Consider the following 56942-nt stretch of genomic DNA (forward strand, 5'->3'; position numbering starts at 1 on the left):
CGCCGGGCCGCCTCCACGCTGTTGCGCACGCTGCCCAGGGCGCGGCCCCCGGCCGCGGCGGCGGCTGCCGCCGCCGCGGTGATGCCGGCGGCGGCGAAGAACGAACGCCGCGAGGACCCGCCGGGGAGGGCCCGCGCCGCTGCGGGGGCGGGCGGGGCATCGGGTGCCGCCCGCGCGGGGGCGGGCAGGCGGGCGATCATGAGCCGGAGGGCCAGCAGCCCGGCGGCCGTGCCGATCAGTGAGGGGAGGGCATCGTAGGTGGACGCGCCGGCCCGGGACAGGACACTGGCCACGATGATCAGGCCCGCGGCGGTCACTCCCACTGCGCCCAGCACCCACCGATGGAGCGCGGCGATGCCGAGGACCGCCGCGAGGGCGGTGATGGTGAAGCCCATCCCGACGAACAGGGCGGCCTTGTCCCCGGTGCCGAAGGTGGCGATGGCAAAGTCCTTCAGCCACCCGGGAGTGAAGTCGATGAACGTCGAGCCGAGGGCGATCACCGGCGTGGCGCGGGCAGTGAAGAAAGCCGCGGCGAGTTCGGCCACTCCGAGGAGGAGCGCCGCGGCCGCGATCCCTGCCAGCGCTGCCAGCAGGGTCGTTGCTCGGGCGCTTTTCCGTCGGGTGTCCATACCGGGTATTCGGAGATGCCGGTTCCGCGTATGGGTGGGCGGGCGGGGCGTAACAGGGGGAGCAGGCTTCGTCGGGTGCGGCGCACCCAGTACGCTGATCTACTGTGAAGGTTCTTGTGATTGGCCCCGGTGGCCGCGAACACGCCATCGTCCGTGCACTTCTTAACGATCCGTTCGTCCGCGAGGTCCATGCGGCCCCAGGCAACGCCGGCATCGCCGCGGACGTCCCCACGCACAGCATCAACGCCAGTGATCCGGCGGAGGTGACGCAGCTGGCGCAGCGGCTCGGTTCGGATCTGGTGGTCATTGGCCCCGAGGCGCCCCTGGCCGCCGGCGTGGCCGACGCGCTCACCGAGGCCGGGATCCCCGTCTTCGGGCCCTCCCGGGCGGCCGCGCAGCTCGAGGCCTCGAAGGCGTTCGCCAAGCAGGTCATGGCTGCGGCCGGCGTCCCGACGGCGATGGCCCGGGTCGCCTCGACCACCGCCTCGGCCGAAGAGGCACTCGATACCTTCGGCGCCCCCTACGTGGTCAAGGACGACGGACTGGCCGCCGGCAAGGGGGTCGTGGTGACCGGCGACCGCGCCGAGGCGCTGGCCCACGCCCAGAGCTGCTTCGACGCCGGCGGGAGCGTGGTCATCGAGGAGTTCCTCGACGGTCCCGAGGTCTCCCTCTTCGTACTCTCCGACGGGTGCAGCGTGGTTCCGCTCGCCCCGGCCCAGGACTTCAAGCGCATCTATGACGGCGACCAGGGCCCCAACACCGGCGGCATGGGCGCCTACTCGCCGCTGAACTGGGCGCCGCCCGGCCTCGTCGAAGAGGTGGTGACGCGCGTGGCCCAGCCGGTCATCGACGAGATGGCCAACCGTGGCACCCCCTTCGTGGGCGTGCTGTACTGCGGGCTGGCCCTGACCTCGCGCGGCATGCGGGTCATCGAATTCAACGCTCGCTTCGGCGACCCCGAGACTCAGGCCGTCTTGGCCCGCCTGCGGACCCCCCTCGGTGGGGTGCTGCTGGCGGCGGCCAGGGGCGGACTGGACCGCCTCAGCGGCCTCCAGTGGTCTCCCCGGACCGCGGTGGCCGTGGTGCTCGCCGCGGAGAACTACCCCGAAGCGCCCCGGACCGGCGGCCGCATCCGCGGCCTGAAGCGGGCCGCGCAGCATGAGGACGTGCAGGTGCTGCACGCCGGCACGGCGGAGAAGGACGGGAAGGTGGTCAGCTCCGGCGGCCGCGTGCTCGCCGTCGTGGGGCTGGGCGGCGACCTTGCCGGTGCCCGTGCCACGGCCTACGACGCCCTGGCCGAGATTGACCTCGAGGGCGGACAGTTCCGCACCGACATCGCCCTGAAGGCCGCCCGCGGCGAGATCCACGTCGCGGCGGCCGCCGCGCCGGTGGCGGGACGGTGAGCTCCTTCGCACCCCCGCACCCGGACCTGCCCGGCTGGAGGCACGTGTACTCGGGGAAGGTGCGCGACCTGTACGAGCCGGCGGACGGCGACCCGGACCGGGTCCTCGTCGTGGCCAGTGACCGCATCAGCGCCTTCGACCATGTGCTGGCCACGGAGATCCCCGACAAGGGAAAGGTCCTCACCCAGCTGAGCCTGTGGTGGTTTGAACGCCTTACCGGGGTGCCCAACCACGTGCTGGCCGCGGACGAGGCCGGCGGGGTCCCGGCGGCCGTCGCCGGCCGCGCCATGATCTGCCGGCGGCTCGAGATGTATCCGATCGAGTGCATCGCCCGCGGGTACCTGACAGGCAGCGGGCTGGCCGAATACCGCGCCTCGGGCACTGTGTGCTCCCTGCCGCTGCCGGCCGGGCTGCGGGACGGCTCCCGGCTCGACCCGCCGCTGTTCACGCCCTCGGCCAAGGCCGAGGTGGGCGAGCACGACGAGAACATCACCTATGACGCCGTCGTCATGACCGTGGGCGACGACGCCGCGGCGCAGCTGCGTGCGCTGACCCTGGACATCTACTCGCGGGCCGAGGCGATCGCCCGGGAACGCGGAATTCTCCTCGCCGACACCAAGGTGGAGTTCGGGCTCGACCCGCTCGCGGGGCGGATCACCCTGGGTGACGAGGTGCTGACCCCCGATTCCTCGCGCTTCTGGGACGCCTCGCAGTACTCCCCGGGCCGGGCCCAGCCCTCCTTCGACAAGCAGTTCGTGCGCGACTGGCTCACCTCGGACGCCTCCGGCTGGGACCGGGTGTCGGTGCCGCCGGCCCTTCCCGCCGACGTCGTGGAGCGGACGCGAGGGCGGTACATCGAGGCCTACGAGCGCCTGACCGGCCGCACCTTCGCCTGAGGCATCCCCGGGCGGTGGCTCCGGCGTACGTCACGGAACCGACACTTTCGGCGCACCCGGCGGAGCCCCGCGTCGGCGGCGTTAGACTCGCCTCACAATTTCCGCAGCCGGCTCCGCTTCCGACGTCCTCGGACAGCGGCAGCGGTGCCGGCCGGAGGCCCGCTCAGCCCGCCACGAGGAGAAGTGTCCTATGCAGACGAGAATCACCCTCATCATCGACATCCCCGCCGACCTGGACGCATTCGAGCGGGAATTCCCCGACCTCCTCGCGAAGGCCCGGGCGCTGCCCGGCCAGGTCCGTCTGGAGTCCGCGAAGGTGTGGCCGAAGGAGGACGGGACGCCGGCTCCGGCGCACCGCACCCTGGATGTCTATTTCGACAGTTACGATGCCGCCTCCCGCGCGGTCAGCGTGCCCGAGGCCGGGGCGTTCTTCGAGAAGCTCGGCGGTCTGGGAGTGACCTTCACGGGGCTGTTCTGCGAGGTCGAGGAGCAGTAGGACCCGCCGGCAGGCTGCGGTCCGGGCGTCGAACAGGCGGACGGCCCCGCTTAGTCCGCCGCGCCTCCGGGGGCGAAGAGCTCGTCGAAGCCCTCGAGGGGAACTTCGACCAGGCCCGGGGAGCGCGGGCCGGGTGCGCCGGGTCCGCGGGCGTTCAGGAGGACTTCGGAGAGCACGACGGCGTGGATCTTCGCCAGGTCGTACCCCACGCTGAGGGTCGCCCGGCGCAGGGACCCGGTGGTGGTGGGGTCCCAGTAGATGGCTGTCTGCAGGGCGTGGACGCTCCACAGCTCCCGGGAGGGCAGGAGGCCGTCCCCGGCGTCGGGCAGGTCGAAGAGCGCGCCCTGTTCCGGGTCGGTGCCCGGAAGGAGGGTGACGCCCGGTGGGCGGGTCAGGATGGAGATTCGGCCGATGCCCTCGGCCGAAAGGTACCCGCCCTTGTTGCTGGGCGCCGCTGTGATGCCGGTATCGACGAAAACGGGGTTTCCCAGCAGCAGGTTCCAGACCCGGTCGCGGGTGGCATGGCGGTAGATTTCCCGGCGGACGAATTCCTCGGGCTGGTACTCGCTGAGGAAGTGCTCCACGGCCTTCTGGGCCGCGGCGTCGATGAGCCCGGCGACCCGGTCGAGGGTGGGGCCGAACCGGGAGACGACCTGCGCCGCGTTGTGCATTGTTCGGGTGCCTCTTCCGGCGCTCGGGGTTTTGCTTGCTCTTAATCCAACCGCATCGGCTCCGTGATCCCGGGTCCAACACGCGTCCGCCGCCGGCTTCGTCCCAACGGCTTTACGCCATCTGCTTCAAGCCGGCGCGACCGCCGGGACGCGGAATGCAGGGCGAAAAACCCGGGAAACAGGAAGGGCGCCTCCATCCTGCGGAGACGCCCCTGCTGTCGTACCTGAATTACGTGAAGCCGAGTTCACTTCGTGGGTCGGGGTGACAGGATTTGAACCTGCGGCCTCGTCGTCCCGAACGACGCGCGCTACCAAGCTGCGCCACACCCCGGTGCATTGTTTCTGCCGCAGGACCTGCGGCAAAAGCAACTTTCCAAGAATACCCCGTGAAGGCCCGGGAGGCGAAACCCCGGCCCGCCGCGGCCGGCGGTCCTACACCAGCGAGTCCTTCCAGGCCGCGTGCAGGGCCGCGAACCGGCCGGTTCCACCGATGAGGTCCGCCGGTTTTCCGTCCTCGACCACCTCGCCATCGTGCACCACCAGCACCCGGTCGGCGATCGCCACGGTGGAAAGCCGGTGGGCGATGATCAGGGCCGTGCGCTGCCCCAGCAGCCGCTGCAGGCCCTGCTGCACGAGCCGTTCGCTGGGAATGTCCAGGGACGAGGTGGCCTCGTCGAGGATCAGCACCGCGGGGTCGGCCAGGAAGGCCCGGGCGAAGCTGATCAGCTGCCGCTGCCCCGAGGACACCCGGCCCCCGCGTTTGTTGACGTCGGTGTCGTAGCCCTCGGGCAGTTCGCGGATGAATGCGTCGGCGCCGACGGCGCGCGCGGCCGCCTCGATCTCCTCCCGGGACGCGTCTGGCCGGCCGAGGGCGATATTCTCAGCGACTGAGCCGCTGAACAGGAAGGCCTCCTGGGTTACCATCACCACCGAGCGCCGCAGGTCCTTCGCATCCACCTCGCGCAGGTCCACCCCGTCGAGGGTGATGCTCCCGGCGGAGACGTCGTAGAAGCGGGCGATCAGCTTGGCGAGCGTGGACTTGCCCGCGCCGGTCTGCCCGACCAGGGCCACGGTCTGGCCCGCCGGGATGGCAAGGTTCAGGGGCGGGATGACCTGCGGGCCGTCGGCGTAGCGGAACTCGACGTCCCGGAATTCGACGGTGCCCCGGGCCCGCGGAAGGGCCACCGGGTTCCGGGGCGGGCGGACGGTCGGAACCTCCTCGAGCAGCCCGGAGACCTTCTCAAGCGCCGCCGAGGCGGACTGGAAGGAGTTGTAGAAGAGGGCCATCTGGTCCACCGGCTGGAAGAACCGCTTGCTGTAGAGCAGCAGGGCCAGCAGCGCGCCCACCTCAAGCGAGCCCTCGAGGACCCGGAACCCGCCGGCCGCGAGCACGACGGCCACGGTGAGGTTGCCGATGAGCACCAGCCCCGGCTGGAAGACGCCGTTGAGGTTGATCGAGCGGATGGTGGCCCGGCGGTAGTCCTCGGCCAGTTCGTCGTACCGGGTGGCGTTGGCCGGTTCCCGGCGGAACGCCTTCACGGCGCGGATCCCGGTCATCGTCTCGATGAAGTGGACGATGAGTTTCGCGGAGACCACCCGGGAGGACCGGAAGGCGATCTGCGAGTGCTTCTGGTACCAGCGGGCCAGCAGGAACATGGGAACCCCGGCGGCGAGGATCAGCAGGCCCGTCCGCCAGTCGAGGGCGAAGATGGTCACGGCGGTGAAGAGCATGAACATCACGCCGGAGGCCAGGGAGCTGACGCCCGAATCGAGGAGTTCGCGCAGCGCCTCAAGGTCCGAGGTCTGCCGGGAGATGATCCGGCCCGAGGTGTACTTCTCGTGGAACTCGAGGCTCAGCCGCTGGGTGTGCCGGAACACCCACAGGCGCAGGTCGAGCAGCATCGCCTGGCTCAGCCGCGCCGTCGCCCGCACGTATCCGGCGGTGAGGACGGCACCGAGGACGGCGGCGACGAGGTAGGCGCCCCCGGCCGCCACCAGCTGCACCGGGTTCCCGGCGATCAGGGCGGGCAGGGCCCGATCGATGCCGAACGCGATGATCGCCGGTCCGGCCACCCGGGCGGCCTGGGAGATGACGACGAGGGCGATGGTGAAAACAAACTGCCGCCGGTTGGGCCGGATCAGTGCCCCGAGCAGGCGGAAGGAGCGGGCCCGCACCGACCGGTTCTGCGCCCGGTCCAGCAGGACCTCGTCCTCGTTGCTGACGCCTGCGGGGGCGGCCCCCGCCGTCGCCTCCGGGGCGGACTTCCGCCCCGGCCGCCGTCGCGGCCGCTGTGCAGCCTTTGTCATGCCAGTGCCTCTTCGTCGTCGTACCCGCTGTCGAGATCCACCGGTTCCTCCGTCAGGCTCGCAAGAACATAGCGGTAGTGGTCGTTGCGGGCGAGCAGTTCGATGTGCGTGCCGACATCGGTGATCCGCCCGTCCTGCAGCAGCGCGACCCGGTCGGCCAGGGCGACGGTCGAGGGCCGGTGGGCGACCACGAGCGTTGTCGTGCCGCGCAGCACCTCCCGGAGCCGCTCCTCAACGAGCTCCTCGGTGCGCACGTCGAGGGCGGAGAGGGGATCGTCGAGCACCAGCACGCGTGGCTGGGCGGCGATGGCCCGGGCCAGGGCCAGGCGCTGGCGCTGGCCGCCGGACAGGCTCAGTCCCTCCTCGCCGATGAGGGTATCGACCCCGAGGGGGAGGGAGTAGACGAACTGCGCCTGGGCCACCTCGAGCGCCTCGGCCAGCAGGGCCTCCGCATCGGCGTCGCTTTCGGTCCGGGCGCCCATCAGGACGTTGTCGCGCACCGAGCTTGAGAAGAGGGTCGTGTCCTCGAAGGCGACCGCCACCAGGGTGCGCAGGTCGGCCAGGGCGAAGTCCCGCAGGTCGGTGCCGTCGAGAGTGATGCGCCCTCCGGTCACGTCGTAGAGGCGCGGCACCAGCTGCACCAGGGTGGTCTTGCCGCTGCCGGTCACGCCCACCATGGCCAGGGTTTCACCGGTCCGCAGCCGCAGGTCCACGCCGTTGAGGATGTCCCCGGCAGCGTCCTGGGTGTCGGGGTAGCGGAAGTGGACGCCCTCGAAGGCCAGTTCCCCGCGCGGGTCGGCCGGCCGTGCCGGGGCTGCCGGGGACGTGATGGGGTTCCGGGTCTCCATAACCTCGTAGTGGCGGTCGATGGCGGTCTTGGCGGTGAAGGTCATGGCCAGCAGCGGTCCGATGAATTCCACCGGGCCGGCGACGACGGCGGCGGTGGCGAAGAACGCGACGAGCGCCCCGATGCTCACCTGCCCCGACGAGGCCAGCAGCACGCCGACGACGAGGGAGGCTCCCAGCGCCAGTTCCGGGAGCAGGGTGACCACGAGGGAGAAGTTGGCGAGCGATTTGGCCTTGACGATCTCGGTGCGGCGCAGCTGCTCCGCCTGCTCATTGAACGCATCGAGTGCCTCGCCGCTGCGCCCGAAGGCCTTGAGCACGCGGATGCCGTGAACCGATTCCTCGACGGCGGTGGCGAGGTCGCCGGCCTGGTCCTGGCTCCTGCGCGAGACCCGGCTGTAGGAGGTGCGGAAGCGGAACCCGTAGATCATGATCGGCACCGCGGCGGCCAGGAAGATCAGGGCGAGGATCCAGTTGGTCAGGAACATCACCACGACGCCGATCCCCACGGTCAGTGAGGTCACCACCAGCATGATGAGGCCGAACGCCATCCAGCGGCGCATCAGGTTGAGGTCCGACATGGCGCGGGAGAGCAGCTGGCCGCTTCCCCAGCGGTCGTGGAACTCCACGGGGAGTTCCTGGAGGTGCCGGTAGAAGGAGGTTCGCATGTTGGTCTCCACGGAGGTGGCCGGACCGATGACGAACTGCCGCCGCAGGGCGATCAGCGCCGCCTCGAGGACACCGAGCAGAAGTACGAGGCCGGCGGCAAGCCAGACCCCCGAGGCGGAGCCGCCGCGCGTGAGCGAGTCGTTGACGAGGACGCGGAGCACCTGCGGGACCGCCAACGCCATGACGCTCGCGGCCAGGGCGCACAGCAGGCCCAGCAGCAGCCGCGGGGCGATGGGACGCACGTGCGGGTACATGCGCTTCATCGACTCGCGCAGCGTCGGTGCCGGTTTCATTCCACCTCTTCGGTGCTCGATGTCGGTCCTAAATCCGGCGCGGGCCGGGGCGGCCCGGAGACCGGCGGACCTGGCTCCCCGTTGAACGAACAGCGGCGGGAAACTTCTCCTACGCCGCATCCCGGGCGGTCAGGGTGAGCAGGACGGCCTCGGGCCGGCAGGCCAGGCGCACCGGGGCGAACCGGGAGGTGCCAATGCCCGCCGAGACGTTCAGCGGCACCCGGTGCCCGCGGTGCTCCCACTCGGTGAGCCCGCGGGCACGCCAGGTCGGGAGGTCGCAGTTCGTCACCAGCGCCCCGTAGCCGGGCACGCAGACCTGGCCCCCATGGGTGTGGCCGGCCAGGATCAGCTCGGCGCCGCCGTCGGTGAAGTAGTCGAGCACCCGCTGGTAGGGGGCGTGGGTGACGGCGATGCGCACGTGCGGGGCCTCGGCGGAGGTGCTGCTCCCGGCGGGGTAGCCGGCGTACTTGTCGCGGTCGAGGTGGGGATCGTCGACTCCGGTGAAGTCGAGGCGGAGGCCGCGCATGCCGATGGACTGGCTCCGGTTGGTGAGGTCGATCCAGCCGGCGGTGCCGAAGGCGCTGAACATCTGGGCCCAAGGCAGTTCGCGGGGCTCGCGGGTGCCGGCGGAGGAGGGGCCGGAGAAATACCGGAGGGGGTTCTTCAGGACCGGCTCGTAGTAGTCGTTCGAACCGGGGACGAAGACGCCGGGAAAGCGGAGCAGCGGGCCGAGGGCCTCAAGCAGGGGGCCCACGGCCTTGCGGTGGCTGAGGTTGTCCCCGGTGTTGACGACCAGGTCCGGTTCGAGCCGGGCCAGGCCCTGCAGCCAGTCACGCTTTGACTTCTGGTGGGGCGCCATGTGGATGTCGGAGAGCTGGAGCACCCGCAGGGGCCGGGCTCCGGGCGGGAGGACCCGTACCGTCTCCTCACGGAGCGAGAAGAGGGTCCTTTCGATCACCGAGGCGTAGCCCAGGGTCGCGGCCCCGGCGAGTGCCGTGAGCCCGGTGCTCCATGCGAGCGCTGTCCCTACGCCGTTCGTCCTCGATGACTCCACGTTTAGTCGTTCCCTTCGCCGCCGCCGTTGTTGCCGTTTCCGCCGCCGTTGTCGTCGCCCGGTTCGGCCGGTCCACCGAGTATGCCACCGGGGACGCCGGGAAGCCCACCGGGGCCGTTCTGCCCGTTGCCGTTCTGGCCGTTGCCGAAGGACTGTACGCTCTGGCGGCCGTTGATCATGTCGGCCGGCGGGTTCTGGAACGGCTCGCCGACGTAGAGGCCCGGGATCTGCTGCATGAAACGGGCCCAGGAGGGAGCGGCGATCAGGGAGCCGTCGATCTCCGGGTACACGCGGCCGCCGATCTGCAGGCCGCTGAGGGAGGTGTTCCCTTCCTTCCAGTTGCCGATCCAGCTTGCCGTGGCCAGGCCGGAGTTGTAGCCCATGAACCAGGTCTGCGAGCGCTGGTCGTTGGTGCCGGTCTTGCCGGCCATTGGGATGCCGCCGTACTCGAGCAGTGAACCGGAGCCGGTCTTCATGACCTCCTGCGTCGCGTAGTTCACGCCGCGTGCGGTTTCCTTCGGGATGACCTGCTTGCAGGAGGAGGCCGGAACCGGGTAGCTGGTGCCGTCCGCGGCCGTGACCTCGGTCAGGGCGCGGGGGTCGCAGACACTGCCCTCGGCGCCGAAACCGGCGAAGGCGGTGACCATCGACAGGGGGGAGACATCCTCGACGCCGCCGATGAGCGCTGAGGGCGCAACGGTGAGGCGCCCGGGTTCGCCGTCCTTGCTCTTGCCGTCGTGGACACCCATGTCGTAGGCGATGTCCTGGATGCGGCAGAGGTCGAGCTGCTTGGCCGAGGCCATGGTGATGGTGTTCAGCGACTGGGCCAGACCGCGGAGCACGGTGGCGGGACCGTAGTTGGTGTCGCCGTAGTTCTGCGGGAAGTACCCGCTGAGGCCATCCTCGCTCTGCACCCGGTAGGCCCCGCCCTGGAGGCAGCTCGCCGTCCACCGGTCGTTCTCCGGATAGCGCTTCTTGCTGCCGTCCAGAACCGTGTTCAGTGACTTTCCGGCGTCGACCCAGGCGGCGACGGTGAAGGGCTTGTACGTCGAGCCCGGCTGGAACCCCCCGATACCGCCGAGGCTCTTCTCGGGATTCCCGTCCTCGTACAGGTCCACGTTGAAGTTCAGGACCGAATCGCCGGCCGCCTCGCCCGGCCGGTACCGGGTGTTCTGCGCCATCGAGATGATGTTGCCGGTCTTCGGATCGACGCTCACGAGGGAGTGCCCCACGGCGCCGTCGGTGGTTTCGGGGTTCGCCGTCTCGTTGACGGCGGTCTGCGCAGCCTTCTGAATCCGGGGATCGAGCGTGGTCTTGATGGTCAGGCCGGAGCGGTAGAGCACCTTTTTGCGGTCCTCCGCGGTTTCGCCGTAGGCCGGGTCATTGAGGATCAGGTGGGTGACGTAGTCGCAGAAGTAGGGTGCCTGTGCGGCGCCGGCGCAGCCGTTGAGCGTCGGGGTGATGTTCAGGCTGAGGTCCTTCACGACGGCGGCGTCGTGCTCCTCCTGGGTGATCTTGCCGGTCTTGAGCATGGCGCCGATCACGAGGTTGCGCCGCTCCAGGGACCGCTCCGGGTTCAGTTCGGGGCTGTAGTAGGTGGTGCCGTTGACGACGCCGGCAAGCAGGGCGCTCTGCTCGATGTTGAGGTCTTTCGCGTCGACGTTGAAGAAGTACTTGGAGGCCGCCTGCACGCCGTAGGTGGTGCCGGTGAACGGCACGATGTTGAGGTACCCCTCGAGGATCTCGTCCTTGGTGAGTTCCTTCTCGACGGCGATGGCGAGCTTCGCCTCGCGCAGCTTGTCCCCGATGGTCTTGCTGCCGCTGAAGACCGCTTCCCCGCCGTTCTGGCGGGCGGTGTCGATCAGCACGTTGGTGACGAACTGCTGGGTGAGGGTTGAGGCGCCGCGGGTGGTGTCGCTGCTGATGTTGTTGGCGACCGCGCCGAGGATGCCCTGCAGGTCGACGCCGCCGTGCTCGTAGAAGCGGTTGTCCTCGATGGCCAGCAGGGCATTGGTCATATTGGGGGAGACCTGGTCGAGCGTGACCGGCTGCCGGTTCTCCTCGTACAGGGTGGCGATCAGCGAGCCGTCGGTCGCGAGGATCTTGGTCGGCTGGGCGAGCGCGTCGCGCTCAAGCTCCGCCGGGAGCTCCTCGAAGAACTGGATGGAGGCCGACGCTCCGGCGCCCGCCGCGGCGGCGACGGGCACGAGCAGTCCGGCGGCGAGCACACCACTGAGTCCGCTGATTCCGAGGAATGCAACGATTTTCCCAAGGGTGGTTGCCGTGTCAAAGAGAGGGGAGGTCCGAGGAGCCATGTACTGCAGTTTACAAGCACGCGCTAGGCTTTGACGCATGACCAAATGGGAGTACTCCACGATTCCGCTGATCATCCACGCCACCAAGCAGATCCTTGATCAGTGGGGTGAGGACGGTTGGGAGCTCGTCCAGGTGGTTCCCGGACCCGACGGGAACGGCCTCGTGGCCTACCTCAAGCGCGAAAAGGGCCAGTCGTGACCGGCACTGAAACCGCCCCCTCGGCGGTCGAGGCGCGGCTTTCCGAGCTGGGCATCACCCTGCCGGCCGTCGCCGCGCCGGTCGCCAGTTACGTGCCGGCTGTTATCTCGGGCACCTTCGTCTACACCTCCGGGCAGCTTCCCTTCATTGACGGGAAGCTTCCGGCCACCGGCAAGGTCGGGGCCGCCGTAGACGCCGACACCGCCCAGTCCCTCGCGGCCACCTGCGCCGTGAACGCCCTGGCCGCGGTCAAGGAGCGGATCGGCGACCTGGACCGGGTGACAAGGATCGTCAAGGTTGTCGGCTTCGTCGCCTCCGACCCGGCCTTCACCGGCCAGCCGGCCGTCATCAACGGGGCCTCCAACCTGCTGGGTGAGGTCTTTGGAGATGCCGGAGTCCATGCCCGTTCCGCCGTCGGCGTCGCCGTGCTTCCCCTTGATGCACCGGTCGAGGTCGAGATGATCGTGGAGTTCGTCTAGTCCCGTGGACCGACTCAGCAACCGCAGGTTCCCCCTCCATCCCGAGGAGCGCAGCGCCGCCCGGGGCTGGGTGGAATATGGTGCCCGCACCCCCCTGAAGGCCCGCCCGGCCTCCTCGGTCGTCCTGCTCCGAGATAGCCCGACGGGCGCGGAGACCTACCTCACCTGTCGCCGGAGCGAATCGCCGCTGGGAATCGTTGGGTTCCCGGGCGGCCTGATTGAGGAGTTCGACGACGACCCGGTCGACTGGTGCGGACCCAGCCCCTCTGCCTGGGCGAAGGCGCTGGGGACCGACGACCACAACCTGGCCCGGCGCCACGTGCTGGCCGCCGTGCGCGAACTCTTCGAGGAAACTGGCGTGCTGCTGGCGGGGCCCGACTCCACCAGCATGGTGGAGAGCACCCGCGGCCGGGAATGGATGAAGGCGCGTGAGTCCGTCGCCCACCAGGACAGCTCTTTTGCCGAGGTCCTCAGCCGGCGCGGGCTGGCCGTCCGGTCCGACCTGATCAAGCCGCTGGCGCACTGGCTGACCCCCGACTTTGCGCACCGCCGCTTCGACACCCACTACTTCGCCGTGGCCCAGCCCGTGAACCAGTCGCCCACCCTCCTTGAGAGCAAGGGCATCTGGGGCGACTGGAAGTGCGCGGCGCAGGAGATCGAGCGCCGGAACACCACCGGACTCGGTGACGAGGTGGGCCAGCCCAACACCGTGGGGCGCACCCTGAGCGAGATCACGGTCCCCGCAGTGGAGCTGATCCTCGAAAAGCTCGGCTCATCGCGCGGCTGCATCGCCTATCTTTCCCACAAGCGGAAGATCAAGCTCTACTACCCGCACCTGGCCGAGCACGACGGCGACCTGATGCTCGAGGTCGCCTGCCCGGTGCTGACCGAGGGCGGCTCGGCCCAGCGCGGCCGATAGAAGCGCGGCCGATAGAAGGTAGTGCAGTTAACCGGTAGCGCGGTAGTGGCGCGGTCGATGAAAGTGCAGCGCAGCTCAGCCGCAGCAGTGCGGCCGGACCACCCCGGGGGCCGGGTCAGCGGCTGCGCTGCCGCAGCCGCTGGATGTCGAGGATGACGACGGCGCGGGCCTCGAGGCGGAGCCAGCCGCGCTGGACAAACTCGGCGAGGGCCTTGTTGACCGTTTCACGTGAAGCGCCGACCAGTTGGGCCAGTTCCTCCTGCGTGAGTTCGTGGGCCACCAGGACGCCGTCGGTTGCGGGCCTGCCGAAACGGTCGGCCAGATCCAGCAGCGCCTTCGCGACGCGGCCGGGGACATCGGAGAACACGAGGTCAGCGAGGGACTCGTTGGTGCGGCGCAGCCGGCGGGCGAGCGCCTGGAGCAGCTGGGCTGAGACCTCGGGGCGGGTCTCGAGCAGCACCCGCAGGTTCTCGTTCTTCAGCCCCGCCAGCCGGGTCTCCGACACCGCCGTCGCCGTGGCCGTGCGCGGGCTGGGATCGAACAGGGCCATTTCGCCGAAGAGTTCGCCCGGGCCGAGGATGGCCAGCAGGTTCTCCCTGCCGTCCTGGGCGGTGCGGCCCAGCTTGATCTTGCCGGAGACGATGAAGTACAGCTGGTCGCCCTGATCTCCCTCACGGAAAACCGACGATCCACGCGAGAGGTCAACTTCGGTCAACTCATCAGTGAGGGCGGCGAAGACGTCGTCTCCCAGCGAAGCGAAGAGCGGCGCCCGGCGCAGTACCTCGATATCCATGAATTCTCCTGTTGACTTGGGGTGGTGCGGCGGTCCCGCGTGGCCTCTACCGTCCCATCTTGCCGTACCCGGGCATGATGGGACAGCCGGTACACGCCATTCCGCCCGCGTTAAGCGGTCCGCGCAACCCGTGCGATGCCGCCGGACGGCTCCCGGCCGATAGAATCGGGACTCAGTGATGGAGGTGCGCGGCTTCCGGACGAAGCACACTGGGAGAACGGACATGCCCGACTTCACGATTCTCGACGTCGTACTGGGCCTTGTGCTGCTCGGGTACCTCGCCGTGGGGCTCCGCAACGGGCTCTTCGTGACCCTTGGCGGCATCGTCGGGTTCATCGCCGGGGCCGTGGCCGCCTTCTTCGCCATCCCGCTGGTCAGCGCGGCGGTCCCCGACAACGGCTGGCGCCTTCCCGCCGTCATCGCCACAGCCCTCGTCCTCGTCGTCGTGGGCCAGGCCCTCGGCGCCGGCCTGGGGTCCTCGATCCGGCGCTGGCTGAAGGCCCGGCCCCTGCGGACGGTCGACCGGCTGCTCGGCGGTGCGGTCAACACCGTGGTGGCGGCGCTGGTGATGTCGATGCTCGCCTTCAGCGTGGGCACCCTCGGCGTTCCCTTCCTGTCCCAGCACCTGGCCGCCTCGCAGGTCATCCGCGGCATCGACAGCGCAACCCCGGCACCGGTGCGCACCTGGCTGGCGCAGCTGCGCACCATCGCCGTGGACGACGGCATCCCCACCATCCTGGACACCGTCGCGCCGCCGTTGGCCGCGGAGGTCCCCGACGAATCCGTCGACACCCCCGAACTCGCCGCAGCCGCGGCGTCGGTGGTGCGGATCGCCGGCACGGCCTTTCAGTGCGGGCAGAACCAGACCGGCACCGGGTTCGTGGTGGCACCCGGCCGCGTCATCACCAACGCGCACGTCGTGGCGGGGGTGGGTGAACCCGTCGTCGAGGTCCTGGGCGGAGGGGCGCTGCCAGGGCGGGTCGTCCACTTTGATCCGGCCCGCGACATCGCCGTCCTCGCCGTCGACGGCCTGAACCGGAATGCGCTGCCGCTGGGAGAGGAACTGCCCCGCGGGACGACGGCGGCCTTCGCCGGCTACCCGGCCGGCGGGCCCTATCGGATCCAGCCCGCCAGCGTGCAGAACCTGTCCCCGGTGATGGTCCAGAACATCTACGGCGCCAGTCCGCAGCTGCTCCAGGTGTACAGCCTGGCCGCTAACGTGCAGCAGGGTAATTCCGGCGGGCCGCTGCTCGACCTGCAGGGCCGGGTTGCCGGGGTGGTCTTTGCCAAGTCCACGGCCGAGGCGCCCGTCGGGTATGCGCTGTCGCTGGCCGAGCTGCGGCCGATCGCCGAGCGCGCGACGGGCTATGCCGCCGCTGTCCCCTCCGGGCAGTGCACCCCGCGCTGACGGGATGACCAGCACCCTTTATGCGGCGGACAGTTCCCCACGCCACCAGCGCACGGTCTCGGCGACGGCTCCCTGCAAGGGCGTCGGTGCGATGCCGAGAACCTGCTCCGAGGCCGAGGAGTCCATGACGAACGGCCGGTCGAACTGATAGGACAGCTCGGCCAGCTCACGCATGGATGGCATGAAGACGCCGAGCCTGCGGACGAGCCAGCCCGGGGTTCCCGTGAGCCGGGGCGCGGAGACGCCGGCCTCCGCCGCGAACGCCTCGACGAGGGCGCGCTGGGTGAGTGCCGGGAGCGTTGGCGCGTGCAGCACGCGGTCTTGGGTCCGCGGCAGGTCGGCGGCAGCGATCATGGCGGCAGCAAGGTCTGGGATGTAGGTGAAGGAGTGCGGGGCGTCGGGGCTGCCGATCAGCTGGATCGGTTTCCCGCCGAGCACCGAGGGCACCATCCGCTCACCGGCGTGTGCCGTGCGCACCCTGGGACCATAGAAGTCGGAGGCGACGATAGAGACGGTGTCCGTGGTGGACGCGGCGCGGGCGGCCAGGAGAGCCGTGCGGACTCCGCGCTTGCCGGTGCCGGCGGCCCGCTCGGAGTCCTCCGTCATCACCTCGCCGGGGATGCTGTAGGAGTAAAGGCTTTCCGGGAAGACCGCAAGGGCACCCTGCGGGCCGGCGGCGTCGAGCACCACGGCCTCGGTGGCCGGAAGTTCCCGCTGCCAGGCCTGCGCCGTGTAGGCGCTGGCGTGGATGCAGTGGAAGACCGCCGCGGCTCCCGCGAAAGCCGGCCCGAGCGCGACGGCGTCCGAGGCATCGATCCGGAGTTTCTCGATCAGGGGGTGCACCGGTCCGGAGCCCGACCGCGTGAGGATCCGCACGGAATCTCCGCGCCCGGCCAGCTGCTCGGCGATGGTCCAGCCAACAGGTCCTGCTCCGGTGACGACGTACAGGGTCATGGTCGTGCCTTTCGTGAAGAACGGTGCGATGAGAGCAGTGCTCTCAAAACCAGCATGCAGACTGTCGGGAGCGAAGTCAAGAGCAGTGCTCGCAATTGTTGACGGCGCTCTCCTTTCGATGCGAGAGTGGGCTCATGGCAGGAACACCGCGGGAGCGCGCACGGCAGCAGACCCTGGAGGACATCACCCGCATCGGGCGCCGGCAGCTGGGGGAGGTGGGCGCCGCTGCGCTCTCACTCCGCGCAGTCGCCCGGGAGCTCGGCGTCGTTTCCTCCGCCGTGTACCGGTACGTGGCGAACCGTGACGAGCTGCTCACGCTTCTCCTGGTCGATGCCTATACCGAACTCGGCGATGAGGTGGATGCCGCAGTCGAGCGGGCCGGGCCGTCGGCTTCAGACCGCTTTGCCGCCCTCGCGCGGGCCGTCCGGTCGTGGGCTTTGCGCGAGCCGTCCCGATACGCGCTGCTCTTTGGCAGTCCAGTTCCGGGTTATGCGGCTCCGGCGGAACGCACCACCGCGCAGGGGACACGCGTCGTTACGCTGCTCGCACGGATCGTGGACGACGCCTGGGACGCGGGAGGAATCACGGGCGGGGCCGGTGTCGCGCCCAACGAACTTGCAGCGGATTTTCAGGCCATCCGCGACCAGCTATCCCTCTCGGTACCGGACGGAGTCCTCGCTGCAACCGTCCAGGCATGGTCGGCCCTCTTCGGCGCGGTCTCCTTCGAGGTTTTCGGGCAGTACGGCAAGGACACCTTCGTCGATCCGGATGCCCTCTACGACTACACCGTCGGGCGGCTGGCGGAGCAGCTGGGGCTGCTGGCGAAATGTGCGGCATCATCGTAAGGACGGGGATCACCGGGCCCGAGGTACGCAACCGCCCCGGGGGAGTCGCCCCGGGGGAGTCGCGGCAGGGTACCGCCGACCGGGTCCGTCGAGTGGCGGACTTTGCCTCCGCGAGACCAAATCGTGACCGGATGGATGCGGGAAATACGAAAACCGGCCGTTTTAGAAGTTAGGCTCGTCACACGGCCAGTGCGCACAGGCGCGTTCCGGTCCGGCGGATACAGGGTTGTCCGGCCAGAATCACTCGTTCAACAGGAGCTCAAAATGTCTACACGCGACACTTCTGTGCGCAGGTTCCATCCCACCAGGAAACGTGTTGCGTTGACTGCGGGAATATCCATCGGCGCGCTGCTCATGACCGGCTGCGTCCAGAGCCAGCGCGAAGAGGGGGCCGGCGCCGAGGGTTCGGGCGAGGCCGTCAATTCGACCTTCGTCTTCGCTGCGTCCTCCGACCCGAAGTCCCTCGACCCGGCCTTCGCCAGCGACGGCGAGTCCTTCCGCGTCAGCCGCCAGATCTTCGAGGGCCTCGTCGGTGTGGAGAAGGGCACCGCGGATCCCGCGCCGCTGCTCGCCGAGTCGTGGGAGACCTCCGAGGACGGACTGGCGACGACCTTCCAGCTGAAGGAGGGAGTGAAGTTCCACGACGGGACCGACTTCAACGCCGAGGCCGTCTGCTTCAACTTCGACCGCTGGTACAACTGGACCGGCCTCCAGCAGGCCGAGACCGTCTCCTACTACTACAACTCGCTCTTCCGCGGGTTCAAGGACCAGCCTGACGAAGCCGTCTACGAATCCTGCGAGGCCAACGGCGACAACGAGGTCACCGTCAACCTGGCCAAGCCGTTCGCCGGGTTCGTGCCGGCGCTCTCCCTGCCGGCGTTCGCCATGCAGAGCCCCACCGCGCTTGAGGAGTTCAAGGCCGACGAGATCGGTGGTTCCGAGGAATCACCGAAGCTCAGCGAGTACGCCCTCGGCAACCCGGTGGGCACCGGTCCCTTCAAGTTCGAGTCCTGGGACGTCGGACAGCAGCTTGAGCTGTCGATCTTCGAGGATTACTGGGGCGAGAAGGGCCAGATCACCGAGACGATCTTCCGCATCATCGACGACCCGCAGGCCCGCCGCCAGGCCCTCGAGGCCGGAACCATCGACGGGTACGACCTGGTCGCCCCGGCCGACGTCCAGTCCCTGAAGGACGGCGGATACAACGTGGTGGCCCGCGACCCGTTCACCATCCTGTACCTGGGCTTCAACCACAAGGTGGAGCAGCTCGCGGACCCGCTGGTCCGTGAAGCCATCGCGCACGCCATCGACAAGGAGGCTCTGGTCGCCCAGACCCTTCCTGAGGGCACCGAGGTCGCGACCCAGTTCATCCCCGACGTCGTCGACGGCTACAACGAGGACGTCACCACGTACGACTTCGATCCGGAGAAGGCTAAGGAACTCCTCGCCGAGGCCGGGTACCCCGACGGCTTCGAGGTCCAGTTCAACTACCCGACGAACGTCTCCCGTCCGTACATGCCCACCCCGGAGCAGGTCTTCACGAACCTCCAGGCGCAGCTGGCCGACGTCGGAATCACCGTCACCCCGGCGCCTGCCGCCTGGTCCCCTGACTACCTCGACCAGGTTCAGGGCACCGAGGACCACGGCCTGCACCTGCTCGGCTGGACCGGCGACTACAACGACACCGACAACTTCATCGGCGTCTTCTTCGGCCAGCAGAAGCCGGAATTCGGTTTCGACAACCCCGAGCTGTTCGCCGCACTCAATGAGGCGCGGGGCATGACCGACCGCGAGGAGCAGACGAAGGCGTACGAGGAGATCAACGAGCAGATCGCCGAGTTCATCCCGGCCATCCCGCTGGCCCACCCGGCACCTTCGCTGGCGTTCAACGAACGAGTGACCTCCTACCCGGCCAGCCCGGTCAACGATGAGGTCTTCAGCGAGATCGAGCTCAGCAAGTAATACCAGCACGTCCAGTGGAGCCGGACCCGTACGATAGGTCCGGCTCCACTGTGTTGGAGAGCACATCCTGGTTTCCCCCCGAGAGGACACTGTGTTACGCGTCATAGGCAAGCGAATTGCCCTGCTCATCCCCACGTTGTTTGGGCTGTCCGTTCTGCTCTTCCTCTGGGTGCGCAGCCTCCCGGGAGGTCCGGCGACCGCGCTGCTCGGTGAGAAGGCGACCCCCGAGGCCGTCGCCCGGGTGAACGAGCTCTACGGGTTCGACCGGCCCCTCCTGACCCAGTACTTCACCTACATGGGCAAGCTGCTGCAGGGCGACTTCGGGATCTCCATCAACACCGGGCGTCCCGTCCTCGAAGAATTCGCAACCCGCTTCCCGGCGACCATCGAACTCACGATCGTGGCCCTGATCTTCGCCATCGGCGTCGGCGTGCCGCTGGGATACGCGGCGGCCCGCCACTACGGCCGTTTCGTGGACCACAGCTCAGTGGTGCTGAGCCTGATTGGCATCACCGTCCCGGTGTTCTTCCTCGCGTTCATCTTCAAATACCTTTTCGCGATCCAGTGGTCCCTCCTACCGCCCGACGGCCGGCAGAACCCGCGCATCAACGCGACCCACGTCACCGACTTCTACGTCCTGGACGGGCTGCTCACGGGGGAGTGGGACGCCGCGTGGGATGCCTTCCTGCATCTGATCCTGCCGGGGCTGGCCCTGGGCACCATCCCGCTGGCCATCATCGTGCGCATCACGCGGGCCTCGGTGCTTGAGGTGCAGAACGCCGACTACGTGCGCACCGCCCGGGCCAAGGGCCTGATGGAGCGCACCATCCGCGGCCGGTTCATCCTCCGCAACGCCATGCTTCCGGTGGTGACGACGATCGGCCTGCAGCTCGGCCTGCTCATCTCGGGTGCCGTGCTCACCGAGACGGTCTTCGCGTTCAACGGCATCGGGCGGTTCCTGCGCGATGCCATCTTCGGCCTTGACTACCCGGTCCTCCAGGGGTTCATCATCTTCATCGCCATCCTCTACGCGATCATCAACCTCCTGGTTGATATTTCCTACAGCATCATCGACCCGAGAGTGCGTGTGCAGTGAGTGCAATCTTGCCCCCCGCCGTCGGCGGATCAGCAGCCCCGACAGACCCGGCGATCGAGACCGGGGGTGGAACCGGCCTCTGGAAGGACGCGTTCCTCCGCCTGCGGCGCAACCCGCAGGCCATCGCCGGCGCCGTCATCATCGGACTGTTCCTGCTCGTGGCGCTCCTCGCGCCGGTCCTGGCCCCCTATGGCGGCAACGAACTGCCCGGCCGCACCGAAATCACCCCCACCACCATCCCCGGGCCCGGGGAGATCGGCGGCTACCCGCTCGGGCTCGACCGCTTCGGCGGCGACCTGCTGAGCAAGCTGATCTGGGGCGCCCAGGCGTCCCTGCTGATCGGCGTGGTGTCCACCGCCCTGGGCCTCGCCGGCGGAATGCTCCTCGGTGTCCTCGCCGGCGGCTTCGGCGGCTGGGTGGACAACGTCATCATGCGGTTCGTCGACATCCTGCTGTCGGTGCCGAACCTGCTGCTCGCGGTGAGCATCGCCGCCATCCTGGGCCAGAGCCCGTACGCGATCATGATCGCCATCGGCGTCTCGCAGATCCCGATCTTTGCGCGGCTGCTCCGTTCCTCGATGCTCTCCCAGCGCGGATCCGACTACATCCTGGCCGCGCAGACCCTCGGGCTGAGCCGCAGCACGATCACCATGAGCCACCTGCTGCCCAACAGCATGGGCCCGGTGATCGTGCAGGCAACGCTCACCCTGGCCACCGCGGTGATCGACGCCGCCGCGCTGTCCTTCCTCGGCCTCGGCGGCGGACTGCCGCAGGCCGCCGAGTGGGGCCGGATGCTCACCTACGCCCAGGCCGAGCTGAGCGTCGCGCCGCAGCTGGCGTTCCTGCCCGGCGCGTGCATCGCCATCACCGCCCTCGGCTTCACCCTCCTGGGGGAGTCCCTCCGGGAGGCCCTGGATCCAAAGACGCGGCAGAAGTAACCCGACGGGAGCCCGCTCCCGCCGCCTCGTCGAATCCACCTCGTCGAATCCGCCCCGTCGCTCTCCAAGCGGCGGGGCGTCGGCGTTAAGTGCCGCAGAAGGTCCGGTACGGGCCGAAGTCCTCCGGGGCGCCGACCGCATAGCGTTCAAGGCCGGGCCGCTCGTCGTAGGGCGCCGTCACGGCTTCGAGGAGGCCCGCCAGCGGGCCCAGGTCGTCGTTCGTGGCCGCCGCCAGGGCCTCCTCGACGAGGTGGTTGCGGGGAATGTAGGCCGGGTTGGCCCGGTCCATCGCCGCCGCGTCCGGGCCGAGGGCGAGCCACCGCTGCGCCAAGGCGTCGAACCCCGCAGGATCCGCGGTCCGGCTCCGGGCCGGCCCGGCGTCCCCCCGGGCGGCGGAGCCGAGGTCCCGGAAGAAGGAGGTGTAGTCAGCCCTGCCGGTCTGCAGCAGGGCCAGGAGGTCGTCCACCAGCCGGACGGCCTCGCCGTCGGGCACGGAGCCGGCCAGGCCGAGCTTGGCCTTCATTCCGGCCAGCCACGCGGCGCTGTACCGGGCGCGGAACGCCTCGAGGGAGGCGACCGCGGCCTCGACGGCCCGCTCCTGGTCCTCGTGGATCAGGGGCAGCAGGGCCTCCGCCAGCCGGGCGAGGTTCCACTCGGCGACCAGCGGCTGGTTGCCGTAGGCATAGCGCCCGCCGGAGTCGATCGAGCTGTACACCGTGGCCGGGTCGAAGGCGTCAAGGAAGGCGCAGGGCCCGTAGTCGATGGTCTCGCCCGAGATGGTCATATTGTCGGTGTTCATCACCCCGTGGATGAAGCCTGCGAGCATCCACCGGGCCACCAGGGAGGCCTGGGCGGAGACCACCGCCTCAAACAGGGCGAGGTAGGGCGCCTCGGCCGAGGCGGCCTGCGGATGGTGCCGGGCGATGGCGTGGTCCGCGAGGCGGCGCAGCAGGGCCAGATCGCCGCCGGCCGCGGCGTACTGGAAGCTGCCCACCCTCAGGTGGCTGTCCGCCACCCGGGCGAGCACCGCTCCAGGCAGCACCGTTTCCCGGCGCACCGGCCGGCCGGTGGCCACCACGGCCAGCGAACGGGTCGTCGGGATGCCCAGGGCGTACATGGCCTCGCTGACGATGTACTCGCGCAGCATGGGGCCCACGGCCGCCAGTCCGTCCCCGCCGCGCGCGAACGGCGTGCGCCCCGAACCCTTGAGGTGGAGATCGCGCAGGCGGCCGTCGGTGCCGGTGATCTCGCCCAGCAGCAGTGCCCGCCCGTCCCCGAGGCGGGGGCTGTAGCCGCCGAACTGGTGGCCGGCATAGGCCTGGGCCACGGGGGTGGCTCCGGCGGGCAGTGCGGTGCCGGTCAGGAACGAGACCCCCTCGGGTGTCCGCAGTGCTTCGGGGTCGAGGCCGAGCGTGGCAGCGAGCGGCTCATTGAGCACCAGCAGCCGCGGCTCCGGTGTTTCCTCGGCCTGCCAGGGGATGGCCAGCTCCGCCAGTTCCCGCGCGAAGCGGCCGTCCAGGGTGGCAGTGAATCCGGTTACGGCGCTCATGTCCCCAGAATACCGACGCCGGCGCCGCCGGACCGCTTCAACTTCCTACCCGCGGGCAGACCTTTGGAGGTGGACATCCCGGCGTGCATGCTGCACCGGGACGCCGCCGTCCGGGGCCTCAGGAGGCGATGCCGCCCTCGATCCGCAGTTCGTTGCCCGGAATGGAGGCGAGCAGCCGGCGCGTGTAGGGGTGGCGGGCGTTCTGGAAGACCTCTTCCGAGGTCGCTGCCTCGACGAGTTCGCCGTCCTTCATGACGCACACATAGTCGGAGATCAGGCGCACCACGGCGAGGTCGTGGGAGATGAACAGGTAGCTCAGGCCCAGTTCGGCCTGCAGGTCGCCGAGCAGCTTGAGGATCTGCGCCTGGACGAGCACGTCCAGTGCCGACACGGGCTCGTCGCAGACCAGCAGTTCGGGCTTCAGTGCCAGCGCGCGGGCGATAGCTACACGCTGGCGCTGCCCGCCGGACAGTTCCGAGGGGTAGCGGCGCAGGGCGTTCTGGGGCAGGGCCACCTGGTCCATCAGTTCCCGCACCCGGGCCGCCCGCTCCTTCTTGGAGCCGCGCTTGTAGGCGTTGAGTGGCTCCTCGACGATGCGTTCGATGGTGAACATCGGGTTCAGCGAGGAGTAGGGGTCCTGGAAGATCGGCTGGACCCGCTGGCGGAAGTCGTTGAGCTGGGCCTTGTCGAGGGTGGCGACGTCCATGCCGTCGAAGGTCATGGTGCCTGAGGTGGGCTCGATGAGCTTCAGGAGCATGCGGGCCGTCGTGGTCTTGCCGGAGCCGGACTCGCCCACGATGGCGACCGTCTGGCCCCGCGGCACGTCAAGGGTGACGTTCTTGGCCGCGTAGAAGTCCTCGGAGCTGCCGCGGCGCTTGTAGACCTTGGTGAGGTCCCGGATCTCCACAATGTTCGCCGGGGCCACCGTCTTGCCGCTCTCGTGCTCGGCGAAGACGGCCTCGGCGAGCTTCGCCCGCTTGGCGGGGTCGTCGTTGTAGGCACCCGGACGCAGGCGGACGGCGGCGACGGACGGGGCGGCGCGCACCAGCGACTGCGTGTAGGGGTGCTGGGGGTCGTTGAGCAGCTGCTGGGCGGGGCCGGTCTCGACGACCCGGCCGCGGTGCATCACCACGAGGTCCGAGGCGCGCTCGGCGGCCAGCCCCAGGTCGTGGGTGATCAGCAGCACCGACGTGCCGAGCTGGTCCGTCATGGTGTCGATCTGGTCGAGGATGGTGCGCTGGACGGTGACATCGAGGGCGCTCGTCGGCTCGTCGGCGATCAGCAGCCGCGGCTGGCAGGCGAGCCCGATCGCGATCAGTGCGCGCTGGCGCATGCCGCCGGAGAATTCGTGCGGGTACTGCTTGGCACGCTCGCCGGCGTCGGGCAGGCCGGCGGCGGAGAGGACCTCGATCACCTTCTGCTTGACGTTGGCCTTGGTGGCCATGCCGTGGACCAGCAACGTCTCGGCGACCTGGGTGCCGATCTTGGTGACGGGGTTGAGGTTCGACATCGGGTCCTGCGGCACCAGGCCGATCGCCCGGCCGCGGATGGAGCGCATCTTCGACTCGGCCAGGCCGACGAGCTCCTGACCTTCGAAGAGGATGCTGCCGGCGGTGACCTTGCCGTTGCCCGGCAGCAGGCCGATGCAGGCCATGGCCGTTGTGGACTTGCCGGAACCCGATTCGCCGACGATCGCCAGGGTGGCTCCGCGTCGAAGGGTGAAGCTCGCGTTTTCGACGGCGCGCACCTCCCCGTGGGTGGTGCGGAAGCTGATCGCGAGGTCCCGGACTTCTAGCAGGGGCGCGTCGCTGGCCGTCGTACCGGCGGGAGTGATATCCGTCATGAAACTATGGTGCCCTACCGGCGCGCTTTTCGCGTAAGGCGACGTTCCGGGCCGATGCTAACTTTTTGGACTCGCCCCGTCCGGGGCGCCCAGCCGCGCCGCGAGGTGCTCCACGGCGAACCGGTATCCCTCAACTCCCGCCCCCACGATCACGGCGTCGGCGACGGCGGAGATGTAGGAGGTGTGCCGGAAGGCCTCGCGCCGGTGGACGTTGCTCAGGTGGACCTCCACCACGGGCAGACCGACGGCGGCCAGCGCGTCGGCGATGGCGATCGAGGTGTGGGTGTAGGCGCCGGCGTTGATGACAATCCCGCCGGCTGTGCCCGCCGCGCCGTGGATGGCGTCGATCAGTGCGCCTTCGTGGTTGGACTGGACGGCCCGCAGTGTGCATCCCCGCGCGGCCGCGGCGGTGCGGGCCGTCTCCTCGACGTCGGCGAGGGTCGAGGTGCCGTAGATTCCCGGCTCCCGCGTCCCCAACAGGTTCAGGTTGGGGCCGTTGAGCAGGAGGATGCTTGAGCTGGGGGCCGCGGTCATGGCTTAACTATGCCCCAGCCCGCAGCCTACGCCGCGGAGGCGGCGGGCTGCTGGCGTGCGCGGAGCCGGACGGCGAGGAGCGCCCCGACGAACGTGACGAGGCTGAGCACCACCAGCACGATGCCAGGGTGCCACCAGGCGCCGTCGGTGGCCTGCCCGAAGGCCTGGGTGATGGAGGGGACGAAGCCGGCGATGATCGCCGCGAGGCTGTAGGCGAAGGACAGGGCGGTGAAGGCGGTCCGGGGATTGAAGATGTCCGCCATCAGCCCGCCGAGGGCCGCCCAGGTGGCGGTGGGCAGGATGCCGCCGATGAGGATGGCGGCGATGTAGGTCGGCGCGGTGGAGACGCTGATGACCCAGTAGAGCGGGAACGCGATGAGCGCGGTGCCCAGGGCGCCGCCGGCGACGACCCTAGCCGATCCGAGCCGCATGGCGAGGTAGCCGAAGGCGGGGATGGTGACGAGTTGGAGCAGGGATCCGATCAGGGCGGCGTTGAGGACCGTCGCCTCGCTCAGGCCGAGCCGTTCGGTGCCGTAGGCCTGGGTGTAGGACACCATCAGGAAGTAGGAGCCGATGCCGAGGACCGCGGAGGCCGCGGCCACCACTATCGCGGCGGGCTGTGAGCGGATGACCTCGAGGAACGGGACGCGGGCGAGCTTGTTGCTGGTGGCGGCGTCCTTGAAGACCGGGGTCTCGTCGATGGCAAGGCGCAGGTAGATCGCCACGGCGAGGAAGGGGAACGCCAGCAGGAACGGGATCCGCCAGCCCCAGGTGGTCATCACGTCGGGCACGGTGACGGTCAGGATCAGGAAGATCAGCGAGATGAGCATGGTCCCCACCGGTGAACCGAGCTGGGGAATCGACGCGTAGAGCGCACGCCGGCGCGGCTCGGCGTGCTCGGTGGCGATGAGGATGGACCCGCCCCACTCGCCGCCCAGGGAGAGCCCCTGGAGCAGGCGGAGCACCGTGAGGATGATCGGAGCCCATACCCCGATGGTGTTGTAATCGGGCAGCAGGCCAACCGTGCCGGTGGCCAGGCCCATCAGGGTGATGGTCCAGATCAGGGTCTTCTTGCGGCCGATGCGGTCGCCGAGGTGCCCGAAGAGGATGGCGCCCAGCGGGCGGGCGACGAAGCCCATGGCGAAGATGAGGAACGCCGACAGGGTTCCAGCCAGGGGGTCCTGTTCGGTGAAGAACACCTCATTGAAGACCAGCGCGGCCGCGGTGCCGAACACATAGAAGTCGTAGGACTCCAGGGCGGTTCCAACGAAGGAGGCGCCGGCGGCCCGGCGGGCCATCCGGGGACGGGTGACGGGGGCGGGCGCGGCGGCGAGTGAACTTGACACGCTGACGATTGTCCACCCGGCTCCGGCACGGGTGCCAACGTTTGAGTCCAATCTCACACCGGCCGCTCCGGCGGGCCCGCCGCCGGAACGGCAGGACGGGCCCGGCGGGCGGTCCGGGGGCCGGCTACTTCCGCAGCGAGGCGGCGATCTGCTGCATTACCGTGTTGTCGGCCAGGGTCGTCGCGTCCCCGACCTCGCGGCCCTCGGCGACGTCCTTGAGCAGGCGCCGCATGATCTTGCCGCTGCGGGTCTTGGGCAGCTCCGGCACCACGAGGATGTTGCGCGGCTTGGCGATCGGGCCGATCTCCTTGCCCACGTGGTTGCGCAGCGTGGTGACGATGTCGTCGTCGTCCTTGGCCGAGCCGCGCAGGATCACGAAGGCCACCACCGCCTCGCCGGTGGTCTCGTCCTTGGCGCCGACGACGGCAGCCTCGGCCACCGACGGGTGGCTGACCAGGGCCGATTCGATTTCGGTGGTCGACAGCCGGTGCCCGGAGACGTTCATGACGTCGTCGACCCGGCCGAGCAGCCAGATGTCGCCGTCCTCGTCCTTCTTGGCTCCATCGCCGGCGAAGTACATATCGTCGAAGCGCGACCAGTAGGTCTGCTTGAACCGCTCCGGGTCGCCCCAGATGCCGCGCAGCATCGACGGCCACGGCTCGCGGACCACGAGGTAGCCGCCGGAGCCGTTCGGCACCGACTGGCCCATCTCGTCGACGACGTCGACGGCGATGCCCGGGACGGCGACCTGCGCCGAGCCGGGCTTGGTGCTGGTCACCCCGGGCATGGGCGAGATCATGTGGGCGCCGGTCTCGGTCTGCCACCAGGTGTCAACGATCGGCGCCTTTCCGCCGCCGATGATCTCCCGGTACCACATCCAGGCCTCGGGGTTGATGGGTTCGCCGACCGAACCCAGGACCCGGATCGAGGAGAGGTCGAACTTCTTCGGGATGTCCCGGCCCCACTTCATGAAGGTGCGGATGGCGGTGGGGGCGGTGTAGAGGATCGAGACCTTGTACTTCTCGATCAGCTCCCACCACCGGCCCTGGTGCGGGGTGTCCGGCGTCCCCTCGTACATCAGCTGCGTGGCACCGTTGATCAGCGGGGCGTAGGCGACATAGCTGTGCCCGGTCACCCAGCCGATGTCGGCGGTGCACCAGAAGACATCGGTCTCGGGGCGCAGGTCGAACGTGTACTTGTGGGTGAAGGCCGTCTGGGTGAGGAACCCGCCGGTGGTGTGGAGGATGCCCTTGGGCTTGCCGGTGGTTCCGGAGGTGTAGAGGATGAACAGCGGGTGTTCGGAGTCGTGCGCCACGGCGGTGTGCTCGCTGGAGGCGCTGTCGACGACGTCGTCCCACCAGACATCCCGGCCCTCGGTCCATTCGACCGGTTCGTTATTGCGCCGCACCACCACCACGTTGGTGATGGTCGATCCCTCTTTCTCGAGGGCGGCGTCGACGGCGGGCTTGAGGGCGCTGGGCTTGCCGCGCCGGTAGGTGCCGTCGGCGGTGACGACCAGCTTGGCCTCGGCGTCGTCGATCCGGCTGCGCAGCGCATCGGCGGAGAACCCGCCGAACACCACCGAGTGGACCGCCCCGATGCGGGCGCACGCCAGCATGGTGATGACCGCCTCGGGGATCATCGGCAGGTACACTGCGACGCGGTCGCCCTTCTGCAGGCCCAGAGATTCGAAGGCGTTGGCCGCCTTCTTCACCGACTCGGTGAGCTCCGCGTAGGTGTAGCTGCGCGTGTCGCCGGGCTCGCCCTCGAAATGGATGGCCATGCGGTCCCCGCGCCCCTCCTCGACGTGCCGGTCGAGGGCGTTATAGGCCGCGTTGAGCTTCCCGCCGACGAACCACTTGGCAAAGGGAGCTTCGGACCAGTCGAGGGTCTGGGTGAAGTCGGTCTCCCAGGAGAGGCAGGCCCGGGCCTGGTCCGCCCAGAACTCCGTCCCCCTGCTGCGGGCCTCCTCATAGAGGGAGGGCTGGGCGAGAGCCTGCGCGGCAAATTCCTCGCTGGGCGGGAAGCGGCGTTCCTCGTGGAGCAGGTTTTCAAACGCGTCGCCTTGCCTCTGGGCGCTTTCGGACATTTCTTACCCCTCTGCGGCTCGATCCATTCCTGGCTGAAATCCAGGCCGGCGCAGCGGTCCGCTGCGCAGATGCACTTCCCGAACATTATCGGCCAGTTCGCCGGACTTGTGTCAGCGATCACACTCCAGATGTGAAAGGCCGACTTTGTGCGTTGAGCGGTTCTGCCGACCCGGTCCCGGTGCCCCGCGTGCTAGTGAAAGGGGATCGGGGGTGGCTACTGTGGAGGAAGGACATGGGCAGCCGGTGCCGCACCGGGTGCTTCCGTGCGGCCGCTGGCCGCCGCCACGAACGGGAGAGCAACAATGACCGAAGACTCGAAGGACCGGACGGCAGGCGTGGGCGCGCAGCCGGACGCCGCGACCGCCCGATCCTCAGCTGATGCCAGCGGCGGTGCCTCCGCTGCTGACACCGCCGTCGTGAAGCCGGCCGCCGGAAAGTCCGCCACGACTTCCGCCGGGACGTCCACTGCGGCGTCCGCCGGGAAGGCCGCCGGGAAGTCCACTGCGACGTCCGCCGGGACGTCCGCCACGACTTCCACCGGGACGTCCGTTGGAAAGTCCGCCGGGAAGGCCACCGGGCAGTCCACCGGGACCTCCGCTGCCGCGGATCCTTCCGGGGCGCGCTCCGCCGCTGGAAGCTCCGCCGGTGCGGCGGAACCGGCTGCCGGGGCCGCCACCACGGCCGTGCGTTCCGGTCCGGGCTCCGAAGGACCATACAGCTCCAGCAAGGCCGTGCTCGGGTCGTTCACGCTCCGGGAGGTGGTCCTGCTGGCCTCCGCCGCGGTGATCTTCCTGGGGACGCTGCTTCCCTTCTTCCGCGGAGAGGTGCGCTACGCGAACTTCTGGAACACCCTTCCGCTGTTCTTCGTGGGCATCGGCATCCTGCTCCCCGTGGCCGCCGCGGCCCTGGTCATCGGGCGGCGGCAGGGGGCCTCGGGCCTGCGGGTCGGTTCGTTCTCGGTCGACCAGTTCGCCTCGGTTGCGGCGTCCCTGGCCGCGGCGTTCTTCTTCCTCCAGACCATGACCGCCTTCCACATCGGCCCGCTGGTGTCGCTGATCGGCGCCGTGGGCATGCTGGCGGCAACGGTCCTGGCCCCGCACCTGCCGTTCTTCGCCAAGGACTTCAAGGAACGCGCCGAGACGCCGGCCCATCCCGTGGCCCGCGCGGTCCTGCCCACGCAGCCGAAGGCGCCAAAGGCACCCAAGGCGCCGAAGCCGGCCAAGGAAGAGAAGGTCAAGCAGCACTCCGTTGAGGTTCCCGTTTCGGGTACGGCTCAGCAGGCAGCCGCCTCCGACCCGGTGGGCTCGACGCCCGCGCCGCAGGCGCAGGGCGGGCCCCAGGCCGCGGCCGGCGACGCAGGGGGCGCAACGGCCGCCGCTGCCGGTTCGACCTCCGCCGGGGCAGCGGGCCAGCCCTCGGGCCGGAGCTCGGCCGATGGCGCCGGAGATCCGGCGGCGGGTGCCCGGCAGGCGCAGACCCGGGACCCGGGAACCCCGGATTCCGCTGCCGCAGGTTCCGGTGCGTCGTCGGACGCGCAGACCCGCGTCCACCCGGTGACCGAGGCAGCCCCCCGGCAGCAGGAGACCATCTCGGCAACCCGGAGCGCCGACGAGGAGCAGGTGGTCGAGGCGTTCTGGTTCGCCGTCGGCACGCCAAGGCCCGTCGTCGACGAACAGTCCGGCCGCCAGCTTTTCATCGTGCAGCCCGGCGACTGGGAAGTGGGCATCGAGGACCGCGGCACCGAGTTCGTCGTGCAGGACAAGAGGACCGGGCAGATCGGCGTCATGCGCAACCTCACCAACATCGAACGGGCACCGCGGGAGTAATTCCCGCTGCCCTCCGACAGCACACCAGGCACGGGAGGCCGATTCATGAAGGGGCACACCAATGAGGCCGTGTCGGCCACGGCCCTGAAGCGGCGCGCCCGCCGGATCAACCGTGTGCTCGGGGAGGTGTACCCGTACGCCCACGCGGAGCTCGACTTCGGGAACCCCTTCGAGCTCCTCGTGGCCACGGTGCTCTCGGCGCAGACGACCGATGTGAGGGTCAACCTCACCACGCCCGTCCTCTTCGAGCGCTACCCGGACGCCCGGGCGCTCGCCGAGGCCGATCCCCAGGAGCTGCAGGAGCTGATCCGTCCGACCGGGTTCTTCCGGGCCAAGGCGAACAGCCTGCTGGCCCTGGCAAACCGCCTTGTCGACGAGTACGACGGTGAGGTGCCGGGCCGGCTCGAGGATCTTGTCACGCTCCCCGGGGTGGGCCGAAAGACGGCCAATGTGGTGCTGGGCAACGCCTTCGGGATTCCGGGGATCACCGTCGACACCCACTTCGGGAGGCTGGCGCGGCGCTTCGGCTGGACCGGGTCGGAGGATCCGGTCAAGGTCGAAATGGAGGTCGGTGCGCTGTTCGAGCCGAGGGACTGGACGGCCCTTTCGCACCGCCTCGTCTTCCACGGGCGCCGGATTTGTCATGCCAAGAAACCCGCCTGCGGCGCCTGCCCGGTCGCGGCGCTGTGCCCGTCCTACGGCGAGGGGGAGGTGGACCCGGTGAAGGCGGCCAAGCTGCTGAAGTACGAACTGGCACCGGGGCGTGAGGAACTGCTCGGGCTGATGCGCAGCGGGCAGACCCGCACCGAACTCCGCGCGGCCGGATACACCCTCGGAACGTGAGCGCCTACCAGTCCCTGCGCGACTACGCCGAGTCCATGAAGGACGCCGACTCCCTCGACCTGCCGACCGCCTGGCGGCTGCGGATCCTCAACCCGAAGAAGGCACGGCGGGCGGCGGTGCTGATTCTCTTTGGGACGGCCGACGACCATCTGGCGCCCGGCCATCCGGCCACCGCGCCGGCCGACCTCGACCTTCTGCTTGTCCAGCGCGCGGATTCCCTCAACAACCATCCCGGGCAGGTCGCCTTCCCCGGGGGTGCCATCGACCCCGGCGACGCCGACGAGCGGGCGGCCGCCCTGCGGGAAGCACAGGAGGAGACCGGGCTAGAGCCCTCAGGAGTCGAGGTGCTCTGCGCACTGCCCGAGGTCGGACTGCCCTTTAGCAACTTCCTGGTCACACCCGTGCTCGGCTGGTGGCTGCTGCCCACCCCGGTCGGCGTCGTGGACGAGGGCGAGTCGGCCCAGGTCTTCCGCGCGCCCGTCCGGGACCTGTTGAATCCGGCCAACCGCAGGACGGTCGTGTTCCAGCGCGGCGGTTCCACCGGCCTCAGCCCCGGCTTCGTGCTTCCCGAAGCCACCGTGTGGGGATTCACCGGGATGCTTCTCAGTTCCCTGTTCGATGCTCTGGGCTGGACCGAGCCGTGGGACGAGTCACTGGTCATCCCGCCGCCCTGATTCCGTTCCCCGCCGCCGCCCCGCCCTCCGAGTGTGCAGCTCACCACCTTATGCGTCGCGCAGAGCGTGGTGAGGTGCGGTTTCGGCGGGGCGGAGAGCGCAGTTAAGGCGCATGGGGCACGGGCCCTCCCTCCGAGTGTGCAGCTCACCACCCTTTCCTGCGGGCAGAGCGTGGTGAGGTGCGGTTTCGGCGGGGCGGAGCCCAGCCGGGGCGCTCGGGGGACGGCGGGCGGATACTACTTCGCGTCGGCGTAGGAACGGACCACGAGGACGTTGACCGCGAATTCGATCGGTATCCTGCCGAACATCATTTCCGTGGCCGCTGCGGCCGACTCCTCGATCAACCGGCTGACCTCGCCGGCGCGCTCCTCGGGCACATGCAGCATGACCTCGTCGTGCAGGAAGAAGACGATTCCGGTCACTGCCGCGGGGCCGCCCAGCAGGCGGAGCCTCCGGCGAACCTCCGCCAGCCAGCACAGCGCCCATTCCGCGGCGGTGGACTGCACCACGAAGTTCCGGGTGAAGCGGCCCCGCGACCGGGCCGCCGTGTCGGCGCGGCGCTGCTCCTCCGCACTGGTGGTCCGCTGCGCGGCCCGCCAGCGTTCCGAGGCCGGCGGGCATCCCCTCCCGAGGTAACTGCCGACCGTGCCACCTGATTCGCCGACCCGCGCGGCCGCTTCGACGACGCCGATGGCCCGGGGGTAGGTGCGGGCGAGCTGGGGCATCAGGCGCCCGGACTCGCCGGTCGTCGCTCCGTACATGGCACCGAGCATCGCCAGCTTGGCCTTCGCCCGGTCCCCGCCGAAGCCCTGTTCGGCGATGCCCTGGTACAGGTCCTTGCCGCGGGCGGCGGCGGCCAGGGCCGAGTCCTGCGCCAGCGCGGCCAGGACGCGCGGTTCGAGTTGGGCCGCGTCGGCGACGATCAGCACGTGGCCCGGGTCGGGGCGGACGGCGTCACGCACCATCTTCGGAATCTGGAGCGCCCCGCCGCCGCGGGAGGCCCACCGCCCGGAGACCACCCCGCCGACCACGTACTCGGGGCGGAAGCGGCCGTTATGAACCCAGGTGTCGAGCCAAGTCCAGCCGTTCGCCGTGAGCAGGCGGGACAGCTTCTTATAGGCGAGCAGGGGCTCGATCGCCCGGTGCTTCTGCTGCTCAAGCTCCCAGGAGCGGGTGGTGGCCACCTCGATGCCCGCCCGGTGGAGTGCCCGGATGAGCTCCTGGGGCGAATCCGGGTTCAGCGTCGGGCTGCCGAGGGCGTCCCGGAGTTCGGCGGCCAGACCTTCAAGGACCGGTGGGCGCTGGCCCTCGGGCGGGCGGGAACCCAGCAGCCGCTCGAGCAGCTCTTCGTGGATGTCACGCCGCCATGGAAGGCCTGTCGATTCCATCTCGGCGGCCAGCAGCGCTCCGGCCGACTCGGCGGCCAGGAGCAGGGAAAGCCGGCGGGGGTGGGTTGATCCGGCCACCGCCTGCAGCTGGGAGCGGAACTCCGCGGCGACGGCCCCCGCCTCGGGCCCGGACGCCGTGGGCACGTCATCGAACAGGCTGCTCTGGTTGGGTGCGGGCGGGGGAGGCAGGATCTGGCGGGGGAGGGACGGCTCCTCTCCGTCCACCAGGCGCGAGCGCAGCTCCTCCGCGTAGGCCGAGGAGGAGCAGTAGGGGGAGAGGGCCAGGACGGCGCGGGCGAGCGCAAGGTCGTGGCAGCGTTCCAGGCTGATGCCCGCCGCGAGCAGCCCCGGATACCAGGCGCGCGTGCTCTCCCAGACCCAGCGCGGCGAGCCGGCCTCGAGGCGGGCGAAGGTTCGGTGCAGGTCTCCGGCGGCGGCGTTCACCGCAGGTCCCGACGGCGTGCCGGCGGCGTCGAGGGGTTGGAAGACGGCGGCGGTGTCCCGGTCGGTGCTGGGCGGGTGCGCCACGACGACATACATGTCCTCATTCTGCCCGTCCCCGGGCAGGAGCGTGGGCAGCAGGGCCGCCGCGACGGCCTGCGGGTCGGCAGCGTTGTCCACATACGCGGCCGGCCGCCACTGGAGCGAACCGCGCCCGCACACCCTTGGAGGATGACGGAACGGCGTTCCTGGACTCCCGCGGGCACGGAGGACCAGCGGGTGGTGCTGGTGGGCGCGGCGCAGGCCCTACGGGACGAGGCTGCGAGGGTTGCGGCGGCGGCCGGGGTGGCACTGATCGTGGCGTCCTCGGTGCCCGAGGCACTTCGGCATTCTCCCTCGGTGCTCCTGCTTGCCCCGGATGCGGGCGGGGGCAGCCTCCCGCACGGGTGTCCAGTAATCCTGGTCGGCCTGCGGGAGGAGGAGGACGCCGTCTGGTCCGCGGCTGCCGCGCGGGGTGCCGGCAGGGTGGCGATCCTGCCGCAGGCCGCCGGGTGGCTCGCCGAACACCTGGGCCGGGCGCGGTCGGCCGCTTCGGGGCCGGTGCTCGGCGTCCTCGGGGCGGCAGGAGGAGCAGGGTCGAGTACGCTCAGCTGCTGGCTCGCCGACGGCGCCGCATCGACCGGTGCCGCGACCGTCCTGATTGACGGGGACCCGCTGGGCGGGGGCATCGAACTGGCCCTGGGGGACGCCGCCGCCGGGCTGCGGTGGCGGGATCTGGAGGGTGTGCGCGGGGCGCTGAACCCCGCGCAGTTCGCCGCCGCCCTGCCGCGGCCCGCCGGTTTCTCCGTGCTCTCCCATGGTCCCTTCCCGGCTGCGCCCGCCGGGGCTTCCTCCGCGGCCGGTCCGGTTCTGGACGCCGCGCGGCAGGCGTTCCAGCTGACCGTTGTCGACCTCGGGACCGCAGGGGGCCTTGACGATACGCTCCTGGCCGCCTGCGGCAGCGTGGTGCTGCTGGTGCCGGCCCGGCTGCGACCGGTCGCGGCGGCGGCCGTCCTGCTCCCTCGGTTCTCGCCCATACCGGTGCACGTGGTGCTGCGCGGCCCCGTCCGGGGAGGACTCCTGCCGCACCGGGTGGCGGAGGTGCTGGAGGTGCCCGAGCCTGCCTTCCTGCCGCATCTGCCCGGAGTGCCGGCCGCCGAGGCCCAGGGCCGGCTCCTGGAGCGGGGCCGCCAGCGCTCCGTCCGCAGGCTTTGCCAGGGTCTCCTCGAGACCGCCCTCGACGGCCGGGACGCGGCATGACCGGGGGTCTTCCCGGCTCCCGGCCCCGCCGGGCTGAGCGGGTGCCGGCCGGAACCCGGACCGGTGGAGCCGACCCGGACATGGTCGACCTCGTCCGCCGCAGGGTGGTCGCCGGTTCGGCGCCGGTGACCGGTGCCGGGCTCGCGGAGGCCGTCCGGTCCACGGGCCGGTTCCTGGGTTCGGAAGGGACCCTCACCGCCGTCGACGGTATCCGGGCCGAACTCCAGGGCCTCGGGCCGCTGCACCAGCTCGCCCAGGACAACACGGTCACCGACATCCTGGTGAACGGACCCGGGGACGTCTGGGTGGATGGTTCCGGCGGGCTGCGGCGTGTGCCGCTGGCCTTCGCCGGCGACGACGACGTCCGTGCCCTCGCCGCCCGCCTGGTGGCGGCCGGAGGGCGCAGGCTCGACGACGCGAATCCGTGCGTCGATGTGCGGCTCAGGGACTTCCGGATCCACGCTGTGCTCCCGCCGATCTCGACGGCGGGAACCCTGCTATCCATCCGCATCCGCCGGGAGCGGGTCTTCACGCTGTCCGAACTCTGCGCCTCGGGCGCCGTTCCGGTCGACCTTGCCGCCGTCCTGGCGGAGGTCGTGCACCGGCGGCTGAACTTCCTCATCAGCGGGGCGACGGGGACGGGGAAGACCACGCTGCTTTCGACACTGCTGGGCCTGAGCGGCCCCGCCGAACGCCTCGTTCTGGTGGAGGACGCCGCCGAGCTGAACCCGCTCCACCCCCATGCCGTCGGCCTTCAGTCCCGTCACGGGAACGTCGAGGCCGCCGGCGCGGTCGACCTGGCGGAACTGGTGCGGCAGGCCCTGAGGATGCGCCCGGACCGGCTGATCGTCGGGGAATGCCGGGGCGCCGAGGTCCGTGAACTGCTCGCGGCCATGAACACCGGGCACGACGGCGCCGGCGGTACGGTGCACGCGAATTCCGCGGCCAGCGTCCCGGCCCGGCTGACGGCACTGGGAGCCCTGGCGGGCATGACCCCCCAGGCGCTGGCGGTACAGGCCTCAAGCGCTCTTGATGTTGTCATCCATCTGGTCCGCGGCGCCGAGGGGCGGAGGGTGGAGCGGATCGCCCTGATCGGGATGTCCGGCGGGCGGCTCGTCGTCCGGCCGGCGCTGATCTCCGGCGGCACGGAGTGTATCCGCGGCGAGGCCTGGGCGGCGCTCACGGCCCGCCTGTCAGGGGAGGCCCCGCGGTGACCGGCCTGCTGGTGGGGATGCTGCTCGCTTTCGCAGCCTTGGTGCTCCGGGCGGATTCTCCACTGCCCCGGCGGATCTCCGCCGGGGCAGCACCACCGTCCGGTGTCCCGGCAGGCCGGTCCGGCCAGACCGGCTTCGCGCGGGGTTTCCGGCGGCAGTCCGCCGTGGAGGCGCACGAGCCGGCCCTCCTGGTGCACCAGATCACTGGCCTGCTCCGGGCCGGAAGGTCACCGCTGGTGTTGTGGCGGGATCTGGAACTCCTCTACGCGGAGGCGGCCGGAGAAGGTTCGGCCTTCGCCGCGCAGGCCCTCCCGGTCCTCAGGGCGGCCGGGCGCAGCGCTTCCCTGGGCCTGAGCGTCACGGCGGTGCTGCGCGCGCCACCCATGGCGGAGGGCACAGAGGCCGGGGCGCGTGCGGGGCCGGAGGATCCGGCGCCGACGCTGTGGGTGGACCTGGCCTCGTGCTTTTCGGTCGCCGAACGCAGCGGGGCGCCGCTGGCCGAGGTTCTGACCCGGTACGCGGTGCAGCTGGATGCCGCGGTGGATGCGCAGGCCGCCCGGGAGACGGCGCTGGCGGGACCGCGGGCCACCGTGACGCTGCTTGGCTGGCTGCCGGTCGTCGGCGTGCTGCTCGGCTACCTCATGGGGGTCAACCCCGTCGGGGTGCTCCTGGGCTCTCCGATCGGACTCCTGACGCTGATGCTCGGCCTCGGGCTGATGCTCGCGGGGCGGCTGTGGTCCCGGCGTCTGGTGGCCGCCGCGGTGCGGGGTCCGTGATGCCCGCAGGAGCCAGCGTGGGGCTGCTTCTGCTGGCAGCGTTCGTGGTGCTGAGCGTCTCCCGCGGAGTGCCTGAGGTGCGCGGCCGGGCTTCGGAACTCTCCGCGCCGCCGGACGGCATCACCGATGTCCCCCTGATGCTCGACCTGATCGGTGCGATGCTCACCGCCGGCGCGCCGGTGACGCACGCGCTGGGGGTGCTGGCCGACTCCTGCGCGGAACCTGTCGCACTGAAGCTCCGGGGCGTCCGGGCAGCCCTTGAACTGGGCGCGGAGTGGAACAACGCCTGGGATTCCGGCCCGGCTCCCCTCGGCAGGCCCGGCCGGGCGGCAGTTACTGAACTGCGGTCGGCCCTGGGGTTCGCCGCGGTGACCGGCGCGCCGTCCGCCGCGATCGTCCACGCCCGGGCCGCCCAGCTGCGGCGCCGGCAGAACCGTGCCCTGGAGCGGCGGGCGGCCGCTCTGGGCGTCCGCCTCGTGGTGCCCCTCGGCGTCTGCGCGCTGCCGGCCTTCGCCTGCCTGGGCGTCGTCCCGGTCGTCCTGGCGCTCCTGCCCACCGGCTAGACCGGGCCAGCCGGGTTATCCACTTAGGGCCGGCGCGGGACCCACGGGTCCGCCGCGGGCGGGAGAGTCGAAGGACGCCGCAGCCGCGGCGGTTATGGATAGGTCCCGCCGGGCATCGGCGGGACGAGCACCTGAGGAGCACCCCCATGGCGAAGACCATTCTGTCCCCCGCGGTCCGGCTGCCGGGACGGGCCGTCCCGATGACCGGCCGGCTCTGCCGCTGTTCCACGGCCTCCCGCACCCCGCAGGCCTCTCCCGGGCTCACCCCGTGCGGGGCGGACCCGGCCCCGTCCGACTCGGCCGTGCCGGGGCCGTCGCTGCCGGAGCAGGTACCCGGCGGGATGCGCGAGGCAGGGCTGGCGACGGCCGAGTACGCGATCGTGACGTTGGCGGCCGTCGGGTTCGCCGCACTGCTGGTGGCGGTGCTCTCCAGCGGCGAGATCCGCGGAATGCTGATGTCCCTGATCACCAACGCCCTCAGCTTCGGGTGAGAGTGTGAGCCGGCAACCGCAGGACGGCGGTGGGCCCGAACGCGGGTCGGTCACCGCCGAGATGGCGGTGGCCCTGCCGGCGCTGGTCCTTCTGCTCGGGGTGCTCCTGGGAGCCGCAACCGTCGGTGTCGCCCAGCTTCGCCTGGAGGAGGCGGCCCGGGCCGGGGCGCGGGAGATTGCGCGTGGGGAGGCCGGGGCTTCGGTCGAGGCGACGGTGAGGCGTCTGGCTGGGCCCGGCGCGGGCCTGGAGGTGGCCGGCGATGGGGGATGGACCTCGGTCACCGTGACCACGCAGGTCCAGGGGCCGTTCCTCGACTTCCTGGAGGTCCGGCTCTCGGCCACGGCCACCGGGTGGTCCGAGCATGCCCGTTAATCGCCCTCGGGCGGAGCGGGGGAGCGGCACGGTGCTCGTGGCAGGCCTTGCCGCGGTCCTCATCCTGCTGCTCGCAGCGCTCGTGCTGCTGGTCCAGGGCGCAGTCGGCGGGGCGCGGGCGGCGGCCGCCGCAGACCTCGCGGCGCTCGCGGGCGCGGACGCCGCGCGCGGCCTGAGGAACGGAGATCCCTGCGACGTCGCCCGCGGAACCGCCCGCCGGCACCGGGCGGAGCTGGTGGACTGCCTCCGTTCGGGGCCGGGAGGGGTGATCGTCACGGTGCGGACCTCCGTGCCGGTCCCGGGAATCCTTCCGCCAGCCACCGGGGCCGCGAGGGCCGGCCCGCCCCCGCAGCGGGCCCGCCCGCCGTCGCTCCGTCCGCCGCGGTAGCGGACATGCTGTCCACGACGGCAGCGGAGGCGGTGTCCGCGCGGCGGAAGTGGGTCTGCCCGGAGCCGCGGGTCCGCCCTGCAGCCCTAGTCGGAACCCCCGGGACGGACCGCCGCCCCTGCTTCCAGCGGTGCCTCCGCCGACCCGGCCAGGATCAGGGACAGCAGCCTGACGGCCCCGGCCTTGCTCAGCGGATTGTTGCGGTTGCCGCACTTGGGGGACTGCACACAGGAGGGGCACCCGTCGGAGCATTCGCAGGAGGCAATGGCGTCGCGGGTGGCGGCCAGCCACACCCGGGCGGCCTGGAATCCGCGCTCGGAGAATCCTGCCCCGCCGGGGTGGCCGTCGTAGACGAAGATCGTCGGGAGCCCGGTGTCAGCGTGGAGCGCCGTTGACACCCCGCCGATGTCCCAGCGGTCGCTCGAGGCAACGAGGGGCAGCAGTCCGATCGCGGCATGTTCGGCGGCGTGCAGGGCACCCGGAAGCTCCTCGGCGGAGATCCCGCCCTCCTGCAGCAGTTCGTTGTCGATCTCGAACCACACGCTCTTGGTGAAGAGGTCGCGGGCGCCGAGTTCGAGCGGTTCCTCGCCCAGGATCTCGTTGGAGGCAAACGCCTTGCGCTGGAAGGACACCACCTGGGTCGTCACCTTGACGTCGCCGAAGTTCACCAGCACCTCGCCCCACTGCTCGGCCTCGCCGCGGTCAATCACCTCGATCTGGGTGACGTCCCTGGCCTGGGTGTAGTAGTCGGGGCTGGCCCGGGACACCACCGCGCAGTGGTCCTGTTCATTGAGGGTTTCCACCACGTAGGTGCGGCCCTGGTGCACATACACCGCGCCCGGATGGGCCTGGTAGTGGCTCTGCGGGGAATCCATGGTGCCAAGCAGCGACCCCGTGCCGGCCTCGACGATACTGATCGGCCCGCCGCCGTCGGCACGGAGGTTGACCATACCCGCGGCGCTCTGCGGGTGCGTCCAGAACCAGCCGGCGGGCCGGCGGCGCAGGTACCCCTGGTCCGTCAGCTGGCCAAGCAGGCCGCGGGAGGAGGGGCCGAACAGCCCGAGGTCGGCATCGGTCAGCGGCAGTTCGGCGGCCGCCGCGCACAGGTGCGGGCCCAGCACGTAGGGATTGGAAGGGTCGAACACCGTGGCCTCGACGGCGACGTCGAACACCGCCTCGGGGTGGTGCACCAGGTAAGTATCGAGCGGGTCGTCGCTGGCTACGAACGCCGCCAGGGCGTCCTGCCCGGAGCGGCCGGCACGGCCGATCTGCTGCATCAGCGATGCCCTCGTGCCGGGCCAGCCGGCCACGAGCACGGCGTCCAGTCCGGAAATGTCGATGCCCAGCTCCAGGGCCGAGGTGCTGGCCACGCCGAGAAGTTCACCGCTGCGCAGCGACGCCTCAAGCGCCCGGCGCTCCTCGGGAAGGTACCCGGACCGGTACGCAGCGACCCGGCCCGGCAGGCTCGGGTGGACCTCCTCGAGCAGCCGCCGCGAGGTCGCCGCAATGCTTTCGGCGCCCCGGCGGGACTTGATGAACGCGATGGTGCGCACCTGGGCCGAGACGAGGTTCGCCAGCAGGTCCGAGGTCTCCGCGATCACCGTGCGGCGCGAGCGGGCACCGTTCTCGCCGCGGAGTTCGGTGAGCTGAGGCTCCCAGAAGGCGACCGTGGTGGAGCCGTGCGGAGAGGAGTCCTCGGTGACCGCCTGCGCCGGCGCGCCGACGAGCCTGCCGAATGACGCCGCGGGTTCCGCCGAGGTCGCCGAGGCGCCGATAAACACTGGGGAGGACCCGTAGCTGGCGCAGATCCGCCGCAGGCGGCGCAGCAGGTTGGCCACGTGCGAGCCGAAGACCCCGCGGTAGCTGTGGGCCTCGTCGATGACGACGTATCGAAGCCGGCGGAAGAACCGTGCCCAGGCTGGATGGTTGGGCAGGACGCCGTAGTGGAGCATGTCGGGGTTGGCCAGCACGAGGTTGGCGTGGTCGCGGATCCAGCGGCGGGCACCCGGGTCGGTGTCGCCGTCGTACGTTGCGGGGCGGACGGTGGGCAGCTTCAGGGCCTCGATGGCGGAGAGCTGGTCGGCCGCGAGCGCCTTGGTCGGCGCCAGGTACAAGGCGACGGATCCGGCCGGCGCGAGGGTCGACTGGTCGGCGAGTTCGCTGCGGTGGATCTCGTCGAGGACCGGCAGCTGGTAGGCCAGCGACTTACCCGAGGCGGTGCCCGTGGCGATGATTGTGTGCGCCCCGGAGTGCGCAAGACCGGCCCCTCGGACCTGGTGGCGCCACGGCTCGCGGACGCCGAGGGAGGCATAGGCGTCCACCACGTCGGGGTGGGCCCAGGCCGGCCACGGCTCGTGCTCGGCCCGGCGGGCGGGAAGCTCCCGGACATGCAGCAGCTGCTCCGGATGTGCTCCTCCGCCGAGCAGCGGGATGAGGGTATCGTGCAGTGCCACTCCACAATTCTTCCACCCGCCCGCGGCGGGAGGCACACGGACGGCGGTTATCCCCTCAGGATGAACACGTCGGCCAGCTGTTTCCAGCCGAGGTACGAATACAGTTCGCGCCCGTCCGTGGTGGCCATGAGCAGGCCGATGCGGACGTCGTCCTCGAGCACGGCCGCGGTGAGGGCGCGCATGACGAAGCTTGCCAGGCCGCGGCGGCGGAAGTCCTGCTCCGTCTCAATCCCGTCGTACACCGCGAAGTCGCCGACGACGGAGACGGCGCCGCGGGCGGCCGGCTGGCCTTCGAAGGTGACCTCGACGCGGCGGCAGCCCGGCTCGTCGTGGCGCACCAGCACGAAACCATCGGGGGTCGGGGGGTCCTCGACGTCCTGGTCGGCCATATCGGCGCTCATGAGGGACTGCCGGTCCGCCACCTGCAGCGCGAGCGGCCGGGTGACGGCGAGCAGGTCCTCCATGCGGTTTGTGGCCACGGTCAGCACCCGGTTGGGATCGGCCTTGGTCTCCGCTGCCACCTGAAGCAGGAGCTCCTCCGACGGCTCGTAGAGAAAATGCTCGTCCCGGCCGCCCTTGTCCGTGAGCACCACAGAGGTGGTGCGCCCGTCATCCTGCCGGTCGTAGCCCCGGCAGGTGGCCCACCCCGTGATCCAGGTGGAGAGGAGATCGTTGCTTCCTTGTGTTCCCATGCACTGACGATAGATGGCCGAGGGGCCAAAAAACACAGTCCCGGCGGACAGTGACGATTTTGAGACACAACGTACGCTTTAACCCGTGCCTTTGAACCGGATCGTCCTGTACTACGTCTTCACGCCCCTGCCGGATCCGGAAGCGGTCCGGCTATGGCAGCGGGCCCTCTGCGAGAGCCTGGGGCTGCGCGGGCGCATCCTGATCTCGAAGGACGGCATCAACGGCACGGTCGGCGGGAGCCTGAACGCCGTCAAACGGTATGTGAAGGCCACCCGCGAGTACCCGGCGTTCAAGACGATGGACATCAAGTGGTCCGAGGGCGGGGCCGAGGACTTCCCGCGCCTGAGCGTGAAGGTCCGCGAAGAGATTGTCTCCTTCGGCGCGCCTGGGGAACTGAAGGTCGGACCGGACGGCGTGATCGGCGGCGGCACCCACCTGCGCCCCGAGGAACTCCACGAACTCATCGACACCAAACGCAGCCAAGGCCAGGACGTCGTCTTCTTCGACGGCCGCAACGCCCTCGAGGCGCAGATCGGCCGGTTCAAGGGCGCCATCGTGCCCGACGTGTCGACCACCCATGACTTCGTCGCGGAGCTCGACTCCGGCAAGTATGACGACCTGAAGGACAAGCCGATCGTCACCTACTGCACCGGCGGGATCCGCTGCGAGGTGCTCTCCAGCCTGATGGTGAACCGCGGCTTCAGCGAGGTCTACCAGCTCCAGGGCGGCATCGTGAGGTACGGAGAGACCTACGGCGACAAGGGACTGTGGGAGGGATCGCTGTACGTGTTCGACAAACGCATGCACCTCGAGTTCAGCAGCGACGCCGTGACCATCGGCAAGTGCGCCCGCTGCACGGCCCCGACGAACAAGTTTGAGAACTGCTCCAACTCCGCCTGCCGCAACCTCACGCTGTACTGCGCGGACTGCGCCGCCCGTCCCGAGACGCTCCGCTGCCCGCAGGGCTGCGAGACGGACGAAGCCGAGGCGACAGCCGCCGGAGCCGCATAGTGGGCGGCTTCGACGCGGATGTGGCCGACGCGCCGTCGGTTCTGCACCCGGGCCTGCTCGAGGCGCTGGCCGCCGACCTCGCGGCGCTGAACTACACGGTCGGCGGGGTGGCGGACTTCGTCGGGCAGGAGGCGTACGCGGCCCTGAACCGCGACCAGCTGGTGCCGGTTCTCCTGGCATGCGAGGAGGAACTCCGCGCCGCGGACCCCTCGCCGCTGGTGGTGCCGATCCTGCTGTGGCTCGTCGGCGGAACCCTCACCCAGGACCAGCTGAATCTCGCCTTCCCGATCACCGGCGCGGACGGGCTCCAGGCCCTGCGTCTGATCGACCCGATGGACGCCCCGGCCCCGGACACGCTCCGGCGCGCCGCGGTCGAGCTCCGCCCCTACTCCTCGGACGCCGACGGCGACCTGTGGGTGGCCAGCGACCTGGGCGCCCTGCAGCGCCCCGGCGTCCTGCGCCACGACCACGTGCTCGGCATCGGCGGGGCGTCCCTGACCCTGGCACAGATCACCGTGCGGCCTCGGGCCCGCACGGCCCTGGACCTGGGTACCGGCTGCGGCATCCAGACCTTCCACCTGCTCTCGCACGCCGACCACGTCACCGCCACCGACATCTCGCCGCGGGCCCTGGCCTTCACCCGGTTCAACCTGCTGCTCAACGCCGGGCCGCTGGGGATCGACCCCCGCGCCCTCGACGCGCGCGTCTCGCTGCGCCTGGGCAGCCTCCTGGAACCGGTGGCCGGGCAGCGGTTCGACCTCGTGGTGTCGAATCCGCCGTTCGTCATCACCCCTCGGTCCACCGAAGAGTCCCCCGAGGACCAGTTCACCTACCGCGACGGCGGCCTGCCCGGGGATGACATCGTCTCGGGGCTCCTCGCGAACCTGCCCGGGGTCCTCGCCGAGGGCGGCACGGCACAGCTGCTGGGCAACTGGGAAATTCCCGCCGGCCGGCAATGGGATGAGCGGCTCCGGGAGTGGCTGCCGGAGGGCACCGACGCCTGGATCATCCAGCGCGAGGTCCAGTCTCCGCTGCAGTACGCCGAAACCTGGCTGCGCGACGCCGCCGAGAACCGGGACCGCGCGGCCTACGTCCAGCGGTACGCGGACTACCTCGGCGACTTCGCCTCGCGCGGTGTGGACTCGGTCGGCTTCGGTTACATCTGGCTGCGCCGTACGCCCGGCGGCGCCCCCGCCTGGGTGCGGTGCGAGGAGATCACGCACGAGGTGGAACAACCCCTGGGCCCGCACCTGGGGGCCGCCATCGAACGCGGTGACTGGCTGGCGTCGGTGGCCCCCGGCGGCGCCGGGACCGCACCGGGCCAGGACGGGACGGGCCAGGACGGGACGGGCCTGGACGGGCCGGGCCTGGACGGGCCACACCCGGACGGGCCGGACCGGGACGTGCCGGGCCGGGACCTGAACTGGGAGTACCTGCTGGTGGCCGGGGACGTCACCGAGGAACGCCACCAGCGCCCCGGGGCCGAGCACCCCGGGGTGATCCTGCTTCGACAGGGCGCCGGCCTGCGGCGGACCACCCTGCTGAGCACCGAGCTCGCTGGGTTCGTCTCCGCCTGCGACTGCGATCTGACCGCCGGCCAGATCGCCGGAGCGCTCGCCGTCCTGCTGGGTGAGGATGGTCCGGATTTCGTGCCGGACCTGCTCGCCATGGCGGGTCGGCTCGTGCTCGAAGGATTCCTGATTCCGGCCCCCTGAATTCTGCCGCTACCCTAATGCAGGAATGCATACCGCATACTGGGAGGGGTAGAGCCAGCAGCGGAACCCCCGCCGCGCGCCATTGACGGACTGGCTCAGCACCCCCGTATCGAGGAGAGAAGTGCCCACTAAGGCATCGGACAAAAAGCACGGAAAAAAGCTCGTCATCGTCGAGTCACCCGGCAAGATCAAGACCATCGCCGGCTACCTCGGGGAGGGCTTCGAGGTCGCGGCCTCGATGGGCCATATCCGTGACCTGCCCCAGCCCTCCGACCTGCCGGCCGAGATGAAGAAGAGCTCGGTGGGCAAGTTCGCCGTCGACGTCGAGAAGGACTTCGAGCCGTACTACGTCGTCTCCTCGGACAAGAAAAAGAAGGTGGCCGAACTCAAGGCCGCTCTCAAGGACGCCGACGAGCTCTATCTCGCAACCGACGGTGACCGCGAAGGCGAGGCCATCGCGTGGCACCTGCTCGAGGTGCTCAAGCCCAAGGTTCCGGTCTACCGGCTCACCTTCCCCGAAATCACGAAGGAAGCCGTCCAGCGCGCCCTGCTGGAGATGCGCGATCTTGATATTCCGATGGTCGACGCCCAGGAGACCCGCCGGATCCTCGACCGCCTCTACGGGTACGAGATTTCCCCGGTGCTCTGGCGCAAGGTGGCCCGCGGCCTGTCCGCCGGGCGCGTGCAGTCCGTCGCCACCCGGCTGGTCGTGGAGCGCGAACGCGAACGCATGGCCTTCCGTGCCGCCTCCTACTGGGACCTCACCGGGTCCTTCACCCCTGCCGAGGCCGCCAAGGGCGGGGCGTTCCCCGCGAAGCTTGTCTCCGTCGACGGCAGCCGCATCGCCTCCGGCAAGGACTTCACCGACCGCGGAGAACTGAAGACCTCCGGGGTGGTGCGCCTCGATGAGCAGGCCGCCCGGTCCCTGGCCGCGGGTCTCGAGGCCGCCGCCTTCACCGTGCGCTCGGTGGAGACGAAGCCCTACACCCGCCGTCCGGCCGCGCCGTTCACGACGTCGACCCTGCAGCAGGAGGCCGCCCGCAAGCTTCGCTTCTCATCCAAGACCACCATGCAGGTGGCCCAGCGGCTCTACGAAAACGGCTACATCACCTATATGCGTACGGATTCCCCGGCGCTGTCCGACCAGGCCGTCAACGCCGCCCGCCGCCAGGCCTCTGAGCTGTACGGCGCGGAATACGTGCCCGAAGCCCGGCGGATCTACAAGGGCAAGTCCAAGAACGCGCAGGAGGCCCACGAGGCCATCCGCCCCGCCGGGGATTCCTTCCGCACCCCCGCCCAGGTCGCCAAGTCCCTGCGCGGCGACGAGTTCCGGCTGTACGAGCTGATCTGGAAGCGCACCGTCGCCTCCCAGATGGCCGACGCCAAGGGCTCCACCGCCTCGCTGCGGCTCGGCGCCGTCAGCGCCGACGGGCGCGACGCCGAGTTCTCGGCCTCGGGCACCGTCATCACCTTCCGCGGCTTTATGGCCGCCTACGAGGAGGGCCGCGACGCGGACCGCAACCAGGACGGCGGCGACGACGCCGGCCAGGGCACCCGCCTGCCGAACGTGGCCAAGGGCGACGCGCTCGGCGCCGAGGCCATCGAGGCGCTCGGCCACGAGACCTCGCCGCCGCCGCGCTACACCGAGGCCTCCCTGGTGAAGGTCCTGGAAGAGCGCGGCATCGGCCGTCCCTCGACCTATGCCGCCACCATGTCCACGATCGTCGACCGCGGCTACGTGCGGGTCCGCGGCCAGGCCCTGGTGCCCAGCTGGATCGCGTTTTCGGTGGTGCGCCTGCTCGAGGAGCACTTCAACAACTACGTCGACTACGACTTCACCGCCGAACTCGAGGAGGACCTCGACCGGATCGCCCGCGGCGAGGCCGGCCGGGTCGAATGGCTCGACCGGTTCTACTACGGCGACCGCAAGGACACCGGGCTTCACACCATCGTGAACGACCTCGGCGAAATCGACGCCCGCCGCATCAACTCGGTGGAGATCGCCGACGGCATCACCCTGCGCGTGGGCAAGTTCGGGCCCTACCTTGAGAAGCCGCTGCCGGCCGACTCGCCCGAGGGCGCCGAGCCGCAGCGCGCCAATGTGCCCGAGGACCTCGCCCCCGACGAGCTGACCGCCGAGAAGGCGATTGAGCTGATGGAGTCCCCGGTCTCCCAGGAGCGGGTGCTCGGCGTCGACCCCGAAACGGGCCGGACCATCGTGGCCCGGGACGGACGCTACGGGCCCTACGTGATCGAACTGATTCCGGAGCCGACCGAGGCCGAACTCGCGGCCCAGCCGGTGGAGTACTACAAGAACGGCAAGCCGAAGCCGCCCAAGAAACCCGCCAAGGTCAAGCCGCGCACCGGTTCGCTGTTCAAGTCGATGTCGGTGGAAACCGTGACGCTCGACGAGGCGCTGAAGCTGATGAACCTGCCCCGGGTCCTGGGCGAGGACGCCGAAGGCAAGGAGATCACCGTCCAGAACGGACGATTCGGGCCGTACCTGAAGAAGGGCAGCGACTCACGCTCCATCGGGTCCGAAGAGGAAATCTTCACGATCACCCTCGAGCAGGCCCTTGAGATCTATGCCCAGCCCAAGCAGCGCGGCGGACGCACCGCGACCCCGCCGCTGGCCGAGTTCGGCGACGACCCGGAGAGCGGCAAGGCGATCGTGGTGAAGGACGGCCGCTTCGGTCCGTACATCACCGACGGCATCACGAACATCACGGTCCCTGGCTCAATGGCCCTGGAGGAGCTCAGCCGGGAACAGGCGATCGACATGCTGGCGGAGAAGCGGGCCAAGGGGCCGGCTCCCAAGAAGACGACCCGGCGCGCCCCGGCCAAGCGCAAGGTAGCGGCGGGGAAGTAGCCCGCGGCGGCACGGGGTGTGCTGCGGGGTGCCTCGATGGACAGGATGAGTGGCTCGACGGATGGCGGAAGAATGCGGATAGGCGGGCTGGACACTGGCGCGGTGCACCCGTCGGGCGGGGCGGTCTAGATGACGCTCCCCGAGGAACCCCGGACCCCGATCCCCGTGGCGCTTTCCAGCGCCTCGGTGTACCCGCTGTCGGTGCATGACGCCTTCGCCATGGCGCAGGATCTCGGGTACGACGGCGTGGAGGTCATGGTGACCAACAACTCCACCAGCCAGAACCCGGACCTGCTGCGCGGCCTGAGCGCCCGCTACGACCAGCCGATCCTGGCCATCCACGCCCCGACACTCCTGCTGACCCAGCAGGTGTGGGGACGGGCGTGGACGAAGGTCGAGATGTCCGCGGCCATGGCCGCCGAAGTGGGCGCCAAGACCGTCGTCGTGCATCCGCCGTTCCGCTGGCAGAGCGGCTACGCCGAAAACTTTGCGGAGGGGATCCGCCGGGTGACGGACGAATACGGGATTAAAATCGCCGTGGAGAACATGTACCCCTGGAAGGTCCGGGGGAGGGAGGCGAAGGCGTACCTCCCGCACTGGAACCCGATCCCGGAGCCCTACGACGCGGTCACCTGGGATTTCTCCCACGCGGCGATCGCGGGCATGGATTCCTTCGAGGAGATCCGGGGCCTGGGGGAGCGGCTCTCCCATGTCCATCTCACCGACGGCACGGCCAACGGCAAGGACGAACACCTCGTGCCCGGCCAGGGGGAGCAGCGCTGCGCCGAGGCGCTGCGGCACCTGAAGGACTCGGACTGGGGCGGCGTCGTGGCGGTCGAAGTCAGCACGCGCAGGGCCCGCGGGGCGGGCGAGCGTGAGGAGTGGCTCGCACAGACGCTCTCCTTCGCGCGGGAGCACCTGGGCCACTGACCGCGCAGGCAACCGGTCATCGGCCGGTCCCGGCGGGCGCACCCCGTCCCGCGCCCGAGGCGAACCGGCCATGAAAACGGCGGTTAACGCAGTGACGCCGCCGGTGTGGCCAGGTACTGGGGGAACACGTGGCCTACCAGCGGCGCCGGACCGGATCAGGAGAATCCGGCCCTCATCACTCGCACCTTCATGAGGTACGTAGAACGCTACCGGTCCATCTTGTGACTCCCCGGCGAAAATGCTGGGAGAACGCTGGGAGTCGCCCGTGGCAGGATTGATCCATGAGCGAAACTTCCCTTCACCTTTCCTTCCTCGGCACCGGATCGATGAACGAGGCGATCCTCGGCGGGCTGCTCTCCGCGGGGCTCGACCCCTCAAGCGTCACGGCGACCGTGCGGCGTCCCGACCGGGCCCGGGAGCTCCGGGACCGGTACGGCATCGAGGTCCTCGCCGCCGGGGACAGCCCCGAGGCCAACCGGGAGGCGGCCGCCGCGGCGGACGTCGTCGTCGTCGGGGTGAAGCCGGCCGGCGTGCTGCCCCTGGCGCGGGAGATCGGCCCGTCCCTGCGGCCGGACACCCTGGTCCTCAGCGTGGCCGCCGCCGTGACCACGGCGATGATCGAATCGGCACTGCCCGCCGGGCAGCCCGTCATCCGCACCATGCCCAACACCCCCTCCCGGCTGGGCAGGGGCGTCCTGTCCATCTCTGCCGGCGCGTCCGCGGGTCCGGAGCACCTGCGGACGGCCCGGAACCTCCTGTCCGCGGCCGGGACCGTGGTGCAGATCCCCGAGGAGCAGGTGGACGCGCTCTCGGCGGTCAGCGGCTCCGGGCCGGCGTATGCCTTTTACCTGGCCGAGGCGATGGCCGCGGCGGGGGAGCGGCTGGGCCTCGAACCGGACCTGGCACGGCTGATCGCCAATGAGACCGTCGCCGGGGCGGGCTTCATGCTCGCCGAGGACGGCGCCGACGCCGCAGCGCTGCGCCGCGCCGTGACCAGCCCGAACGGGACCACGCAGAGCGCCGTCGAGACCTTCGACCGGGAGGGCCTGGCCGAGATCGTGGCGCGCGGCGCCCGTGCCGCCACCGAGCGCGCCGCCGAGATCACCCGGGAACTCGGCGGCAGCTGAGGCGGGGGCCCCGGCGCACCTGAGCGGCCCCGGCCGGGATCAGGGGCGGGCGGCGAAGCGTTCGAGCAGGTCGACGTGGCCCGAGACGATCAGCATGTCCCGGCCGGAGACCTTCGTGTCGGCCTGCGCGTACGTGAAGTCCTCGCCCGGGGACTTCACCCCGACGACGGTGACCCCGTACTTGGAGCGCACCGAGGACTCGGCGAGGGTGAACCCCTGCGTCTCCTTGGGCGGGTACATCTTCACAATCGCAAAGCCGTCGTCGAATTCGATGAAGTCGAGCATCCGGCCGCCCACCAGGTGCGCAGCGCGCTGCCCGGCGTCGGCCTCGGGGTAGATCACGTGGTTGGCGCCGATGCGCTTGAGGATCTTTCCGTGCGACGGGGTGATCGCCTTCACCCACAGATGGTCGATGCCCAGGTCCACAAGGTTGGCGGTGATCAGCACGCTCGACTCGATGGAGGTGCCCACGCCGACGACTGCGGCGGTGAACTCCTGCGCTCCCAGCTGGCGCAGCGCATCGAGGTTGGTGGCGTCCGCCTCGACGACGTGGGTGAGGGTTCCGGCGAACTTCTGCACCAGCTGCCCGTCCCGCTCGATGGCCAGGACCTCGCGTCCCTGCTTGACGAGCTGCTCGGCCGTAGCGGCACCAAACCGGCCAAGACCGATCACCAGGACCGGGGCGTTGTGTGCTGGTCTGTCAGCCAATGATCGGCCTTTCTTCGGGGTAGTGGTACAGGGTGCTGCGCTGGCGCAGTGCCAAGGCGGAGGCAAGGGTAATTGTGCCCATCCGGCCCGCGAACATCAAAGCCGCGAGCACGTACTTGCCCGCCGGCGGAAGCTCCGCGCTGAGGTTGGTGCTCAGCCCGCAGGTCGCGAAGGCCGAGATCACCTCGAACAGCACCCGGTTCAGGCCCTCCCCGGAGATGGCGAGGATGGCGCCGGTGCCGACCAGCACCAGGGTGGCACCCATGAAGATCACCGAGATTGCCACCCGCAGCGTGCCCTGCGGGATGGTGCGCCCCCACGCCCGCACGTCGGCGTCGCCCCGGGCCTCGGCCACAATGGCAAGGAACATCACGGCGATGGTCGTCACCCGGATGCCGCCGGCGGTGGAGGCCGACCCGCCGCCGGCGAACATGAGGGCATCGGTCAGGAGCATGGTGGTGGAGTCCATCGCCGCCTGGTCGACCAGGTTGAATCCGCCCGAGCGGGTCATGACCGAGGCGAACAGGGCGTGGATGACCTTGTCGCTGGCGCTGAGGCCCCCGATCGTGTCGGTGTTGGACCACTCGAGGGCGCCCCAGGCCAGCGTGCCCACCGCCAGCAGGATCAGGGACACCGTCACTGTCAGCTTGGTGTGGAGGTTCCATTTCCGGTACCGCCAGCGGGTCTGGAGCAGGACCATGATGACGGGGAAGCCGAGGCTGCCGAGGAACACGCCCACCATGAGCGGCACGATGATCCACAGGTCGGTCTGGTAGGGGATGAGGCCGTCGGAGTGCGGAGTGAACCCGGCGTTGTTGAAGGCTGAGATGGCGTAGAAGATTCCGTGCCACACCGCCTGGCCCAGCGGTTCCCCCAGGATGACGAAGCGGGGGATCATGGCCAGGGCGAGCACGAGTTCGATCACCACGGAGGTGGTGATGACGATGCGCAGCAGGGTGCCGATCTCCCCGAGCCTGCCGGCGTTGTTGAGCGCCTCCTGGGCGATGAGCTTCCCGCGCACGCCCAGGCGCCTGCTCACCACCAGGGCCAGCAGTGAGGCCAGGGTCAGGGTTCCCAGGCCGCCGATGAAAATGCCGAGCAGGATGATCAGCTGTCCCAGAAAGGACCAGTGGGTGGCCGTCGAGACGACCGTCAGCCCCGTCACGCACACCGCCGAGACCGCCGTGAACAGCGCGTCATGAAGCGGGGTGACGGTCCCGTCCGAGGATGCCGCCGGCAGGCTTAGGAGCCCTGTGAACAGGAGGATGACGGCGACGAAGATGCTCAGGGCCAGGCGGGCCGGCGAGCTGTTGGCGAACCCGTCAAGGAAGTCGCGCAGGCGCGCCAGGATGCGCGTGAGCCCGCTCCGATCTTCCCTCAGCCACGGAGGCTGCTGAGTAATCATTGACGCCGCTTGCCCCGTTGCTGTTGATGCCGCCGCAGCGGCCCGAATGTTGTCCTTGGAGTAGTAAATCACTTTCACCTCTGCTTCGTGGCCGAAGTTCGGGGCATCGCGTAGCCTGAGGGCGATGTCTAATTCCTCCGCGCCCGCGCCCCCGACACACGTTGTCTGGGACGATGAGATGCTCGCCTATAACTTCGGCCCGCATCACCCGATGAACCCGGCCCGGCTCGCGCTGACGGCCCGGCTGGCGCGCGAGATCGGACTGTTCGACCTCCCCGCCGTGTCGGTGGTGCGCCCGTTCGTGGCCGCCGACGCCGAACTGGCCACGGTGCACAGCCCCACGTACATCGCCGGGGTGCGCGCGGTGAGCGCCGACCCGAACACCGCTCGTCCCGAGTTCGGCCTGGGCACCGCCGACACCCCGGGCTTCGCCGGCATGCACGAGGCCAGTGCCCGGCTGGTCGGCGGCTCGCTTGCTGCGGCCGACGCCCTCGTCGCAGGCACCGCACTCCACGCCGTGAACTTCGGCGGCGGCATGCACCACGCGGCGCGCGCGGCGGCCAGCGGCTTCTGCATCTACAACGACGCCGCCGCTAGCGTCCAGCGGCTCCTCGACTCGGGGGTGGCGCGGGTGCTCTACCTCGACGTGGACGCCCACCACGGGGACGGCACCCAGAGCATCTTCTGGAACGAGCCGCGGGTCATGACTATCTCCCTTCACGAGACGGGCATGAGCCTGTTCCCCGGAACCGGCTTCGCTAATGAGACCGGCGGCCCCGGCGCCGAGGGCACCGCGGTCAACGTTGCCCTTCCGACCTCCGCCGGCGACGCGGCCGTCCTGCGTGCGTTCCACGCCGTGGTGCCCCAGCTGGCAGAGGTGTTCGCGCCCGAGGTGATCGTCAGCCAGCACGGATGCGATTCCCACCTGGCCGACCCGCTGACGAACCTGAGGCTCAGCGTCGACGCGCAGCACGCGATGATGCTTGGCGCCCGGGACCTTGCGGAGCGCCTGTGCGGCGGGCGGTGGATCTCCACCGGCGGCGGCGGATACAACCTCGCCAACGTGGTGCCCCGCTCCTGGAGCCTGCTCATCGCGGTGGCGGCGGGAGCCGCGGTCGGGCCGTCCACCCCGGTGCCGCCGGCGTGGCGGGACCACGTGCGCGAACGCTACGGCTCCACCCCGCCGGCCCTGATGGGCGACGGCGCCGACACGTGGTGGCGGTCCTGGGAAGTGGGCTACGATCCCGGCGACGACCTCGACCGCTCGGTCATGGCCACCCGCCGGGCCGTGTTCCCGCTGCACGGGCTTGACCCGTGGTTCGACTGAGGACCCAGCGGGTCGGGATGCCGTCGGCGGCATATATCGCTAGGGTGAAGTAATGGGTATCGACGACGTGTTTGCAGTCATCGCCGAGCGCACGCGGCGGGACATCCTCGAGCTGCTGCGCACCGAGGGGAAGTCGGTCGGGCAGCTCGTGGGAGAGCTCGGCGTGAGCCAGCCGACGGTGTCGAAGCATCTCAAGGTGCTGCGCGAGGCCGGCCTGGTCACCATGAGGGCGCAGGGCCAGAAACGCTTCTATTCGCTCGAATCCTCACCCCTGCTCACGGTGCAGGACTGGATCGCCGGCTTTACCGCCGGGCCGGTCGAGGCCGCCCCCGAGATACCGGTTCCCTCCGCCGCCCCCGGGCCCGCTCCCGCGGCATCGGAGGCACCCGTCTCCGCGGAGGAGGTGCCGGTCGGCGCAGGGGCCCCGGCCGCAGGAGTGCTGGCGGCGGCTGCGCTCGCGCCCGCCGGATCACCGCGGGCCACGGCGGAGGCAACACGGCAGCAGCAGATCGGCAGGACCATGGGGCGGGCAGCCGAACGTGCGGCCGACCTGATCTCCCAGCTGCGGCGCCGGAAGGACCACGAGCGGTAGCGCGCGGCCGATGCGCCTGCCGATGCGCCGCCATCGGGCACCCCGGCCGGCCTTCGCCGGCGGGTGAAGGAGCCTCCCTACCACAGGGGCTTTCACTTTTGTCACAGGTGCCACTAGAGTACCGTCCTAGGCAGAAAATCCTCATGCTTCGAGGCGGCGTATCCATTACGCGCATCCGGCATCAGTTCGAATGCCGGTCTCAGGGTGGGAAGCCTTCAAGTAAAGGAATAGTGGTGAGATGGCAGACGGGAACTTCTCGGATGTGCAGTTCTTGACGGTGGCGGAAGTCGCCGAGGTCATGCGGGTGTCGAAAATGACCGTCTACCGACTCGTTCACTCAGGGGAACTGCCGGCCGTCCAGTTCGGGCGCTCCTACCGGGTTCCCGAGTCGGCTGTCGCCGATTACCTCCGCCAAGCGCAGGTCGACGGGCAGTCCGCCACCGCGTAGCCGCCGGTCGGGGGCGGCACCAATTGCCTGTACCCTGTTAAGGAACGTTTTGCGCGGTCGGTAGCTGCCGCGCAACTACCGGTTTTACCGGGCCCGCGCCAGTTCGTGCGTGCCCATGTCAGCTCCGGGTGGTCCTGCGCTGTTTTCGCAGCGGAGGCAGCCGCCTGGATTCCTATTAAGTTTGTGAGGACTCTGTGGGTTCAGTAATCAAGAAGCGCCGCAAGCGTATGGCCAAGAAGAAGCACCGCAAACTGCTTCGCAAGACCCGCCACCAGCGCCGCAACAAGAAGTAGGGCAACGCTCTTCTGCTCCACAGCTGGAGGGCCGCCGTCCGGCGGCTCCCCTTCCAGCTTTCCCGGTCCGCAGCCCCAACCCCAGGTTGGAGCGGTGGGCCGGACGTGGTTAACACCGGCGCGGATGATGGCGGTGATTGACGGCGGAATCCGGTGAGCGGCGTTGTCAGCGGTCCCGCAGTTTCACAAACCCCCGCCACATTCCATAGACGGCTCCCACGCCGGTCGCCGCCTTGAGCCCCAGGGTTGCGGCGCGGCGGCCGCTGCGGAAATCGAACACCGGCCAGTTGTTTTCCCGCGCGTGCCGGCGCAGCCGGGAGTCCGGGTTGATCGCGACCGGGTGGCCCACGCTGCTCAGCAGCGGGACGTCGTTGAAGGAGTCGCTGTAGGCCCAGCAGCGGTCAAGGTCGAGGTTGTCCCGCGCCGCCAGCTCCTTCACCGCCGCGGCCTTGGCCGCGCCGTGGAGGAACTCGCCGACCAGCCGTCCCGTGTACAGGCCGTCGGCTACCTCCCCGACCGTGCCGAGGGCGCCGGTGAGACCGAGCCGATTGGCGATGACGCTTGCCACCTCGACCGGCGTACCGGTCACCAGCCACACCTTCCTCCCGGCGGCAAGGTGCTGATCGGTCAGTGCCCGGGCCCCGGGCCAGATCTTGGAGGCGATCATCTCGTCGTAGACCTCCTCGCCGAGGGCAAGGATGTCCGCGTGGGCGATGCCGATGGCGAAGGCGAGCGCAGCGTCGCGCACCGAGTTGACGTCGGTCATGGTCTCGCCGCGCAGAATGAACCGGATCTGCTTCCACGCCAGGCCCGCGGCGAAGCGGAGGGTGAACGCACGGCGCTGATACATCTTCCGCGCCACGTGGAAGAGGCTGGCGCCGCGCATGAGCGTGTTGTCAACATCGAAGAAGGCCGCCGACCCGGGCGCGCCGGGCGTATCCAGGGGGAAGGGAAGGTCCTTCCCGGCGGCACCACGCATGATGAAAGTCTAGCCACAAGCGGCGCCCGCGTTGGTGTGCCGCGGCGGGTAGGTTGAAAGGATGAACACCCAGCCCGAAGCCCCGCCGCCCGACGTCGTGCTCGTGACGAAACCGCAGTGCCACCTGTGCGAGGATGCGCGCGCCGTGGTGGAAAGGGTCACCGCCTCGCTGGGCCTGCGCTGGCGGGAACGTTCGGTCACGGACGCGCCCGAGCTGCTGGAGAGGTTCGCGGAGGAACTGCCCGTGCTGATGATCGACGGCGTCCAGCGCGACTTCTGGACGATCGACGAAGAGCGGCTGCGGCGCCTGCTGCAGCCCTAGGATCATCCGGCCCCCACCGGTAGCCGCCCCGGGAGCTCAAGGAGGCGGAGGGCCTCCCGCCGCCCTTCCGTGGTGGAGGAAACCTCCGGCGTATGGCGGGGGAAACCTGTTGCACCGGGACCGGCGGTCCTACGCTTAAGTTGCAGCGTTCAGGCTTCGGCGCAACCGAGCCCCGGAGCCCACCGGACCCGACGGAAGCGAAGGCAGGGATCCGCCATGACCGAGGATCGCCCTCCCATGCGGGCGGCCGAAATCGCCCGGATCGGGCACCAGGAGGCCATGCGGCTGGCGGCAGAGGAGAATCAGCGGTTCTCCACTCTCCTGCAGCAGCTCAGTGCCGGTGACTGGGGCAGGGGGACCGACTGTGCCCGTTGGACGGTGCGGGATGTGGCCGTGCATGTCGTTGCCTCCGCCGAGGCGCAGGCCTCACCCCTTGAGTTCCTGCGCCAGGCGGTGCGGGGGCGCAGGCTGACCGCGCAAATCGGCGGCCAGCACTGGGTGGACGGACTCAATGAGGCCCAGCTTCAGGCTCGACGGGACCTTGGCGCCCTGGACATCCCGGCGCGGTGGGCGAGTGCGGCCGGGGCCGCGCTCAGGTCCCGCCGGCGGCTGCCCGGGGCCATCGGAAGGCTTCGGCTGCTGCCCCTGGGCAGCATGGCCGGCGTCGACTTCGGCTGGCAGCCGCTGAGCTACCTCTTCGACATCGGGTTCACCCGTGACGTCTGGATGCACCGCATCGACATCGCCCGGGCGACCGACCGGCCGCCCAACCCGACCCCGGAACACGACGGGCGCATTGTCGAAGACATCATCGCGGAATGGGCGACCCTCCACGCCGACCCGTTCCACCTTCGACTCACCGGTCCGGCCGGCGGTACCTTCGTCCGGGACGACGACGGGAGCCCTCCCCTGGAAATCGATGCCATTGACTGCTGCCGGATCCTCTCCGGCCGGGGGACGCCCGCGGGAGTGCTCGAGCACCCGCTCCCGCTCTGAGGTCCGCGCGGGCTTCACCCCGGCGAAGTCCGCACTTGGTGGGCCCGACCGCCGCGGCATAGAGTTGAAGGGATTTCGAGTCGGGGCTTTGGGGGCACCGGCTGGAACCGGCGCCGCTTCGGTGGGCCACCTGATGCAACGGAGCAGATTACAGTGACGACGCCAGATGTGCCAGAGCTTCATTCGGTGAGCGCCGATGGCGGGCGCCGCATTCCGCCGGCCTCCCTGACCCGACTCACAATCTACCTGAGGGCACTGAACTCG

At 70.1% G+C, this 56942-nt stretch carries 51 protein-coding genes, 1 tRNA gene and 1 pseudogene (1 of these 53 running past the window's edge); 33 read left to right on the forward strand and 20 right to left on the reverse strand.

The window, feature by feature from the left end:
• Nucleotides 1-629, reverse strand: a pseudogene (locus tag GVV86_RS00005) (molybdopterin-dependent oxidoreductase); the annotation flags it as partial.
• 104 nt (nt 630-733) lie between these two features.
• Between GVV86_RS00005 and purD the strand changes: the two are divergent.
• The 3 genes from purD to GVV86_RS00020 all read left to right on the forward strand — a co-directional run bounded on the left by purD (nt 734) and on the right by GVV86_RS00020 (nt 3424).
• Nucleotides 734-2032, forward strand: a complete 1299-nt coding sequence (purD, locus tag GVV86_RS00010) for a phosphoribosylamine--glycine ligase (protein ID WP_159620407.1) — start codon at nt 734-736, stop codon at nt 2030-2032.
• Entirely contained in the window at nt 2029-2928 is a 900-nt protein-coding gene (locus GVV86_RS00015; protein WP_159620409.1) for a phosphoribosylaminoimidazolesuccinocarboxamide synthase, read from the forward strand. The genes purD and GVV86_RS00015 overlap by 4 nt, the downstream gene beginning before the upstream one ends.
• Nucleotides 2929-3118: 190 nt before the next feature.
• On the forward strand, nt 3119-3424 hold the full coding sequence (locus tag GVV86_RS00020) for an EthD family reductase (RefSeq protein ID WP_159620411.1): 306 nt from the start codon (nt 3119-3121) through the stop codon (nt 3422-3424).
• Between the two features lie 50 nt (nt 3425-3474).
• Here the strand turns inward: GVV86_RS00020 and GVV86_RS00025 are convergent, their stop codons facing one another.
• From GVV86_RS00025 to GVV86_RS00050, 6 genes are all read right to left on the reverse strand, one after another.
• On the reverse strand, nt 3475-4095 hold the full coding sequence (locus GVV86_RS00025) for a hypothetical protein (protein WP_159800688.1): 621 nt from the start codon (nt 4093-4095) through the stop codon (nt 3475-3477).
• 257 nt (nt 4096-4352) lie between these two features.
• Nucleotides 4353-4426: transfer RNA gene (locus tag GVV86_RS00030), tRNA-Pro, on the reverse strand.
• Between the two features lie 101 nt (nt 4427-4527).
• Nucleotides 4528-6402: an ABC transporter ATP-binding protein gene (locus GVV86_RS00035; protein WP_159800690.1), complete on the reverse strand. Its 1875-nt coding sequence runs from the start codon at nt 6400-6402 to the stop codon at nt 4528-4530.
• Nucleotides 6399-8210, reverse strand: coding sequence for an ABC transporter ATP-binding protein (locus GVV86_RS00040; protein WP_159800692.1), 1812 nt, complete (start codon nt 8208-8210; stop codon nt 6399-6401). The genes GVV86_RS00035 and GVV86_RS00040 overlap by 4 nt, the downstream gene beginning before the upstream one ends.
• Nucleotides 8211-8319: 109 nt before the next feature.
• Complete coding sequence (locus GVV86_RS00045) at nt 8320-9264, reverse strand: metallophosphoesterase (RefSeq protein ID WP_159620419.1); 945 nt, start codon at nt 9262-9264, stop codon at nt 8320-8322.
• A 2-nt stretch (nt 9265-9266) separates the two neighbouring features.
• Complete coding sequence (locus GVV86_RS00050; RefSeq protein ID WP_159620421.1) at nt 9267-11579, reverse strand: transglycosylase domain-containing protein; 2313 nt, start codon at nt 11577-11579, stop codon at nt 9267-9269.
• Between the two features lie 37 nt (nt 11580-11616).
• Here GVV86_RS00050 and sp36 point away from each other — a divergent pair, with 37 nt between their 5' ends.
• The 3 genes from sp36 to GVV86_RS00065 are packed head-to-tail and all read left to right on the forward strand — an operon-like array spanning nt 11617 to nt 13176.
• Complete coding sequence (gene sp36, locus GVV86_RS00055; RefSeq protein ID WP_120167707.1) at nt 11617-11778, forward strand: Sp36 family protein; 162 nt, start codon at nt 11617-11619, stop codon at nt 11776-11778.
• Complete coding sequence (locus GVV86_RS00060; RefSeq protein WP_159620423.1) at nt 11775-12257, forward strand: RidA family protein; 483 nt, start codon at nt 11775-11777, stop codon at nt 12255-12257. Before sp36 ends, GVV86_RS00060 begins: the two co-directional genes overlap by 4 nt.
• Before the next feature lie 4 nt (nt 12258-12261).
• The gene (locus GVV86_RS00065) at nt 12262-13176 is read left to right on the forward strand and encodes an NUDIX hydrolase (RefSeq protein WP_159620425.1); all 915 of its coding nucleotides are present in this window, start codon (nt 12262-12264) and stop codon (nt 13174-13176) included.
• A 115-nt stretch (nt 13177-13291) separates the two neighbouring features.
• On the opposite strand, the gene GVV86_RS00070 is transcribed toward GVV86_RS00065, so the two are convergent.
• On the reverse strand, nt 13292-13969 hold the full coding sequence (locus tag GVV86_RS00070) for a Crp/Fnr family transcriptional regulator (protein ID WP_120167713.1): 678 nt from the start codon (nt 13967-13969) through the stop codon (nt 13292-13294).
• 223 nt (nt 13970-14192) lie between these two features.
• Between GVV86_RS00070 and GVV86_RS00075 the strand changes: the two genes are divergently transcribed.
• Complete coding sequence (locus GVV86_RS00075; protein WP_159620427.1) at nt 14193-15377, forward strand: MarP family serine protease; 1185 nt, start codon at nt 14193-14195, stop codon at nt 15375-15377.
• Between the two features lie 18 nt (nt 15378-15395).
• Here GVV86_RS00075 and GVV86_RS00080 read toward each other — a convergent pair whose 3' ends face one another.
• A complete protein-coding gene (locus GVV86_RS00080) occupies nt 15396-16331 on the reverse strand; it encodes an NAD-dependent epimerase/dehydratase family protein (RefSeq protein WP_159620429.1) in 936 nt (311 codons plus the stop codon).
• A 134-nt stretch (nt 16332-16465) separates the two neighbouring features.
• Between GVV86_RS00080 and GVV86_RS00085 the strand changes: the two genes are divergently transcribed.
• The 4 genes from GVV86_RS00085 (at nt 16466) to GVV86_RS00100 (ending at nt 21172) form a co-directional block, all read left to right on the forward strand.
• A complete protein-coding gene (locus tag GVV86_RS00085; RefSeq protein WP_159800694.1) occupies nt 16466-17176 on the forward strand; it encodes a TetR/AcrR family transcriptional regulator in 711 nt (236 codons plus the stop codon).
• 264 nt (nt 17177-17440) lie between these two features.
• Nucleotides 17441-19138, forward strand: a complete 1698-nt coding sequence (locus tag GVV86_RS00090) for an ABC transporter substrate-binding protein (RefSeq protein ID WP_159620433.1) — start codon at nt 17441-17443, stop codon at nt 19136-19138.
• A 91-nt stretch (nt 19139-19229) separates the two neighbouring features.
• Nucleotides 19230-20234 (forward strand): ABC transporter permease, encoded by a 1005-nt coding sequence (locus tag GVV86_RS00095; RefSeq protein ID WP_159620435.1) that lies wholly within the window; start codon nt 19230-19232, stop codon nt 20232-20234.
• Between the two features lie 8 nt (nt 20235-20242).
• Nucleotides 20243-21172: an ABC transporter permease gene (locus tag GVV86_RS00100; protein ID WP_425483375.1), complete on the forward strand. Its 930-nt coding sequence runs from the start codon at nt 20243-20245 to the stop codon at nt 21170-21172.
• A gap of 85 nt (nt 21173-21257) precedes the next feature.
• Here GVV86_RS00100 and GVV86_RS00105 read toward each other — a convergent pair whose 3' ends face one another.
• The 5 genes from GVV86_RS00105 to acs form a co-directional block, all read right to left on the reverse strand.
• Nucleotides 21258-22721 carry a protein adenylyltransferase SelO gene (locus GVV86_RS00105; RefSeq protein ID WP_159800696.1) on the reverse strand — a complete coding sequence of 488 codons (1464 nt, stop codon included), beginning with the start codon at nt 22719-22721 and terminating at the stop codon, nt 21258-21260.
• A gap of 118 nt (nt 22722-22839) precedes the next feature.
• Nucleotides 22840-24564, reverse strand: a complete 1725-nt coding sequence (locus GVV86_RS00110) for a dipeptide ABC transporter ATP-binding protein (RefSeq protein WP_159620441.1) — start codon at nt 24562-24564, stop codon at nt 22840-22842.
• 57 nt (nt 24565-24621) lie between these two features.
• Complete coding sequence (gene aroQ / locus GVV86_RS00115; protein ID WP_159800698.1) at nt 24622-25098, reverse strand: type II 3-dehydroquinate dehydratase; 477 nt, start codon at nt 25096-25098, stop codon at nt 24622-24624.
• A gap of 26 nt (nt 25099-25124) precedes the next feature.
• Nucleotides 25125-26444 carry an MFS transporter gene (locus GVV86_RS00120; RefSeq protein ID WP_246669815.1) on the reverse strand — a complete coding sequence of 440 codons (1320 nt, stop codon included), beginning with the start codon at nt 26442-26444 and terminating at the stop codon, nt 25125-25127.
• A 124-nt stretch (nt 26445-26568) separates the two neighbouring features.
• Complete coding sequence (gene acs / locus GVV86_RS00125; protein ID WP_159800700.1) at nt 26569-28533, reverse strand: acetate--CoA ligase; 1965 nt, start codon at nt 28531-28533, stop codon at nt 26569-26571.
• Nucleotides 28534-28836: 303 nt separating this feature from the next.
• On the opposite strand from acs, the gene GVV86_RS00130 reads away from it, so the two are divergent.
• Genes GVV86_RS00130 through GVV86_RS00140 form a run of 3 tightly spaced genes read left to right on the forward strand, consistent with a single transcriptional unit; the run spans nt 28837 to nt 31877 of the window.
• Entirely contained in the window at nt 28837-30360 is a 1524-nt protein-coding gene (locus GVV86_RS00130; protein ID WP_159800702.1) for a hypothetical protein, read from the forward strand.
• A 45-nt stretch (nt 30361-30405) separates the two neighbouring features.
• A complete protein-coding gene (nth, locus tag GVV86_RS00135) occupies nt 30406-31203 on the forward strand; it encodes an endonuclease III (protein ID WP_159800704.1) in 798 nt (265 codons plus the stop codon).
• Nucleotides 31200-31877 (forward strand): NUDIX hydrolase, encoded by a 678-nt coding sequence (locus tag GVV86_RS00140; protein ID WP_246199886.1) that lies wholly within the window; start codon nt 31200-31202, stop codon nt 31875-31877. Before nth ends, GVV86_RS00140 begins: the two co-directional genes overlap by 4 nt.
• Nucleotides 31878-32113: 236 nt before the next feature.
• Here GVV86_RS00140 and GVV86_RS00145 read toward each other — a convergent pair whose 3' ends face one another.
• Entirely contained in the window at nt 32114-33805 is a 1692-nt protein-coding gene (locus GVV86_RS00145; protein WP_159801146.1) for a bifunctional 3'-5' exonuclease/DNA polymerase, read from the reverse strand.
• A gap of 132 nt (nt 33806-33937) precedes the next feature.
• On the opposite strand from GVV86_RS00145, the gene ssd reads away from it, so the two are divergent.
• The 7 genes from ssd (at nt 33938) to GVV86_RS00180 (ending at nt 38810) form a co-directional block, all read left to right on the forward strand.
• The gene (ssd, locus tag GVV86_RS00150) at nt 33938-35005 is read left to right on the forward strand and encodes a septum site-determining protein Ssd (RefSeq protein WP_159800706.1); all 1068 of its coding nucleotides are present in this window, start codon (nt 33938-33940) and stop codon (nt 35003-35005) included.
• Nucleotides 35002-36219, forward strand: coding sequence for a TadA family conjugal transfer-associated ATPase (locus GVV86_RS00155; protein ID WP_425513912.1), 1218 nt, complete (start codon nt 35002-35004; stop codon nt 36217-36219). Before ssd ends, GVV86_RS00155 begins: the two co-directional genes overlap by 4 nt.
• Nucleotides 36216-36995, forward strand: coding sequence for a type II secretion system F family protein (locus tag GVV86_RS00160; protein ID WP_159800708.1), 780 nt, complete (start codon nt 36216-36218; stop codon nt 36993-36995). Before GVV86_RS00155 ends, GVV86_RS00160 begins: the two co-directional genes overlap by 4 nt.
• A gap of 17 nt (nt 36996-37012) precedes the next feature.
• Nucleotides 37013-37558, forward strand: coding sequence for a type II secretion system F family protein (locus tag GVV86_RS00165; protein WP_246669816.1), 546 nt, complete (start codon nt 37013-37015; stop codon nt 37556-37558).
• A gap of 146 nt (nt 37559-37704) precedes the next feature.
• Complete coding sequence (locus tag GVV86_RS18560) at nt 37705-38049, forward strand: DUF4244 domain-containing protein (RefSeq protein ID WP_246669817.1); 345 nt, start codon at nt 37705-37707, stop codon at nt 38047-38049.
• A 4-nt stretch (nt 38050-38053) separates the two neighbouring features.
• Nucleotides 38054-38422, forward strand: coding sequence for a TadE family type IV pilus minor pilin (locus GVV86_RS00175; protein ID WP_246199726.1), 369 nt, complete (start codon nt 38054-38056; stop codon nt 38420-38422).
• Entirely contained in the window at nt 38412-38810 is a 399-nt protein-coding gene (locus tag GVV86_RS00180) for an Rv3654c family TadE-like protein (RefSeq protein WP_159800710.1), read from the forward strand. The genes GVV86_RS00175 and GVV86_RS00180 overlap by 11 nt, the downstream gene beginning before the upstream one ends.
• Before the next feature lie 86 nt (nt 38811-38896).
• On the opposite strand, the gene GVV86_RS00185 is transcribed toward GVV86_RS00180, so the two are convergent.
• Nucleotides 38897-41263 (reverse strand): DEAD/DEAH box helicase, encoded by a 2367-nt coding sequence (locus tag GVV86_RS00185; protein ID WP_159800712.1) that lies wholly within the window; start codon nt 41261-41263, stop codon nt 38897-38899.
• A 47-nt stretch (nt 41264-41310) separates the two neighbouring features.
• Nucleotides 41311-41955 carry a GNAT family N-acetyltransferase gene (locus tag GVV86_RS00190; protein WP_159617854.1) on the reverse strand — a complete coding sequence of 215 codons (645 nt, stop codon included), beginning with the start codon at nt 41953-41955 and terminating at the stop codon, nt 41311-41313.
• Nucleotides 41956-42040: 85 nt separating this feature from the next.
• Between GVV86_RS00190 and trhO the strand changes: the two genes are divergently transcribed.
• The 5 genes from trhO (at nt 42041) to proC (ending at nt 49608) form a co-directional block, all read left to right on the forward strand.
• The gene (gene trhO / locus GVV86_RS00195) at nt 42041-42967 is read left to right on the forward strand and encodes an oxygen-dependent tRNA uridine(34) hydroxylase TrhO (RefSeq protein ID WP_159800714.1); all 927 of its coding nucleotides are present in this window, start codon (nt 42041-42043) and stop codon (nt 42965-42967) included.
• Nucleotides 42967-44682, forward strand: a complete 1716-nt coding sequence (locus GVV86_RS00200) for a DUF7059 domain-containing protein (RefSeq protein WP_246669818.1) — start codon at nt 42967-42969, stop codon at nt 44680-44682. Before trhO ends, GVV86_RS00200 begins: the two co-directional genes overlap by 1 nt.
• 121 nt (nt 44683-44803) lie before the next feature.
• A complete protein-coding gene (topA, locus tag GVV86_RS00205; RefSeq protein WP_159800716.1) occupies nt 44804-47551 on the forward strand; it encodes a type I DNA topoisomerase in 2748 nt (915 codons plus the stop codon).
• 129 nt (nt 47552-47680) lie between these two features.
• Nucleotides 47681-48481: a sugar phosphate isomerase/epimerase family protein gene (locus GVV86_RS00210; RefSeq protein WP_159617851.1), complete on the forward strand. Its 801-nt coding sequence runs from the start codon at nt 47681-47683 to the stop codon at nt 48479-48481.
• Between the two features lie 281 nt (nt 48482-48762).
• The gene (proC, locus tag GVV86_RS00215; RefSeq protein WP_159800718.1) at nt 48763-49608 is read left to right on the forward strand and encodes a pyrroline-5-carboxylate reductase; all 846 of its coding nucleotides are present in this window, start codon (nt 48763-48765) and stop codon (nt 49606-49608) included.
• Nucleotides 49609-49647: 39 nt separating this feature from the next.
• Here the strand turns inward: proC and GVV86_RS00220 are convergent, their stop codons facing one another.
• Both GVV86_RS00220 and GVV86_RS00225 read right to left on the reverse strand, forming a co-directional pair.
• Nucleotides 49648-50316 (reverse strand): potassium channel family protein, encoded by a 669-nt coding sequence (locus GVV86_RS00220; RefSeq protein ID WP_120167756.1) that lies wholly within the window; start codon nt 50314-50316, stop codon nt 49648-49650.
• Nucleotides 50309-51721, reverse strand: coding sequence for a TrkH family potassium uptake protein (locus tag GVV86_RS00225; RefSeq protein ID WP_159617849.1), 1413 nt, complete (start codon nt 51719-51721; stop codon nt 50309-50311). The genes GVV86_RS00220 and GVV86_RS00225 overlap by 8 nt, the downstream gene beginning before the upstream one ends.
• A gap of 124 nt (nt 51722-51845) precedes the next feature.
• On the opposite strand from GVV86_RS00225, the gene GVV86_RS00230 reads away from it, so the two are divergent.
• From GVV86_RS00230 to GVV86_RS00245, 4 genes are all read left to right on the forward strand, one after another.
• Nucleotides 51846-53048: an acetoin utilization protein AcuC gene (locus GVV86_RS00230; RefSeq protein WP_246669819.1), complete on the forward strand. Its 1203-nt coding sequence runs from the start codon at nt 51846-51848 to the stop codon at nt 53046-53048.
• Between the two features lie 52 nt (nt 53049-53100).
• Nucleotides 53101-53640, forward strand: a complete 540-nt coding sequence (locus tag GVV86_RS00235; RefSeq protein WP_159800720.1) for an ArsR/SmtB family transcription factor — start codon at nt 53101-53103, stop codon at nt 53638-53640.
• 238 nt (nt 53641-53878) lie between these two features.
• Nucleotides 53879-54088: a helix-turn-helix domain-containing protein gene (locus tag GVV86_RS00240; RefSeq protein WP_159617847.1), complete on the forward strand. Its 210-nt coding sequence runs from the start codon at nt 53879-53881 to the stop codon at nt 54086-54088.
• A 194-nt stretch (nt 54089-54282) separates the two neighbouring features.
• On the forward strand, nt 54283-54381 hold the full coding sequence (locus GVV86_RS00245) for a 30S ribosomal protein bS22 (protein ID WP_003792170.1): 99 nt from the start codon (nt 54283-54285) through the stop codon (nt 54379-54381).
• Between the two features lie 166 nt (nt 54382-54547).
• Here the strand turns inward: GVV86_RS00245 and GVV86_RS00250 are convergent, their stop codons facing one another.
• Nucleotides 54548-55360 (reverse strand): HAD family hydrolase, encoded by an 813-nt coding sequence (locus GVV86_RS00250; RefSeq protein WP_159800722.1) that lies wholly within the window; start codon nt 55358-55360, stop codon nt 54548-54550.
• 61 nt (nt 55361-55421) lie between these two features.
• Between GVV86_RS00250 and GVV86_RS00255 the strand changes: the two genes are divergently transcribed.
• The 3 genes from GVV86_RS00255 to GVV86_RS00265 form a co-directional block, all read left to right on the forward strand.
• A complete protein-coding gene (locus GVV86_RS00255; RefSeq protein WP_159617845.1) occupies nt 55422-55682 on the forward strand; it encodes a glutaredoxin family protein in 261 nt (86 codons plus the stop codon).
• A 216-nt stretch (nt 55683-55898) separates the two neighbouring features.
• Entirely contained in the window at nt 55899-56678 is a 780-nt protein-coding gene (locus GVV86_RS00260) for a maleylpyruvate isomerase family mycothiol-dependent enzyme (protein ID WP_201291313.1), read from the forward strand.
• 153 nt (nt 56679-56831) lie between these two features.
• Nucleotides 56832-56942, forward strand: partial view of a redox-sensing transcriptional repressor Rex gene (locus GVV86_RS00265; protein ID WP_159800724.1) — the beginning only. It continues 603 nt past the right edge of the window; only the first 111 of its 714 coding nucleotides appear in the window; its start codon is at nt 56832-56834; its stop codon lies off the right edge, out of view.

The organism is Arthrobacter zhaoguopingii (assembly GCF_009828595.1).
Lineage (GTDB): Bacteria > Actinomycetota > Actinomycetes > Actinomycetales > Micrococcaceae > Arthrobacter_D > Arthrobacter_D zhaoguopingii.

Bases quoted from the DNA above. Each gene is read 5' to 3' on its own strand.
- GVV86_RS00020 (WP_159620411.1), top strand. From the start codon at position 3,119: ATGCAGACGAGAATCACCCTCATCATCGACATCCCCGCCGACCTGGAC.
- GVV86_RS00025 (WP_159800688.1), bottom strand. From the start codon at position 4,095: ATGCACAACGCGGCGCAGGTCGTCTCCCGGTTCGGCCCCACCCTCGAC.
- GVV86_RS00035 (WP_159800690.1), bottom strand. From the start codon at position 6,402: ATGACAAAGGCTGCACAGCGGCCGCGACGGCGGCCGGGGCGGAAGTCC.
- GVV86_RS00040 (WP_159800692.1), bottom strand. From the start codon at position 8,210: ATGAAACCGGCACCGACGCTGCGCGAGTCGATGAAGCGCATGTACCCG.
- GVV86_RS00050 (WP_159620421.1), bottom strand. From the start codon at position 11,579: ATGGCTCCTCGGACCTCCCCTCTCTTTGACACGGCAACCACCCTTGGG.
- sp36 (WP_120167707.1), top strand. From the start codon at position 11,617: ATGACCAAATGGGAGTACTCCACGATTCCGCTGATCATCCACGCCACC.
- GVV86_RS00070 (WP_120167713.1), bottom strand. From the start codon at position 13,969: ATGGATATCGAGGTACTGCGCCGGGCGCCGCTCTTCGCTTCGCTGGGA.
- GVV86_RS00075 (WP_159620427.1), top strand. From the start codon at position 14,193: ATGCCCGACTTCACGATTCTCGACGTCGTACTGGGCCTTGTGCTGCTC.
- GVV86_RS00080 (WP_159620429.1), bottom strand. From the start codon at position 16,331: ATGACCCTGTACGTCGTCACCGGAGCAGGACCTGTTGGCTGGACCATC.
- GVV86_RS00085 (WP_159800694.1), top strand. From the start codon at position 16,466: ATGGCAGGAACACCGCGGGAGCGCGCACGGCAGCAGACCCTGGAGGAC.
- GVV86_RS00090 (WP_159620433.1), top strand. From the start codon at position 17,441: ATGTCTACACGCGACACTTCTGTGCGCAGGTTCCATCCCACCAGGAAA.
- GVV86_RS00105 (WP_159800696.1), bottom strand. From the start codon at position 22,721: ATGAGCGCCGTAACCGGATTCACTGCCACCCTGGACGGCCGCTTCGCG.
- GVV86_RS00110 (WP_159620441.1), bottom strand. From the start codon at position 24,564: ATGACGGATATCACTCCCGCCGGTACGACGGCCAGCGACGCGCCCCTG.
- aroQ (WP_159800698.1), bottom strand. From the start codon at position 25,098: ATGACCGCGGCCCCCAGCTCAAGCATCCTCCTGCTCAACGGCCCCAAC.
- acs (WP_159800700.1), bottom strand. From the start codon at position 28,533: ATGTCCGAAAGCGCCCAGAGGCAAGGCGACGCGTTTGAAAACCTGCTC.
- GVV86_RS00130 (WP_159800702.1), top strand. From the start codon at position 28,837: ATGACCGAAGACTCGAAGGACCGGACGGCAGGCGTGGGCGCGCAGCCG.
- nth (WP_159800704.1), top strand. From the start codon at position 30,406: ATGAAGGGGCACACCAATGAGGCCGTGTCGGCCACGGCCCTGAAGCGG.
- GVV86_RS00145 (WP_159801146.1), bottom strand. From the start codon at position 33,805: ATGTATGTCGTCGTGGCGCACCCGCCCAGCACCGACCGGGACACCGCC.
- ssd (WP_159800706.1), top strand. From the start codon at position 33,938: ATGACGGAACGGCGTTCCTGGACTCCCGCGGGCACGGAGGACCAGCGG.
- GVV86_RS00155 (WP_425513912.1), top strand. From the start codon at position 35,002: ATGACCGGGGGTCTTCCCGGCTCCCGGCCCCGCCGGGCTGAGCGGGTG.
- GVV86_RS18560 (WP_246669817.1), top strand. From the start codon at position 37,705: ATGGCGAAGACCATTCTGTCCCCCGCGGTCCGGCTGCCGGGACGGGCC.
- GVV86_RS00180 (WP_159800710.1), top strand. From the start codon at position 38,412: ATGCCCGTTAATCGCCCTCGGGCGGAGCGGGGGAGCGGCACGGTGCTC.
- GVV86_RS00190 (WP_159617854.1), bottom strand. From the start codon at position 41,955: ATGGGAACACAAGGAAGCAACGATCTCCTCTCCACCTGGATCACGGGG.
- GVV86_RS00210 (WP_159617851.1), top strand. From the start codon at position 47,681: ATGACGCTCCCCGAGGAACCCCGGACCCCGATCCCCGTGGCGCTTTCC.
- proC (WP_159800718.1), top strand. From the start codon at position 48,763: ATGAGCGAAACTTCCCTTCACCTTTCCTTCCTCGGCACCGGATCGATG.
- GVV86_RS00225 (WP_159617849.1), bottom strand. From the start codon at position 51,721: ATGATTACTCAGCAGCCTCCGTGGCTGAGGGAAGATCGGAGCGGGCTC.
- GVV86_RS00230 (WP_246669819.1), top strand. From the start codon at position 51,846: ATGTCTAATTCCTCCGCGCCCGCGCCCCCGACACACGTTGTCTGGGAC.
- GVV86_RS00235 (WP_159800720.1), top strand. From the start codon at position 53,101: ATGGGTATCGACGACGTGTTTGCAGTCATCGCCGAGCGCACGCGGCGG.
- GVV86_RS00240 (WP_159617847.1), top strand. From the start codon at position 53,879: ATGGCAGACGGGAACTTCTCGGATGTGCAGTTCTTGACGGTGGCGGAA.
- GVV86_RS00250 (WP_159800722.1), bottom strand. From the start codon at position 55,360: ATGCGTGGTGCCGCCGGGAAGGACCTTCCCTTCCCCCTGGATACGCCC.
- GVV86_RS00255 (WP_159617845.1), top strand. From the start codon at position 55,422: ATGAACACCCAGCCCGAAGCCCCGCCGCCCGACGTCGTGCTCGTGACG.
- GVV86_RS00260 (WP_201291313.1), top strand. From the start codon at position 55,899: ATGACCGAGGATCGCCCTCCCATGCGGGCGGCCGAAATCGCCCGGATC.